Below are 57370 nucleotides of genomic sequence, written 5' to 3' on the forward strand. Positions count from 1 at the left end.
CGCACCAGGGAGCTCCTGGGGTGGCGCCCCGAGCACCCCGCGCTGCTCCGGGACCTGGCGGAGGGCCACTACTTCGACCGGTCCGACGCCTGATCCGCGACGGCGGACGGCGGATAGCCTGCGGCCATGACCGGGCAGTCGTACGACGCTTCGCGCATCACCGTCCTGGACTTCGACGCGGGGGTGCGCGCCTGGCCGGGGAGGTACTTCCGGTTCGGGCAGGGCGATCCGCGGCTGCCGACCGCCGTGCTGTCCGCCGTCGCCGGGCACGTCATGCACCCGGCGGCCGCGGTCGCCCCGTCGCATTCGCTGAGCGGGCTGGTCGAGATCACCGCTGACCTCTCCTTCACGGTGACCCTCGACGAGCCGCACTCCTGGGAAGGGCAGGAGGGGCCCGCCCCCGGGTACTTCGGCTCGCTGCTCGGCCCCGCGTGGCTCCTGCCGGCCGCCGCCGCGGCGCTGAGCACGCGCACGGTGGTGGAGATGTGGTGCGGAGGCCGCGGTTTCCGGCAGGAGTCGACGGGGCTCAGGCCCGTCTCGGCGCCGCTCGAGCAGGCGGCGCCCGCAGGGTGCGGGAGCCGGTGGGAATTCGCCCTGGACGGCGGGCACTTCGGGCCGGGCGCCGCCCTCGCCCCGGAGCCGGGACAACTCGATCCGTGCGAGCCCGCCTGTGCGGGGCCCGCGGGGCCCGGCCGGGTGGTCGTCCGGGACCTCCGCGACGGCGGGTGGGGAGAGGTGTGCTTCCCTAAAATCTGACGCTGCATCAGAAAATCTCTTCCCCCGGCCGGTCCGCTCGGGCATCCTGCCCCCATGGAGACGGAGCTGAGCAAGAGGCTGGGCATCGAGCACGCCATCTTCGGCTTCACGCCGTTCCCCGCCGTCGCGGCCGCGATCAGCAAGGCCGGGGGCATGGGAGTCCTCGGGGCGGTGCGCTACACCGCGCCCGACGAGCTGGCCCGGGGCCTGGAGTGGATGGAGGCGCACACCGGCGGCCGGCCGTACGGGCTGGACGTCGTCATGCCGGCCAAGAAGGTCGAGGGCGTCACCGAGGCGGACGTCGAGGCGATGATCCCGGAGGGGCACCGCCAGTACGTCCGGGAGGTGCTGGCCAAGCACGGCGTGCCCGAGCTGGAGCCGGGCGACCCCACCGGCTGGCGCATCACGGGCTGGATGGAGCAGGTGGCCCGGTCGCAGCTCGACGTCGCCTTCGACTTCCCGATCGGCCTGCTCGCCAACGCGCTGGGCTCCCCGCCCGCGGACGTCGTACGGCGCGCCCACGACCGGGGCGTCCCCGTCGCAGCCCTCGCCGGCAGCGCCCGGCACGCCCGGCACCACCAGGAGGCGGGCATCGACATCGTCGTCGCGCAGGGCTACGAGGCCGGCGGCCACACCGGCGAGATCGCCGGCATGGTGCTGGTGCCGGAGGTCGTCCGTGCCGTGGACCCGCTGCCCGTGCTCGCCGCCGGAGGCATCGGCACCGGTGAGCAGGTCGCCGCGGGACTGGCGCTGGGCGCCCAGGGCGTGTGGCTGGGCTCGGTGTGGCTGACCACCACGGAGGCCGAGCTCCCCTCCTCCGCCCTGGTCCGCAAGCTCCTCGCGGCCGGCTCGGGGGACACCGTCCGCTCGCGCGCCCTGACCGGCAAACCGGCCCGCCAGCTGCGCACCGAGTGGACCGACGCCTGGGACGGCCCGGCCGGGCCCGGAGCGCTGCCGATGCCCCTGCAGGGCCTGCTGGTCGCCGACGCGATCACCCGGATCCAGAAGTACGAGGTGGCGCCGCTGCTCGGCACGCCGGTCGGCCAGATCGTGGGACAGATGCGCGAAGTACGCAGTGTCCAGGCGGTCTTCGACGACCTGACCCGCGGCTTCGAGCGGGCCGTCGACCGCATCAACCGCATCGCCGGACGCACCTGAGGAGGCGGCACCCATGACACCGACCACGGCGAACGCCCCCAACGGGTTCTGGGCCCAGGCCGCCGCCGACCCGGAACGGGTCGTGCTCACCTCTCCCGACGGCGACCGGTGGAGCGCCCGGCGGCTGCACGAGGAGTCCAACCGCCTCGTCCACGGACTGCGCGCCGCCGGGCTGCGGACCGGCGACGCCTTCGCGGTCGTGCTGCCGAACGGCGCCGAGTTCTTCACGGCGTACCTCGCCGCCTTCCAGGCCGGGTTCTACCTCGTCCCGGTCAACCACCACCTGGTGGGGCCCGAGATCGCCTGGATCGTCGCCGACTCCGGCGCGAAGGGCCTCGTCGCCCACGAGCGCTTCGGTGACCAGGCACGCGCCGCCGCCGACGAGGCGGGACTGCCCGGGACACGCCGGTACGCCGTCGGCGCCACGGGCATCGACGGCTTCCGCCCGTACGCGGAACTGCAGGCAGGCATGCCCGGCACCCCGCCGAGGGAGCGCACCACCGGCTGGGTCATGAACTACACCTCCGGCACCACCGGCCGCCCCCGCGGCATCCGGCGCGCGCTGTCTGGCAGGCCTCCCGAGGAGACCCACCTCGGCGGCTTCCTCGGCATCTTCGGCATCCGCCCCTTCGACGGGAACGTCCACCTCGTCTGTTCGCCGCTGTACCACACGGCGGTGCTGCAGTTCGCCGGCGCCGCGCTGCACATCGGCCACCCGGTCGTCCTGATGGACAAGTGGACGCCCGAGGAGATGCTGCGGCTGATCGACGTCCACCGCTGCACGCACACCCACATGGTGCCGACGCAGTTCCACCGGCTGCTGGCCCTCCCGGAGGAGGTCAGGAGCCGCCACGACGTCTCCTCGATGCGGCACGCCATCCACGGCGCCGCGCCCTGCCCCGAGCACATCAAGCGGGCCATGCTGGAGTGGTGGGGGCCGTGCGTCGAGGAGTACTACGCGGCCAGCGAGGGCGGCGGCACCTTCGCCTCCGCCGCCGAGTGGCTGAAGAAGCCCGGCACGGTCGGCAGGGCGTGGCCGATCAGCGAGATCGCCGTCCACGACGACGACGGCAACCGGCTGCCGCCCGGTGAACTCGGCACCGTCTACATCAAGATGAACACCCCCGGCTTCCGCTACCACAAGGACGAGGCCAAGACCCGGGCGAGCCGCATCGGCGACTTCTTCACCGTCGGGGACCTGGGCTACCTGGACGAGGACGGCTACCTCTACCTCCGCGACCGCAAGATCGACATGATCATCTCCGGTGGCGTCAACGTCTACCCCGCCGAGATCGAGGCCGCGCTCCTCAGCCACCCCGCGGTCGCCGACGCGGCCGCCTTCGGCATCCCCCACGACGACTGGGGCGAGCAGGTCAAGGCCGTCGTCGAGCCCGCCCCCGGCCACGAGCCCGGGCCGGAGCTGGCCGCCTCCGTCCTGGCCCACTGCGAGGAGCGCCTGGCGGGCTACAAGCGCCCCCGGTCGGTGGACTTCGTCGCCGAGATGCCGCGTGACCCCAACGGCAAGCTCTACAAGCGCCGGCTCCGCGACCCGTACTGGGAGGGCCGCGCACGGCCGCTGTGACCGCCCGGCCGCCCGGCGCCCGGACGGCCGGACGGCCGTGTCCGCCGGGGCGCCGGGCGGGGCGGCGGCGCCTACTGTGGAGGCGAGGGAGGCACATCCGATGACCCGACCCGTCACCGTGGGCCTGGACGGCTCGCCGGAAAGCCACGCCGCCATGCACTGGGCGGCGGGGGAGGCGCTGCGGAGATCGGTGCCGCTGCGCCTGGTGCACGCCGGGGGACACCCGTACGGCGACGCGGTGGTGCGCGAGGCCGCACAGGAGCTCGCCGAGCGCCATCCGGAGCTGCCCGTGACGACGGACGTGGCCGACGGCCCGCCGGCGGAGCTGCTGGTCGCGGAGGCGGGCCGCAGCGAGTTGCTCGCGCTCGGCTCGCAGGGGCTGAGCGGGCTCAGCGGCTTCCTCCTCGGGTCCGTGGGGCAGGCGACGCTGGCCCGCGCCGAGGGCCCCGTCGTGGTCGTCCGCACCGGCCAGGACGAGGGAGCCGGGGACGACCGGCGGCCCGTGGTGCTGGGCTTCAGCCTGCGGCAGGGCGCGGACGACGTGATCGCCTTCGCGGTGGAGCACGCGCGGCGGCGCGGGGTGCAGCTGCGGGTGGTCCACGCGTGGTCGTACCCGCCGACGTACGGATACGTCCCCGCGGCCATGGACCCCACCTGCGGCGCGGAGATCTCGGCGGCGGAGCGGCACGCGGTGCAGGCCGCCCTCGCGCCGTGGCGGGAGAAGGCGCCCGGTGTGGAGATCACGGAGGAGGTCGCCGCGGGCAACGCCGCGCAGCCCCTGGTGGACGCGGCGGCCGGCGCCTCGCTGCTGGTCGTCGGACGGTGCCGGAACCGGCACGGAGGCGCGGGCCCGCACCTGGGCCCCGTGGCGGCCGCGGTGCTGCACCACGCGGCCTGCCCGGTGGCCGTCGTCCCGCACTGACGCCCGCGGGAGCGGGCCTGTTCGCGGTGGGCGGACCGGAACGGGTGACGCCCGGACGAGTGACGTCTCCGGTCGGCGGGTAGCGTCGCCCGGGTGAGCGATCTCCACACCGTGCAGGTGAACGGCATCCGGATGGCCTACCGCAGCTGGGGCGAGGCGGACGCGCCGCCGCTCGTCCTGCTCCACGGACGCGGCTTGGACGGCGCCGACTGGCAGCCGGTCGCGCCCGCGCTGGCCTCGGCCCACCGGGTGTACGCGCCCGACCTGCGCGGCCACGGCGCCAGCGACTGGCCGGGCGAGTACGCCTTCGAGGCCATGCGCGACGACGTCGTGGCCTTCCTGGACACCCTCGGCCCGGAGCGGGTGGTGCTGGCCGGGCATTCGATGGGCGCGGTCGTCGCCTACCTGGTGGCGGCGAAGGTGTCGACCCGGCTGGCGGCCCTCGTCCTGGAGGAGCCCGTGCCGCCGGACCCGGAGGTGCCGCCGCGGGCCGTGCCGTCCGGCCCCGAGGGGGACGAGACGTGCGACTGGCGGGTCATCGCGGCCGTCAACCGCTGGCGCAACGCCCCCGACCCGGGCTGGTGGGACCTGCTGGCGACGATCGACTGCCCCACCCTGGTCCTCGCCGGCGGGGCGGCCAGCCACGTCCCCCAGGACGGCATCGCGGCCGTCGCGGCCCGGGTGCCGGGGGCGCGGCTGGTGACGGTGGAGGCGGGGCACCTGGTCCACCAGGAGCGCCCGGCGGACTTCCTCGCCGGGGTCAGGGGGCTCCTTCCGGCGCCCCGCCCTTGACCGGCAGCCCGGCCCGCAGCCACGCCTGGAAACCGCCCTCCAGGTCGGTGGCCCGGGTCAGGCCGACGTCCAGCAGCGAGGCCGCCGCCAGGCTGGAGGTGTAGCCCTCGGAGCACGCCACGATCCAGCGCACGTCGGGACCGGTGGCCTCGGGGACGCGGGCGTCGCTCAGCGGGTCCAGCCGCCATTCGAGGACGTTGCGCTCGATCACCAGGGCGTCCGGGAACTCACCCTCCAGGGCCCGCTGCGCGGCCGGGCGGATGTCGACCAGCAGTGCCTCACCCGCGGCGATCTCGGCCGCCGCGTCGTCGGGCCCGACCCGGTCCAGCCGGGCCCGGGCGCGGTCGAGCATCCGGTCGATGCCGGACCTGACGGTGGCGGACGGGTTCATCGGACGGCCTCCGGAGCGGTCGTGGACGCGGACGCGGTCACGGCCAGGGCGCGTGACAGGGGGACGGCGCGGGGCACCGCGGAGGGCTCCGGCTCGTCCGTCAGCACGGTACGCGTGCGCCGCAGCGAGCGCGCGGCGTCGACCGCGTAGTACGACATCGCCGTCAGGGGCGGCGAGTAGGCGTGCACGCTCACCGCGGGCGCGGCGGAGACGTTGACGACGTCGTGGACGTGCCCGAGCGGGAAGGCCGCGCCGCCGCCCGCGGCGAGTTCACGGGTCGCGATGCTGCCGTGGCCCCGCTCGTCGTGGAGCCAGCGGTGCTCGGTGAGCGTGCCGCCGACGACGGTCAGGGCACCGAGCGAGCCCGCGTGGTCGTGCAGTTCGGTGGACGTGTCGCACGGCCACGTGATCAGCCAGACGTCCACGTAGGGGTCCTGGTGCAGCCGGGTGTACCAGCGGCGGTCGGGCAGGTGGACGGGCAGGTGCACACCGGTCTCGACGGCGGCGGCGTAGCCGCGGACGAGCGCGCGCAGTTGGGGGAGGACGAGCGGGGTGGGACCGCTCGCCCGGTGGTGCAGGGCCATGGGAGGGGCTCCAGAGCGGGAACACGACGTGCCCCGCCTGGGCGGGGGCAGGTCATGGGGTGGTCGGGGCTACGGAGGTCAGCCCCGGCGACAGCTCTGGTCGAAGTGGTGCGCACGGCGTCCCGGCCACAGGGGGCCGAGGTTCCAGATGTTCGTGCGCATGGACCCATGCAAGCACACGGACCGCCGGTCTGTCCCCTCCGGAGTCGGGTACGTCACACAGGTGACACATGGGCCGCGACGGCCCGCGCGCACTCCATGGACTCCATGCGTGTCGTGTCCACTTCGATGTCGTAGACGACTCCCCGGTGGACCGCCTCCGCCTGCGCCGCCGCCATGCCCGGTACCCGGTCGCCCCGGGCGATCTCCCGGCCCGCCGCCACCTCGGGGGCGCAGCGCACGCCGACCCACAGCACCTCCAGGCCGTCCAGGGCCCGCCGCCAGCGGTCCTGCGAGGCGGGGCCGCCGAGGAACACCTCGTCGACGACGACCCGGGCACCGGCCCGCGCCATGGCAGCGATGCCGGCCGTCCAGGCATCGTCCAGGGCCCGGAAGGCGTCGCCGACCGACACGCTCCCGTCGGCACCGAAGCCGATGCCCGCACCGGCCCCGGAGCCCCGCAGCCCGGCGGGCAGGCCGTCGACGAGCGTGTCGGTGCCGAACGTCAGCCACGGGTCCGGCAGGAGCACCGCCTGCAGGCAGCGCGCGATGCCCGACTTGCCGGAGCTTGAGCCGCCGTTGAGCACGATCACCTGGTGGGCCATCGGGCCAGGCTAGGGGCGGTGCCGGAGGGTCCGCGAGTCAATTGACCTCCGGCGAGCGGCGGGCGAAGCGCCGGAGCCTTTGTTCCTCGGCGGGCAGCAGATTGGGGTTGGCGAGGCGCGCGGCGATCGCCTCGGCCATCCTCGGCGCCGGGTCGGCGGGGGCGGCGTGGAGGAATCCGGCGACGAAGACGCGCAGGCCGACGTTCCGGACGGGGCCCAGGCCGACGCCGCGCAGGATGGCGACGGTCAGCGCGGTGTCGGCGGCGGGGTCGCCCGCCGCGGCGTTGCTCCAGTCGATCAGCACCGGGCCCTCCGGGGTGAGGATCACGTTCTCCGGGTGCAGGTCCAGGTGGAGGACGCGGTCCCGGGCGGGATCCCCGGAGGTGAAGCGGCGGCCGAGCCAGCCGGGCGCCGGGACGGCATGGAGGGACGCCTGCAGCCCGGCCAGCAACCGTCCGTGGGCGTACGCCCGCCAGGGCCTGCGGGCCAGGTCCTGGGCCATGGTGGGCCCCGTCAGGCGGTCCATGACGAGGTCGGTGCCGTCCGCGTCGTGCACCCGGGGCACCGCGAACCCCACGCCGGCGAGGTGGGCCATCAGGCGGGCCTCCTCGTGGGCCGAACCACCGTGCCGGTAGCGGCGCAGGACCCGCGTGCCGTCCAGGGCGTAGACGTCGGCGTCGCGGCCCGCGCCGATCAGCTCCACAGGGCCTTCGCCAGCTCCCCCGCCGGGGCCACGGTCCCGAAGCGCGGGAGGGCGAGCGTCACGGCGGCCTCGTGCTCCGCCGCGCTCAGCGCGGTCATCGCGTCCTCGGCGAAGTGGAGTGCGTACCCGTGGTCGGCCGCCGCGCGGGCCGTGGACTCGACGCCCATGTTCGTCGCGATGCCGGCGATCACGAGCGTGCCGACGCCGCGCTCCCGCAACTCCTCGTCCAGGCCGGTCCCGTGGAAGGCGCCCACGGTCCGCTTGACGATCACCAGGTCGCCCTCCCGCTCCAGCCCTTCGACGAGCTCGCTCCCCGGCGGCTGCTCGTCGACCCCGGGGCGCTCCACGCGCACCAGGACGACCGGCGCCCCCGCCTCCCGGAAGGCCGTCGCGAGTCCCAGCGACGCCAGCACGACCTCCTCGCCGGACCGCGGAGCCAACGGCAGCTCCACGATGCGTTCCATCAGGTCGATCAGGACAAGTGCGGTGCGTTGGGGCTCGAGACGCGTCATGGGCACACCTTAAGTACCCCCGCCGCGCGTGCGCAGGGGCTCGCGGCCATCGGGTGCCCCCGCGCTCGGCTCACCCCGGTGTTCAGCCGCCGGCAGCTCCCTGCGCGGCCGTCTCGCGGGCCCACCGGTAGTCGGCCTTGCCGCTGGGGGAGCGCTGGATGAGGGGGGTGATGACGAGGCTGCGCGGCACCTTGTAGCCGGCGAGACGGGCCCGGCAGTGGGTCTGGATCTCCTCCAGGGAGGGCGCCGGGGCGCCTTCGCGCAGTTGGACGACGGCCGAGACGTGGTGGCCCCACTTCGGGTCGGGGACACCGGCGACCAGGGCGTCGTACACGTCGGGGTGGGCCTTCAGCGCCTCCTCGACCTCTTCCGGGTAGACCTTCTCGCCGCCGGTGTTGATGCACTGCGAGCCGCGTCCGAGCACGGTGACGATGCCCTCGTCGTCGACGGTGGCCATGTCGCCGAGCAGCACCCAGCGCTCGCCGTCGCGCTCGAAGAAGGTCTGGGCGGTCTTGCCGGGGTCGTTGTAGTAGCCGAGCGGCACGTGGCCGCGCAGCGCGATGCGCCCCGGTTCACCGGGGGCCACGGGCCCCAGGGAGGCGGGGTCGACGACGGCGATGTGCGCGCTGACGCGCAGCCGGAAGCCCCTGCGCGGACCGGCGTCGTCCGTGGCGGTGCCGTTGAAGCCGGACTCGGACGAGCCGAAGTTGTTGAGGATCATGCAGTTCGGGGCGAGCGCCTGGAACTGCGCGCGCACGGTCTCGGAGAGGATCGCGCCGGAACTGGAGAGGCTGAACAGCGAGGAGACGTCGGTGTCCTTGAGCGGTCCGGCCAGGGCGTCGGCGAGGGGACGCAGCATGGCGTCGCCGACCAGCGAGACGCTGGTGACCTTCTCGCGCTCGATCGTGCGCAGCACCTCCACGGGGGCGTACTTGCTGTGGACGACGACCTTCTGGCCGTAGTGGAAGCCGATGAAGGCGGTCAGCGTGGAGGTGCCGTGCATGAGCGGCGCGGTGGGGAAGAAGACCAGGCCCTCGCCGCCGGCCGCGACCCGTTCGGCGAGTTCCTCGGGGCGGGAGACGGGGACGCCGGTGGGGGCGCCGCCGCCCATGCCGGAGAAGAAGAGGTCCTCGTGGCGCCACATGACGCCCTTGGGCATGCCGGTCGTGCCGCCGGTGTAGATGATGAAACGGTCGTCGGCGGAGCGGGCGGGGAAGTCGCGGGCGGGCGATCCGGAGGCCTCGGCGTCGGCGAAGCCGACCGGTGCGACGGCGGGTTCGGGCGCGTCCGGTGGCGCGTCGCCGACCCGTACCAGGTGGCGCAGCCGTTCGGTACGGGGCAGGGCCGCCGCGACCCGGCCGGTGAACCCGGCGTCGAAGACGAGCGCCGTGAGGTCGGCGTCGCGGTAGAGGTAGACGAGCTCGTCCGCCACGTAGCGGTAGTTGACGTTGACCGGGACGGCGCGGATCTTCATGCAGGCCAGCGCCGTCTGCAGGTACTCGACGCCGTTGAGGAGGTGCAGGCCCACGTGTTCGCCGGGGGCGACGCCGTGGTCCGCCAGGTGGTGCGCCAGGCGGTTGGCCGCCGCGTCGAGCTGCGCGTAGGTGAGCCGGCGCTCGGCCCCCGTGCCGGGGTGGTCGAGATGCACCAGCGCCTCGCGGCCGGGCACGGTGTCGGCGACCGACTCGAAGAGGTCGGCAAGGTTGTACTCCACGGCTCCTCCTCACCGGGGCCGGGGGACCGGGTGCGCGTCCGGCTCCCAGCCGGTCATCAGAGCACCCCGCAGGGGGGCTGTGAAGGGGTCCCGCGGCAAGAATCTGACTGACAGTCAGAAAAGTATTGAACTCGACCTGCGCCTACTGCAACCTGTTCTAGGTCCGGTACCAGACGCGGGAGGACGGCGATGGGCGGCACCGAACACCTCACGGTGGAGCGCGTCGGCGCGACACTCGTACTGACCCTCAACCGGCCGGAGGCGCGCAACGCGCTCTCCCTGCCCATGCTCGTGGGCCTCCACGACGGCTGGCTGGAGGCCGACCAGGACGACGCGATCCGCTCCGTGGTCCTCACCGGCGCCGGCGGAGCCTTCTGCTCCGGCATGGACCTCAAGGCGCTCGCCGCGAACGGAGGCATGGCGGGGCAGCAGTACCGGGAGCGCCTCACCGCCGACCCCGACCTGCACTGGAAGGCGATGCTGCGCCACCACCGCCCCCGCAAGCCGGTGATCGCCGCCGTCGAGGGGCCCTGCGTGGCCGGCGGCACCGAGATCCTCCAGGGCACCGACATCCGCGTCGCTGGCGAGAGCGCGGTCTTCGGCCTGTTCGAGGTGCGCCGCGGCCTCTTCCCCATCGGCGGCTCCACCGTCCGCCTCGCCCGCCAGATACCACGTACGCACGCCCTGGAGATGCTGCTCACCGGCCGCCCCTACACCGCCGCCGAGGCCGAGCGGATCGGGCTGATCGGCCACGTGGTCCCCGACGGCACCGCCCTGGACGAGGCGCTGGAGATCGCCGCACTGGTCAACGCCAACGGCCCGCTGGCCGTCGAGGCCGTCAAGGCCTCGGTCTACGAGACCGCGGAGATGACCGAGGCCGAGGGACTGAGGTCCGAACTGGAGCGCGGCGGGCCCGTCTTCGCCACCGCCGACGCCAAGGAGGGCGCCAGGGCCTTCGGCGAGAAGCGCCCGCCCGTCTACCGCCGCGCCTGACACGGGAGGTCATCACCGCCATGCCCGAACCGCTCACCGCGCCCCTCGTCGTCGAGTTCCCCTTCACCCGCTCCCTCGGCCCGGTGCAGAGCGCCTTCCTCACCGGGTTGCGCGAGCGGACCGTCCTCGGCGTGCGCACCGGGGACGGGCGGGTGCTCGTGCCGCCCGTCGAGTACGACCCGGTCACCGCCGAGGAACTGCGCGACCTCGTCGAGGTCGGCACCACCGGCACGGTCACGACCTGGGCCTGGAACCCGTCGCCGCGGCCGCAGCAGCCGCTGGCCACCCCCTTCGCCTGGGTCCTGGTCCGCCTCGACGGCGCCGACACCGCGCTGCTGCACGTCCTGGACGCACCCGGCCCGGAGGCGGTGCGCACCGGCATGCGCGTCCGCGTCCGCTGGGCCGGACGGCGCACCGGCGCCGTCACCGACATCGCGTGCTTCGAACCCGCCGCGGACGACGACGCCGCCGGGGCGACCGCGGCGACCGCGCACACCGGCGCGTTCGCCGAACCCGTCACCGGCATCACCGTGCCCGCCCGGCTGGAGTACACCTACGCCCCGGGCCGGGCCCAGAGCCGCTACCTCGCCGCCCTCGCCGGGCACCGCACCGTCGGCGAACGGTGCCCTTCCTGCCGCAAGGTCTACGTCCCGCCCCGGGGCGCGTGCCCCACCTGCGGCGTCGCCACCGACGAACAGGTCGAGGTCGGCCCGCGCGGCACGGTCACCACCTTCTGCATCGTCAACATCAAGGCCAAGGGCGTCGCCATCGAGGTGCCCTACGTCTACGCCCACATCGCCCTCGACGGCGCCGGCCTCGCCCTGCACGGCCGCATCGGCGGCATCCCGTACGACCAGGTGCGCATGGGCCTGCGCGTGGAGCCCGTCTGGACCGGCGACGGACGCTACCCCGACCACTACCGGCCCACCGGCGAGCCCGACGCCGACTACGACACCTACAAGGAGCTGCTGTGACCACGGCGACCACTGCGCAGCCGCGCCGGGACGTGGCCATCGTGGCCTTCGCCCAGACCCGGCACGTGCGCGACAGCTCGACCCTCTCCGAGGTCGAGATGCTGATGCCGGTGCTGCACGAGGTGCTGGGCCGGGTAGGCCTCACCGCGGGGGAGATCGGCTTCACCTGCTCGGGCTCCTGCGACTACCTGGCGGGGCGTGCCTTCTCCTTCACCATGGCGCTCGACGGGGTCGGGGCCTGGCCGCCGATCTCCGAGTCGCACGTGGAGACCGACGGGGCCTGGGCGCTGTACGAGGCCTGGGTCAAGCTCCTCACCGGCGAGGCCGACACCGCCCTGGTCTACTCCTACGGCAAGTCCTCGCCGGGGCGGCTGCGGGACGTGCTGACCCGCCAGCTCGACCCCTACTACCTGGCACCGCTGTGGCCCGACTCCGTCGCCCTGGCCGCGCTCCAGGCCCAGGCGCTGATCGACGCGGGCGACACGGACGAAGGCGCGCTCGCCGCCGTCGCCGGCCGCAGCCGGACCGCCGCCGGGAGCAATCCGTACGCCCAGGAGCCCGGCGACCGGCCGCAGGGCGAGTACGTGGTGCGGCCGCTGCGCCGGGGCGACTGCCCGCCGGTCGGCGACGGCGCGGCCGCGGTGGTGCTGGCCGCCGGGGACACCGCCCGGCGGCTGTGCGAGCGCCCCGCCTGGATCCGCGGCATGGACCACCGCATCGAGGCCCATGCGCTCGGCGTCCGCGACCTCACCGACTCACCCTCCGCCCGGCTGGCCGCACAACGCGCCGGGGCCTTCGACGCACCCGTCGACACCGCGGAATTACACGCCCCCTTCACCTCCCAGGAGGTCGTGCTCCGCAAGGCACTCGGCCTGGGGGACGACGTCACGGTCAACCCCTCGGGCGGCCCGCTCGCCGCGAACCCCGTGATGGCCGCCGGCCTGATCCGGCTCGGCGAGGCCGCCGCCCGCATCCACCGCGGCGAGTCCCGCCGCGTGCTCGCCCACGCCACGTCCGGGCCCTGCCTGCAGCAGAACCTGGTCGCCGTCCTGGAAGGAGAGGACCGATGAGCGCGGTGACCGGCAAGGAACCCGTCGCGGTCGTCGGCGTCGGCCAGACCCACCACACCTCGGCGCGGCACGACGTGTCCATCGCGGGACTCGTCCGCGAGGCGGCGCAGCGTGCCCTGGTGGACGCGTCGATGACCTGGGCGGACGTCGACGCGGTCGTCATCGGCAAGGCCCCGGACTTCTTCGAGGGCGTGATGATGCCCGAGCTGTACCTCGCCGACGCCCTCGGCGCGGTCGGCAAGCCCATGATGCGGGTGCACACCGCGGGCTCCGTGGGCGGCTCCACCGCGCTCGTCGCGACCAGCCTGGTCGCCGCGCGGGTGCACCGCACCGTCCTGACGCTCGCCTTCGAGAAGCAGTCCGAGTCCAACGCGATGTGGGGGCTGTCGCTGCCCGTCCCCTTCCAGCAGCCCCTGCTGGCCGGGGCGGGCGGGTTCTTCGCGCCGCACCTGCGCGCCTACATGCGGCGCACCGGCGCGCCCGACACCGTCGGCGTCCTCGTCGCGTACAAGGACCGGCGCAACGCGCTGAGGAACCCGTACGCCCATCTGCACGAACAGGACATCACCCTGGAGAAGGTGCGTTCCTCGCCCATGCTCTGGGACCCGATCCGCTACTCCGAGACGTGCCCGTCCTCCGACGGTGCCTGCGCGATGGTGCTCACCGACGGGGCCGGCGGGCGCCGCGCCCCCGGACCGGTGGCGTGGGTGCACGGCGGGGCGATGCGCAGCGAGCCCACGATGTTCGCGGGCAAGGACTTCGTCAGCCCCCGGGCCGGACGCGACTGCGCGGCCGACGTCTACCGGCAGGCGGGCATCACCGATCCGCGGCGGCAGATCGACGCCGTGGAGATGTACGTGCCCTTCTCCTGGTACGAGCCGATGTGGCTGGAGAACCTCGGCTTCGCCCAGGAGGGCGAGGGCTGGAAGCTGACCGAGTCGGGGGTGACGGAGCTCGACGGCGACCTGCCCGTCAACCCTTCGGGTGGTGTGCTGTCCACCAACCCGATCGGCGCCTCGGGGATGATCCGCTTCGCCGAGGCGGCCCTCCAGGTGCGCGGCACGGCGGGCGGCCACCAGGTGGACGGCGCACGCCTGGCGCTGGGTCACGCGTACGGCGGGGGTTCGCAGTTCTTCGCCATGTGGGTGGTCGGATCCGGGCACCCCGGAGAGTGAAGCGGGCATGAACCGGTACCGGGTCCGGGCAGGTTCTTCCATGACCTGTCCGGGCCCCGGCACGGTCGCTAGGCTGGCCCGGACGACGGAGTCGGGAGGAGAGCGGACGTGGCCGAGAGCACGATCGGATCGCCGTTGGCCAACGGGAAGAAGCCGCAGCTTGATCTGGCCAACGCAACATGGCAGTCGAGCAGCCAGGGCACAGGAGACGTCCAGATCGCCTTCGTCGAGGGCTACATCGCCATGAGGGACGGCCGGAGCCCCGAGGGGCCCTCGCTGATCTTCACCCCGGCGGAATGGCGGGCCTTCGTCCTCGGGGCCCGCGACGGCGAGTTCGACCTCACCTGACGGAAGCTCACGGGCGCGCCGGGCAGCCCGCCCCGTCCACGACGACGGGCTGCCGGCGCACCCGGCCGCGCGCGCCCCGGAGGCCTTGGTGCCGCCGGTTCCCGCGCCCGCGGTACGTCCCCGGGGAATGCACCTGACAGGCCGTCGTACCGCCACCGGTCCGGCATGTGCCGGGGGCATCACGGTGACGCGTTCCCGCACGTGGGCGCACCTGATCGAGCACGGTCGATCATTCCGCGGACGATTGTGAACAGCCGTCACCACTTCACATTTATGTACTCACGCAGGGTCCCTGGTGGCGTACGCTGAGGTGCCACCGGACAGGCGTCCGGGCATCACCGGCACGCCCCGGCGCGCGCCGGATCAGGGGCAGGGGGTGCACTATGGCGCGGCGCACACCGAAGTCCCGGCGACCGCTCCTCGAACGCGAGGCCGAGCTCGTGGCCGTCGACGAGGCGCTGGCCGAACTCACGGGCATACGGGCCGAGGGGGACCACCCCCGCGCCGGCACACGGCGCGGCGGCGTACTCGCCTTCGCGGCCCCCGCGGGCCTCGGCAAGACGACCCTGCTCGCGGAGACCCGGCGCCGGGCCTCCGCCCTCGGCTGCACCGTCCTGTACGCCCGCGGCGGCGACCAGGAACAGGGCGTCGCCTTCCACGTCGCACGCCAGCTGCTCCAGCCCCAGCTCGCCGGAGCCGGTGACGGGGTGCTCCGCACCACCCTCGGCAGCTGGTACGGCATCGTCGGCCCCGCCCTGGGGCTGTGCACCGACGGCGAGGGCGCGCCTCCGGATCCGCAGGGCCTCGCGGACGGACTCGACTGGGTCCTCACCCACATCGCCGTCCGGCGTGCCCCCGTGGTCCTCGTGCTCGACGACGCCCACTGGGCCGACCCCGAGTCCCTGGGCTGGCTGGCCGCCTTCGCGCCGCGCGCCGAGGAACTCCCCATGCTCGTCGTCGTGGCCTACCGCCCCGACGAACTCCCCGCCCACGCCGAGGCGTTCCGCGGCCTCCCCGACCGCTCCGGCACCCGCCCGCTCGGCCTGGAACCGCTCAGCGCCGCCGCCATCGGCCGGCTCATCCGCGACGCCGTGGGCGACCACGCCGACGACGCGTTCTGCCGCGAGGCCTGGGCCGTCACCGCCGGCAACCCCTTCGAGGCCGTGGAGCTCACCGCCAAGGTCCTCGACCGGGCGCTGCGCCCCGACGAGTCCAGCGCGCACCTCCTGCGCGACCTCGCCGCCGCCGCCAAGGGCAGCGGACTCATCGCCCGCCTGGAGCGCCTGGGCACCTCCACCGTCCGCATGGCGTGGGCCGCGGCCGTCCTCGGCACGTCCATCTCGCCGGCGATCGCCGCGAGCGTGGCGGGCCTGGGCGGCGAGGAGGCCGCCGACGCCGCTGACCGGCTCCGCAAGGCCCGCATCCTCACCGGCAGCGACGTCCTGGAGTTCGTCCACCCCCTCATCGCCACCGCCGTGTACCGGGCCATCCCCGACGCCGTCCGGGTCGCCCTGCACGGCCAGGCCGCCTGGTCCGTCGTGGACGCCGGGCTCGGGCCCTCCGCCGCCGCCCGCCACCTGCTGGAGACCCACCCCGAGGGCGACCCCTGGGTCGTCGGCCAGCTGCGCCAGGCCGCGCGGGACACCGCCCGGGCCGGCGCCCCCGACGCGGCCCGCCGCTACCTGGCGCGGGCCCTGCGCGAGCCGCCCCCGTTCGAGGACCGGGCGGCCGTGCTGTTCGAGCTCGGCTGCTCCTCCCTGCTCACCGAGCCGGCGACCACCGTCAACCACCTGCGCGCCGCGCTCGAGGAGCCCGTCGTCGACCCGGTGCTGCGCGACGCGATCACCTACCGGCTCTCCCAGGCGCTGGCCCACTCCGACCGGCTCGGCGAGGCCGCGGACACCGTCGGACAGGCCGCCCGGACCGCCACCAACGCGCGGGCCCGGCTGCGGATGCAGGAAGAGCAGTTCATGTGGGACGCCTTCCGCTCCGACGAACCCGACTCCCCGGCCCGCTCCCGCCGGCTGGCCCGCCTGGCCGACCGGCTGACCGGACGCGACCTGACCGAGCGCTACATCATCGGCCTGCGCGCCTGGGACGCCACCCTGCGCGGCGAGCCCGCCGAGACCGCGCTGCGGCACTCCGACCGTGCCCTGGACGGCGGACTGCCCTGGGCCAGCGAGGACTTCGGCTTCGAGGTCCCGGTCCTCGTCGCGATGACGTACATGTACGCCGACCGGCCCGGCCGCGCCGAGGAGCTCTTCGCCGCCGGCATCGGCGACTACGAGCGCCAGGGATGGCGCGGCGCCCACCTCGCCTTCGGCTACTCCCTGCTCGGGTACGTGCGTTACCGCCGCGGGCGCCTCGCCGAGGCCGAGGACTTCGCCCGCGACGGCCTGCGGCTCGCCGACCGCGTCGGCCGCGGCACCCCGGTCGTCTGGTACACCGTGGCGATCCTCGTCGAGATCCTGCTCGCCCGGGGCCGGCTCCGCGAGGCCGCGGCCCTCGCCGACGAGTACGACTTCTGCGAGCCCTTCCCGGCGGCCGTCACCTTCCCCGACGCCCAGACCGTCTACGGCGAACTGCTGCTCGCCCGGGGCATGGTCAACGAGGCCATCGCCCAGCTCGAGGCGTGCGGCCGCCGGCTCGACCCCCGGGGCATGCGCAATCCCGCCTGGTCCCCGTGGAAGCTCCACCTCGCGCTCGCCGAGGCCCGGGACACCCCGGAGCGGGCCCGTGCCACCGCCGCCGACGCCGTCGAACGTGCCCGCCAGTACGGCACCGCGTCCTCGATCGGCCAGGCGCTGCGGGTCTGCGCCGAGGTGGCCGCGGAACCCGACCGGCTCAAGCTGCTGCAGGAGGCGGTCACGCACCTGGAGCGCTCACCGGCCGGCTACGAGCTGGCCCGGGCCCTGGTCGACCACGGTGCCGCCCTGCGCCGCGAGGCCCGGCTCCATGAGGCGGCCGAGCAGCTCTACCGGGGTCTGGAGACCGCCGTCCACTGCGGTGCCGACCAACTGGCCGAGCGCGCCCGCGACGAACTCGCCGCCGCCGGACTGCGCCCGCGCAGGCTGCGTACGACGGAGACCGACGCCCTCACCGCCCAGGAACGGGCGGCCGCCTCGCGGGCCGCCCGGGATGAGGACGACGAGCAGATCGCCGCAGGTCTGGACACCGACGTGGAGGGCGTCACCCGTCTGCTCTCCGCCGTCTACCGCAAGATCGGCACCGACCGGGCGGGCCTGTCCCGGGCGCTCGCCCCGTAGCGACGCGACCCCGGGCACACGGGCGGCCCGGGGACCGTACGATGGGCGCATGTCGTTCCTCCGCCGCCGCAGCGCCGCAACGCCCACAGGGCCGGAATTCGACGTCCTGGCCATGGACCCGGGCGACTGGCCGGGCGAACTCGGCGCCGGGCTGCTGCCCGGGGAGGACGGCAGTTGCCAGGGCATCTTCCTGCGCTACGACCTCTTCGGCGGGCGCGGTCCCGCCATGCTGATCGGCAACCTCCCCGAGGGCTCGCCCGCCCGCGACCTCGAAGAGGGCCAGGTCCCCTTCGAGGTCGCCCAGCTGCTGCTGGCCCTCGGCAACGACGAGCCGGTCGAGGTCGTCGGCACCGAGGACACCCCGGTCATGCACGGTGACAACCTGCTGATCGTGCGCAAGGTGAAGCTCTCCGAGGGGCGCATCGCCTGCACGCAGTTCGACCGCAGCGACGGCGTCCTGGTCACCATCGCGACCTGGGACCGCCCGATCACCGACGACCTCTACCAGTTGCTCAAGCCCCTCCCCGCGGAGATGTTCCAGCAGGGCTGAGCGGGGCCCAGGAGGGCCGCAGGGTCACGTCCTCGGCCTTGACCCAGGCCACCCGGTGGCCGAACTGGATCTCGTAGTAGAGCTGCTCCCCCCGCACCACCACGTGCTGGGAGGCGTCGAAGGTGACCGCCCGGTAGTACTCGCCGTGCGTCGCCTGGCCCACCGCGTAGCTCTGGCCCGCGAGGAGCCGGTACGGCAGCGGGGCCTCCGGCTGCACCGGGACCCCCGCCGGGTAGGCGGACGCCTCCGGGTAGGCGCGCCCGTACACCGGGACCTCGCCGCGGCCCTTCTTCGGCGTGACCAGCAGGCCCGTGGCCGGCAGGGCGGTGCGGTGCCCCCTGGGGTCGTGGAACCAGGCCTTCTGGCCCAGGTACCAGATCGCCGTCCAGTCCCCGCGTCGCTCGGCCACCGCGAACTGCTGGCCGGTCGAGGCACGGGCGCCGGTGTCGTTCACCCCGGTCGTGGAGGGGGCCTCCCCGTGCAGACCGACGTCCTTGACGAGCGGGGCGTCCTCGCGTGGCTCGGTGTACAGCCGGACGGCCGTGGAACCGCGGGACGGGCAGGTGTCACCGGCGCTCGCGCACCCGGTGTAGACGGGCCGGTTGGAGCCGTAGTCCGGGTCGATCGTCACCAGGGCGCTGCCCGGCCCGGCGGTCTGCCGGAAGGGCGCTCCCAGGAGCTGGAAGTAGTGCGCCCAGTCCCAGTACGGGCCGGGGTCGGTGTGCATCCCCGGGATGTTCGCGGGGGTCGGTCCCGGGACGTTGTCGTGGCCCAGGACGTGCTGCCGGTCCAGCGGGATGCCGTAACGCCCGGCCAGGTAGCGGACCAGCCGGGCCGACGCCCGGTACATGGCCTCGGTGTACCAGGCGCCGGGATCGGTGAGGAAGCCCTCGTGCTCGATGCCGACGGACTTGGCGTTGACGTACCAGTTGCCCGCGTGCCAGCCGACGTCCTTGGTCCTCACGTGCTGGTCGACGTGGCCGTCCGCGGAGCGGATCGAGTAGTGCCACGCGAGGTAGTCCGGCTTCTGCACCAGCTGAAGGGTGGTGTCCCAGGTGGCCTCGGTGTCGTGGACGACGATGTAGTCGATCTTCTGGTCGTGCGGGCGGTCGGCGAGGTCGTGGTTGCCGTAGTCGCCCGTGCCGTACTCCTCGTACGGGGCCGGGAGCCATTCACACGCGATCGTGCGCGGGCACTCCGTCCCGTCGGCGGCAACCGTGCGCAGACCCAGGGAGCGGAGCTGGGCGGTCTCCGGCGTGAGCCCGGGGTGCGCGGCGAGGGTGAGGCTCTCCCCGTCGTCCGTGGTGCGCGTGACTCCCTCGCGGATGACCTGGAAGACGTCGTCGGCGAAGACCGACGCCGTGGCGGTGTCGTCGGCGCCCGAGTAGCGCGCCACCGCGCCGTACCAGCGGGCCGGGTCCGAACTCAGCGGTGCGCCCAGCGACTTCTGGGCCCGGGCCAGCAGCGCCGCGCCCCCCTCGACGTTGGCCGCCGGGTCCTCGCGCAGTTCCTCGGCGCTCAGCCCGGTCAGCCCCGCGGCGCGGTCCAGCGTGGTGAGGGTCGAGGGCAGCGCGCGGGTGTCCACGGCGGGCAGCCCCACGTCGGCGAGGGGACGGCCCGCGTCTCCGCGCGGGTCGTCACCGCCGTCTCCCCGTCGGGGCTTGTCGGTGAGCGCCGTCCGGGCGTCCGTGAGGTGCATGGGGCCGTATCCGGCGGTGACGCTGGGCAGTCCGCGGTGGGTGTCCCAGCGCGACTCCAGGTAGGCCACGCCCATCAGCACGCTCTCCGGGACGTGATGACGTTCCGCGGCGTCCTGGAAGGCCTGCCGGAGAGGTGCGTCCCGCTCCTGCGGGGTCACGCCGGCCGCGGGCAGCGGCGGCAGGGCGGAGAGCAGGGCGCCGACGGCCACGGTGACCGTTGCGGCGGTGACGACCTTGCGCGGGCGTCTCGCGTTGTGGGGGGTTCCTCGCACTGCAGCCTCCTGTGGTGACGCACGGGGCCGTTCGGCACCACAGAGGTATCCGTTGGTCGACGATCCGTCAACTAGGCGCTGTGAAAGCTGTTTACGCATGTCAGCGCCCGTGCCGGGAGCTTTCCCCACACGGGCGCCATGGCCTGCGGTGCGTCAGTGGACTGGACCACCGGCGGTGCCGTCCCGGCCGTGAGGGCGCCCGGGCGGCACCGCGACGGCACCGGAGGACCCTCCCCTGGTCCCCGGGTCCGCGACCGCGGTGCTCCGCCGTCCACCACGCACCGGTTCCTCCTCTTCCGTCCGGGACCGGCCGGAAGGTCACCTCGTGCCGACGGCGGCCCTGACGGCCCGCCGGGCGAGGCCCGCGTCGTCGTGCAGACGGCGCAGCAGCAGGCGCTGCTCCTCGCCGGCCTCGGCCGCGCCCGGACCCACCGGGACGGTGCTGCGCATCGTGCGCTGCACGGCCGTCTCGTAGGTGCGGATCTCGCGGGTGACCACCAGCATCAGGTTGACCAGGAAGGCGTCACGCGCGATCGGTCCGGCGGCCTGCGCCATCTGGCTGATCTGCCGCCGGGTGACCGGGTCGTCGCCCAGGATCATCCAGAGCACGGCCAGGTCGTAGCCGGGCAGGTACCAGCCGGCGTGCTCCCAGTCGACCAGCACCGGGCCGGCCGGGGAGAGCAGGATGTTGGAGAGCAGGGCGTCGCCGTGGTTGAACTGGCCCTGGGCGTGCGCCAGTCCGTGCAGCAGCTTCTGCAGGTCTCCCATGTCCCGGTCGGTGAGCAGTCCCAGCTCGTGGTAACGGGACAGCCGTGCCGCGTAGTCGACGGGGGCGTCGAAGATCCCGGCCGGCGGACGCCACATGTTGACCCGGGAGATCGCGCTGAGCGCCATCCGCACGTCGGCCCGCGGCGGAGCCTCCGATGGGTGCCGCTGCAGGGCCGCGACCCGTCCGGGCATGCGCTCCAGCACGAGCGTGCAGCTCTCGGGGTCGGCGGCGATCAGCCGCGGCGCCCTGACCGGAGGCCGGTGCCGTACGAAGGCCCGGTACGCGCCGATCTCGTGCCGGTACCGCTCCACCCAGGCGGGGGAGTGGTCCAGCAGGCACTTGGCGACCGCGGGGGCACGGCCGGAGGTGCCGACCAGCAGCACCGAGCGGCCGCTGCGCCGCAGCATCTGGACTGGCGTGAACTCGGGGCAGATGCGCTGCACCGAGGCGATGGCCGAGCGCAACTGCGCGCCCTGGGGACCGGTCAAGTCGAGCCTCCCGCTGAGCGGGTGGGAGGTTCCCGGCGCGCCCCTGCGCGGAGCGGGCAGCACCGGACGAGGCCGTAGGGCGGTCCCTGTCCCGGTGAAGCCCGGGAGCTGGGTCGGCCGGGGCGGTGCGGACACGGAGGACGATGCTGAATACATATGGGGAGACAGATCCCTTCGTGTGCCAACGAGCTCTTGACGAGGTGGCGGGGCCGGCGCGTGGACGGATCCGGAGCCGGAGTCGGCGTCCGGTCCTGCACCCTGGGGAATGCGGGTCCGGGCCGGCGGTCCGAACTGTCCACGCGCCGTACGCCCCTCGCGTACCAGTACGCACATGCCTCTCGAGTTGTTCAACGCTGATCGGCGTTTTTCGAAAGTTGTTCATATGCGACCGTTCGCGAGCCGGCGGTTGCCGGGCCGGGTGGCGCGTTCCTACCTGACCACCGCATGCGGGTGGCAGACCATCTGGCGCACCCTGGCGAACCATGGCGAATGCTCGCGGCGGCGCTGACCGGCCGTTAGTGTCAACAGTGCCGAGGAACCTGGGGGCTTGGATGGACAAGGAAGCCAACTCACGGCTAGCGGACCTGTTCGCACTCACCGGATGGTCCAAGGGAGAGCTCGCGAGACTCGTCAACCGGCAGGCGGCGGCCATGGGCCACCCGCAGCTGGCGACGGACACCTCGCGGGTGCGCCGCTGGATCGAGACCGGGGAATCCCCCCGCGAACCCGTCCCCACCGTGCTGGCCGCCCTGTTCACCGAGCGTCTCGGCCGTGTCGTAACCATCGAGGATCTCGGGTTCGGCCGGCATCGGCGTACGGGAAGGAAGCAGTCCGTCAGCGCCGACGGACTGCCCTGGCCACCGGAGCGAACAGCCGCGGTCCTCACCGAATTCACGGGAATGGACCTCATGCTCAACCGACGCGGTCTGGTGGGCGCGGGAGCCGCGCTTGCCGCGGGTTCCGCACTCAGCAGCGCCATGTACGACTGGCTGCGCACCGATCCGGCGCTCGCGGCCGACGCCCCCACCACCCACGACCCCTTCGACGCCGACGCCGTCTCCTACGACCGCTACGAGGCGGCCCCGGTCGGCTCCCATGAGATCGAGGCGCTGGAGCGCTCGGTCGAGGTGTTCCGCGCCTGGGACGCCTCCCGCGGCGGCGGACTGCAGCGCAAGGCGGTCGTCGGACAGCTCAACGAGGTGGGCGGCATGCTCGCCTACCACCACCCCGACCACCTCAAGCGCAGGCTCTGGGGCGTGGCCGCCAACCTCGCCGTCCTGGCGGGCTGGATGTCCCACGACGTGGGCCTGGAGCCCACCGCCCAGAAGTACTTCGTCATCGCGGCGCACGCCGCACGTGAGGGCGGGGACCGGCCCAGGGCCGGCGAGGCGCTCTCCCGCGCCGCCCGGCAGATGGTCCACCTGGGACGGCCGGACGACGCACTGGACCTGATGAAACTGGCGCAGTCCGGCTCCGGGCAGGAGACCCTGCCGCGCACCCGCGCCATGCTGTGCACCATCGAGGCCTGGGCACAGGCCTCCATGGGCCACGGCCAGGCGATGCGCCGCACCCTGGGCAAGGCCGAGGACCTCTTCGCCACCGACCGCGGCGACGTCCCGCCGCCGAGCTGGATGCAGATGTTCGACGAGGCCGATCTGCACGGGATGCAGGCGCTGGCGTACCGCACCCTCGCCGAGTACGAGCCGCTGGCGGCGCGGACGGCGCAGCAGCACGCCAAGCACGCGCTGGAGCTGCGCGGCAAGGGCCGCGACCGGTCCAACATCTTCGACTACATCTCGCTGGCCTCGGCCTGCTTCATCGCCGACGACCCCGAGCAGGCGGACCGCTACGCTCGACTGGCGCTGCTGACCATAAGGCAGAACTCGTCGCTGCGGACCTGGGACCGGCTGCGGGAGATGTACCGGCTGACGGCCCGCTACTCCGACTTCACCAGGATCCAGGACCTGCGTGAGGAGATCGAGATCGCGCTGCCGAGCGGCCCCAAGCGCAGGGGCCCCGCGATCTGAGCGGAGACCCACGCGGAGGACGTGGACATCGATGAGCGGGACCAGCCGACTCGACGCCGAATGAGCCGGCTCTCCCGGATGCCGTCCTGATGTCGACACATCGGCATGGGAACACGTCGACCGTGGGCCGACGGGGCCGTGGACCAGTGCGCCCGTGGACCAGCGCGCCCGTGGACCTCAGTGGAACTTGGCGATGAGCACGCAGGCGTCGTCCTCGCGCTCGGGGGCGCCGAGTTCCTCCACCACGATGCGCACGCACTCCTGCGGGGTACGGGCCTGGGCGAACCTCGGGCCGAGCTCCAGCAGGCGTCGCACGGCGGCGGCCGCGTCCGAGGCCGCCATGGAACCGGAGCGGCGCGGCAGCAGGCCGTCGGTGTGCAGCACCAGCAGGTCGCCGGGGAGCAACCGCTCGGTGGCCTGGCCGTACTGGGCGCCCGAGGTGGCGCCCAGCAGTACGCCCTCGGGTGCGTCGAGCGGACGCCCCGTCCCGTCGCGGAACAGCAGCGGGGCGGGGTGTCCGGCCTGCGCCCAGACCAAAGAGCGGTCCTCGGGGCGGTAGCGGCAGCACAGGGCGCTGCCCAGGGCGGGCTGCGCGGAGCTGTCCAGCAACTGGTTGAGCCCGCCCAGCAGCGGGGCCGGGTCCAGCCCCGTCATCGCCATGCCGCGCAGCGCGCCGAGCAGCATGGCCATGCCGGAGGTGGCGGAGACCCCGTGCCCGGTGAGGTCGCCCACGGTGAGCAGCGCGGAGCCGTCGGGCAGGTGCAACGCGTCGTACCAGTCGCCGCCGACGAGCGCGCCGGTGGAGGACGGGAGGTAGTGGGCGGCGAGGTCGACCGTGGTGGGGCCGCCGTCCTGCGGGAACCGCAGGGAGCCGCGCCACGGCGGCAGTACGGCCTCCTGCAGCTCGACCGCCAGCCGGCGCTCGGTCTGCGCGATCTGTTGCTCGCGCTGCAACGAGTCACGGGTCTCGCGCAGCGTCCGCTGGCTGCGGCGCAGTTCGCTGACGTCGCGGAGCACCGCCCACATGGAGGCGGTGGCGCCGGCGGCGTCGAGCACCGGCTCGCCCACCATGTGCACCGTACGCACGGCACCGTCCGGGCGGACGATGCGGAACTCGCAGTCGATCGGCCGGGCGTCCACCAGGCAGCCGGTCACGGCCGCGGTGAGGGTCTGCTGGTCCTCGGCGAACAGCCAGGAGGGCAGCTCGTCCAGGGTCAGCGGCCCGTCCTCGCGGGTGCGCCCGAAGATGCGGTAGAGCTCCTCCGACCACTGGACACCGTCCGTGAGCAGGTCCCACTCCGCGCTACCGGCCCGCCCCAGGGCCTGCACGGCGCCGGCGACCGGCGCGGGGACGGGGACCTCCCGGGCGGACCGGCCCGCGTAGGCGGCGCCGCCGGGCTCGGTGCCCGTCTCCCGGTCGCCGAGGGCGGGGATGCCGTCCCGCAGTTGCCCGAGGTGCGCCCCCAGGTCGTCGAGCTGGTGGACGGCGAGGTCGCACAGCGCGCGCTGCCAGCGCAGCTGCGGGTCCTCCTCGTCCTCGGCGGCGGCGTCACGGCGAACGGCGTCGACCTTGCCGCGCAGCTGGCGGGTCTGGGAGATGAGCGCGTCCACGGTGCCGGGCTCAGGCTTCGCGGTGGCGCGGTCCTCATGCAAATGGGGCGGCATGACGCTCTCCGAACATGTCTCCGAACCGGGCGCCGGCCTCAACGGGGCCGTACGGATGGGCCAGTCACGACTCTTGCACAAGGAGTGATGGCCCGTAAGGGTTTCTGCAATACCCGATCCGGTGGTGCTACCGGCATATGCCAGGAGCCTGGAGGGCCGCCACGCTCGGAGAACTCGGCGGAATGCCTCGGTCCGGGTAAGCTGCGGGACTCCGGCCGCGAGCGTGCCCGCGAGCCGCCCGGGTGCCGCGCAAAGGGTTTGAACCCGGGACGATCTGCGAAGATACCTCGCAGCCGGTAACGGGAAATCCCGTTGCCAACCAACTCCCCGCACCGGATGCTGACCTCATGTTCGACCCCGACATAGCGCCCAGCGGTACCCTTCTCGGCCTCCTCCAGAGAGGACGCGGAGACGGGACCCTGCACGCCCTCGCAGCGCAGCGAGCCGACGCGCTCGCGGCGCTGGAGCAGTGCGTCCTGCGCGACCCCCGCCACGACTGGCGCGTGGAGTCCCGCTCCCTCTATTACGCGCGCCTCTACTCGGAGCTCGAGGGCTCGCTCGACGGGATCGAACAGCACCTCTTCCACCCCGACGACATCATCAGCCCCGACGAGCACCGCTGCGGCCTGGCGCTGTCCGTCCTCGGTCACCTCGCCGGTTACGGCCGCCGGGACGCCGCCCTGCTGCTGCGCCGCTACGCCGCCACCGGCGGCAACTGGGAGTGGGCCCTGGACGAGCTCGCCGTACGTGACGAGGACGACGCGCTGCGTGCCCTCGGCCCGGCCGTGCTCGCCCGCTTCCCGCTCACCACGGAGGGTGACGCCCAGCTCGCCACCGCGCTCCGCGAGGCGTACGAGCCACGGCCCTGGCGGTTGTGGGCCGAGGATCCGGACCCCGCCGTCTCCGAACGGGTGCGCAAGGCAGCGGAACAGACCGCCTTCGACCGCTGGCAGCGCCAGATGCGGCCCACCGGGCCGACCCCGGGCTGGAGCGTGGGCGCCGTCCTCGAATGGGCCCAGGAAGGCCTGGCCGCCCACCCACCGCAGCACCGCGACGCCCCCGCCGCCCGCTGCCTCGCCGCCGTCGCCGGCCCCGAGGACCGCGAGGAGCTCGTCCGGGCGGCCCGCAGCGGTCCCGAGGCGGCCCGCGCGGCCGCACTCCGCCACCTCTCCGACCGCCAGGACCGCGAGGCCCTCGACCTCATCGAGGCCGCCGCCCTCAGCGAGTCCGAGCTCGTCGCCCGCGCCGCCGTCGAGTCCTTCGAGCGGATGCGCAGCATCGCCGCCCTCACCCGGGCCCGCGCCTGGTCACGCCGTGACGACGTGCTCGGCGCGACCGCCGCCCGCATGCTCGCCTGCCGCGGCGGCGAACAGGACGCCGACCGCGTCCTCGGCGCCCTGCGCCGCCTCGTCCAGCGCGAGGGCGCCGACGCCGAGGGCCTCGCCGTGCTCGTGGAAGGGGCCGGCCGGCTCTCCATCGAGTGCGCCGCCCCCGTCCTGCGCCACGTCTACCGCGAGACGAGCTCCTCACAGCTGCGCGGCGTCGCCGCGCACGCCCTCGCCCGCACCGACCCCTGCTTCGGCGCCGGCCTCGCCGTCGAGTGCCTGTGGGACTGCGAGGAGACCACCCGCGAACTCGCCGCCCGCACGGCCACCACCTCGGACGTCCGGGTCCTGGCCCGCCTGCGCAGCCTCGCCGCCGATCCCGCGGAGGAGGCCGAGGTCCAGACCGCGGTCCGCGGCCGCCTCAGCTCCGGCGACCCCGCGCGGTAGGCCCCGGCCCCCCGGCCGCGGGTGGGGCCGGACCGGATGGACGGGTGCGACCTGCCGCCGCCGAGTCCGGCCTTCGCCCACGGCATCCCGCCGCGGGCAATCCCGGAGCGGATGGGCGTGGACGGCCGTCCGGCCCTGCTCGCCCAGGACGAACTCGCCGGCGCGTTCGGCGACCTGCTGTACGCCGACGGCGGGTACGTCGACGGCGCCCGCCGCTCCGGGGAGTGGGCCCGGGCCTGGGAGCACGGCAGTTGGAGCTGCGTCGAGGGCTGGCGGCTGCTCCTCGACGTACCGGCGGGGACGCGGGCGCGCTGGTGCTGTACGCCGACGACATCAGCATCCTGCTGGGCCTCCACCCGGACCACTGCCCCGGCCGCGATCCCCAGCGGTTCACCCCCGGACCACGGCCCCCTGGGTCCGCGCGCCTGTTCCACCGCCTCGCCGAAGGACTCGGCGTCGGCATCCCACACGCCGACCCGACCGCCCGCCGGTCCCGTGCTCGTCGCCGAACCCCTGCCCGGACCGGCGAGCGGCGCCCGATGCCTCCCGGCGCGGCGTCCGGGGGAGACCGAGGGGCGCCGGCACGGCCGGAAGGCCCGATCCGGAGCCAACGCTCACGGCACGTTCCCCAAGGTGAAAGATCCACGTGACCCGGACAACGCCCGGGGAGCCGACAACGTCCGTATGCGAGTAGCCATCGTCACAGAGTCCTTCCCACCCGACGTCAACGGAGTGGCCCACTGCGCGCTGCGCACGGCCGAACATCTGGTCCGCAGGGGCCACGAGCCGCTGGTGATCGCGCCGGCCGGCCCGCAGGAGTCCGCGCCGGGGGACGAACCGTGCCCCGTCGTGCGTGTGCCGTCGCTGCCGCTGCCCGGCTACCCGCAGGTCAGGGTGGCGCTCCCCGGCCGCAGGACCGCGGCGACGATCGCCGCGCACCGCGCCGAACTCGTCCACCTGGCCAGCCCGTTCATCCTGGGGGTGCGCGGCATGGCCGCGGCCACCCGCCAGCACATCCCCGCGGTCGCCGTGTACCAGACCGACCTCGCGGGGTACGCCCGCACCTACCTGAGCCGTGGCGAGAGCACCGCGTGGCGCCGCATCCGCGCCGTGCACACGGCCGCCGACCGCACGCTCGCCCCGTCCAGCGCCTCCCAGCGCGACCTGGAGGCGCACGGCGTCCCGCGCGTGCACCTGTGGCCGCGCGGCGTGGACTCCGTGCGCTTCGACGCGGCCCACCGCGACGAGGCGCTGCGCCGTGAACTCGCCCCGAACGGTGAGGTCCTGGTGGGTTACATCGGCCGCCTCGCTCCGGAGAAGCACGTGGAGCTGCTGGCCGGCGCGGGCCGGCTGTCCGGGGTGAAGGTGGTCGTCGTCGGGGACGGCCCGAGCGCCCCCGGGCTGCGCGAGGCGCTGCCGGACGCGGTGTTCCTCGGCCGCCGCACCGGCCACGACCTGGCGCGGATCTACGCCTCCCTCGACGTCTTCGTCCACACCGGGCCGTTCGAGACGTTCTGCCAGACCGTCCAGGAGGCGATGGCCAGCGGGCTGCCCGTGGTCGCCCCCGCCGCCGGCGGTCCGCTCGACCTCGTCGACCACGGCCGCACCGGGCTGCTCGTGCCGCCCGGCGACGTGGACGCCGTCACCGGCGCCGTACGGCTGCTGGCCAGTGCCCCGGCCATGCGCGACCAATTCGGCGCCGAGGGGCGCGCCGACGTGGCCGCGCGCACCTGGGAGGCCGTCGGGGACCTGCTCCTGGAGCACTACGCGCAGGTGCTCGACGCCCGCACGGCGGTGGCGGCATGACCGGCCCGCTGCGCATCGTCAGGCTGGCGAACTTCGTCACGCCCACCTCCGGTGGCCTGCGCACCGCGCTGCGCCACCTCGGCGAGGGCTACCTCGCGGCCGGCCACGACCCGGTCCTGGTCGTCCCCGGCCCGGCCGCCAAGGACGAGACCACCTCCCAGGGCCGGGTCATCACCCTTCCCGGCCCCCTGGTCGCCGGTACCGGCGGCTACCGCGTCCTGACCGGCCGGGCCCGGCTGGAGGCGGTGCTGGACGGCCTCCGCCCCGACCGGCTGGAGGTCTCCGACCGCACGACGCTGCGCTGGACCGGGGAGTGGGCGCGCCGCCGCCGGGTGCCGTCCGTCATGGTGTCCCACGAGAGCGTCGACGGGGTGCTGCGCACCTGGGGTGTGCCCAGCGGCCTCGCCCAGGGCGCCGCCGACCGGCTCAACCGCCGCAGCGCGCACGTGTACTCGCGCATCGTCTGCACGACGGCCTGGGCGGCGGCGGAGTTCGAGCGGATCGGGGCCCGCAACGTCGTACGGGCGCCGCTCGGCGTCGACCTGGAGGCATGCCACCCGGCGCACCACGACCCGGAGTTGCGCGCCCGGTACGCCGGCAACGCCGAGGTGCTGCTGGTGATGTGCTCCCGCCTGTCGCCCGAGAAGCGGCCGGGACGCGCCCTGGAGGCCCTCGCCCACATGCGTCGCCAGGGCGTGGACGCCGTCCTCGTCGTCGCGGGGGACGGGCCGATGCGCGCCCGCCTGGAGGCCCGGGCCCGGGAGGCCCGGCTGCCGGTCACCTTCGTCGGGCACGTCCCCGTCCGCCGCGCCCTGTCCGCCCTCCAGGCCACCGCCGACGTGGTCCTGGCCCCGGGCCCGGTGGAGACGTTCGGCCTGTCCGCCCTGGAGGCCCTCGCCTGCGGTACCCCGGTGGTCGCCAGCGCGCTGTCCGCGCTGCCCGACATCCTCGGCCCGGCCGGTGCCGCCGCCACCGACGACGGCCCGGCCTTCGCCGACGCCGTCGGCCACCTGCTGGCCCGCCCGGAGCCCATGCGCCGCGCCATCGCCCGCGCCCAGGCCGAGCGCTACGGCTGGCCGACCGCCGTGAACGCCTTCCTCGCCGCCCACGACGCCGCGCCCCGGCTCGCCGTCCCGGAGGTCACGCCATGACGACGGGCACGCAGACGCCCACCGTCCCCGGACGTGCCAGACCCGCGGCCCACGCGCCCACCGTCGCGGCTCCCGTCCAGGCCCAGGTCACCGCCCGGATGCCCGCCCCTGTTCCCGTCCCCGCCCCGGCCACCGCCCTGGCGTCGGTCCAGGCCACCACCATGTCCGCCGGCACGAAGGAGATACGTTTCGCCGCCCTCGGCGACTCGCTCACCGAGGGCCTCGGCGACCCCGTCGCCGGCGGATGGCGCGGCTGGGCGCCGCTCCTGGCGCACGGGCTGTCCGCCGAACCCTCGGCCGTGCGCCTGCTCAACTGCTCCCGCAGCGGCGCCCTCACCAAGGACGTCGTCGAGGAGCAGCTGCCGCGCGCCCTGGACCACCGGCCGCACCTGGCCTCCGTGGTGATCGGCGCCAATGACACGCTCCGCGGCAGCTTCGACATCGAGACCGTCGCCCGCCGCCTGGACACCGTCCTGGCCCAACTGCGCGCCCAAGGCGCCGAGGTGCTCACCGCCTGCCTGCCCGACCCCGGCCGCATGCTGGGGCTGCCGTGGCCGCTCGCCCGCCCGCTGGGCCGCCGGATGGCCGCGCTGAACCAGGTCGTGCACGTGCTGTCCGAGCGGTACGAGGCCGTGCACCTGCACGCCGCCCGCCATGCGTGGGCGGCCGACCGCGCCTCGTGGAGCGCGGACCGGCTGCACCCCAGCGAACTCGGCCACCGGCTGCTGGCCCGGGGGTTCCACGACCTCCTGGTCTCGCGCGGCCTGTCGGACGGCGAACCGCCGTCCACGACCCCCGGCGGCCCGGGACCGGGCGCCGCGGCGAGCGTCTGGTGGATGGCGACCAAGGGCACCCGCTGGGTCGCCGACCGCTGCACCGATCTGCTGCCCGATCTGCTGCGGCTCGCCGGCCGGGAGGCCCGGCACCGGCTGGCCGGCACCGACGGGCTGCTGGACCTGCGCTCCCGCGACGCCACCGCCGGTGCGCTGGCCCGCCTGGAAGGGACGTCCCTGGGACAATGAGGGGGTGACCGGACGCTGGGAGTTCTGGATCGACCGGGGCGGCACCTTCACCGACGTCGTCGCCAGACGGCCGGACGGCGGCCTGGAGACGTGCAAGCTGCTCTCCCACGACCCCGGGCGCTACCGGGACCCCCCCGTCGAGGGCATCCGGCGCATGCTGGGCCTGGACCCGGGCGAACCCGTGCCCGCCGACCGGATCTCCGCCGTCAAGATGGGCACCACGGTCGCCACCAACGCCCTCCTGGAACGCAAGGGGGAGCCGACCGTCCTCGTCGTCACCGAGGGCTTCCGTGACGCGCTGCGCATCGCGTACCAGAACCGGCCGCGGCTCTTCGACCGCCGGATCGTCCTCCCCGAGGCGCTCTACGAACGCGTCATCGAGGTCCCCGAACGCATCGGCGCGCACGGCGAGGTCGTCCGCCCCCTCGACCCGGCCGCCACCGCAGCTGCCCTGCGTCAGGCGCGCCGGGACGGCCTGACGAGCGTCGCCGTCGTCCTGCTGCACGGCTACCGCCATCCCGCCCACGAGCAGGCCGTCGCGCGGGCGGCCCGCGAGGCCGGGTTCGACCAGATCAGCTGCTCCCACGAGGTCAGCCCGCTGATCAAGCTGGTCCCGCGCGGCGACACCACCGTGGTGGACGCCTACCTGTCGCCGATCCTGCGCCGTTACGTGGACGAGGTGGCCGCCGAACTGCGCGGCGTCCGGCTGATGTTCATGCAATCCAACGGCGGGCTCCGCGAGGCCGGCCACTTCCGCGGCAAGGACGCCGTGCTGTCCGGCCCGGCCGGGGGAGTGGTCGGCATGGCCCGTACATCCCGGCAGGCCGGGTTCGACCGGGTCGTCGGCTTCGACATGGGCGGAACCTCCACCGACGTCTCCCACTGGGCGGGCGAGCTGGAACGCGTCCTCGGCACCCAGGTGGCGGGCGTACGGATGCGGGCGCCCATGATGGACATCCACACGGTGGCGGCGGGCGGCGGCTCCGTCCTCCACTTCGACGGGCAGCGCTACCGCGTCGGCCCCGACTCCGCAGGTGCCGACCCGGGCCCCGCCTGCTACCGCCGCGGCGGCCCGCTGACCGTGACCGACGCCAATGTGATGCTCGGCCGTGTCCAGGCGGCGCACTTCCCGGCCGTGTTCGGCCCGGACGGCGACCAGCCGCTGGACACCGAGGCCGTCCGCGCGGGCTTCGCGCGGCTCGCCGAGGAGTCCGGGGCCGCGACCGGCGACCGCCGCACCCCGGAGGAGGTCGCCGCGGGCTTCCTGGAGATCGCCGTCCTGAACATGGCCAACGCCGTCAAGAAGATCTCCGTGCAGCGCGGCCACGACATCACGCGCTACGCCCTCACCAGCTTCGGCGGAGCCGGCGGCCAGCACGCCTGCGCGGTCGCCGACGCCCTGTCCGTCGACACGGTCGTCGTGCCCCCGCTGGCCGGTGTGCTGTCCGCGTACGGGATCGGCCTGGCCGACGCCACCGCCATGCGCGAGCGCTCCGTGGAGACCGGACTCGGCGAGGACGGGCTGCCCGCGCTGCGCAAGGCCCGCGACGAGCTCGACGGCCTGGCCCGCGCGCAACTGCGCGAGGACGGGGTGCCCGACGACACCGTCGAGACCGTCACCCGCGTCCACGTCCGCTACGCGGGCACCGACGCGGCGCTCCCGGTGCCGATGGGCACGGTCGACGCCATGCGCGAGGCGTTCACCGCCGACCACCGCGCCCGGTACGCCTTCACCATGGACAAGCCCCTGGTCGTCGAGGCGGTCTCGGTCGAGGCCGTCGGCTCCGCGGGCCCGCCCGGACGGCACCACGTGGAGCCGCCGGCCCGCGAGGGCCCCCTGCGACCGGCCGCCGAGGTGTCGCTGTACACGGAGGGCCGGCGGCAGGGCAGCCCCTTGTTCCGCCGGGACGCAATGCGCCCGGGCGACACCGTGGACGGGCCCGCCGTGATCGCCGAGGCCGACGCGACGACCGTCGTCGACCCCGGCTGGCGGGCCGCGGTGGGCGAGCACGGCCACCTCCTGCTGACCCGGGTGCGGCCGCGGCACGGCCGGGTGGCGGTCGGCACCGAGGTCGACCCGGTGATGCTGGAGATCTTCAACAACCTCTTCATGTCGATCGCCGAGCAGATGGGGGTGCGCCTGGAGAACACCGCCCACTCCGTCAACATCAAGGAACGCCTGGACTTCTCCTGCGCCCTGTTCGACCCCGAGGGCAACCTGATCGCCAACGCCCCCCACATCCCGGTCCACCTCGGCTCCATGGGCGAGTCCATCAAGGAGGTGCTGCGCCGGAACGAGGGCACCATGCGCCCGGGCGACGCCTACGCCGTCAACGACCCGTACCACGGGGGCACCCACCTGCCCGACGTCACCGTCGTCACCCCCGTCTTCGACGACGAGGGCCGGTCCCCGCTCTTCCTCGTCGCCTCACGCGGCCACCACGCCGAGATCGGCGGCCTCACCCCCGGCTCCATGCCCGCCTTCAGCCGCACCGTGCACGAGGAGGGCGTCCTCTTCGACAACTGGCTCCTGGTGCGCGACGGCCGCCTGCGCGAGGAGGAGACCCGCGCCCTGCTGGCGGACGCCCCGTACCCCTCGCGCGACCCGGACACCAACATCGCCGACCTGCGCGCCCAGATCGCCGCGAACGAGAAGGGCATCGCCGAGTTGCGGCGCATGACCGCGCAGTTCGGCCTCGACGTCGTGCACGCCTACATGCGGCACGTGCAGAACAACGCCGAGGAGTCCGTGCGGCGCATCGTCGCCGGCCTGGACGACGGCGACTGCGCGTACGAGACCGACAACGGCGCGGTCGTCCGCGTCGCCGTGCGCGTCGACCGCGCGGCCCGCTCCGCCGTCCTGGACTTCACCGGCACCTCGCCGCAGCAGGAGGGCAACTTCAACGCGCCGCGGTCCGTGGTCATGGCCGCCGTGCTCTACGTCTTCCGCACCCTCGTCGCCGACGACATCCCGCTCAACAGCGGCTGCCTGAAGCCGCTGGACGTCCGCGTCCCCGACGGCTCGATGCTGGCCCCGGAATACCCCGCGGCCACCGTCGCCGGCAACGTGGAGACCTCCCAGGCCGTCACGGGGGCCCTGTACGCCGCGCTCGGCGTGCAGGCCGAGGGCTCCGGCACGATGAACAACGTCACCTTCGGCAACGACCGGGTGCAGTACTACGAGACCGTCGCCAGCGGTTCCGGGGCGGGCGAGGGCTTCGACGGCGCCGACGCCGTACAGACCCACATGACCAACTCCCGGCTCACCGACCCCGAGATCCTCGAGTGGCGCTACCCCGTCCGCGTCGAGGGCTTCGCCCTGCGCGACGGCAGCGGTGGCGACGGCCGGTGGCACGGGGGCCGCGGGGCCGTCCGCCGCATCCGCTTCCTGGAACCCATGACGGTCGCCCTGCTCTCCGGCCACCGGCGGGTCGCCCCGTACGGCCTGGCCGGCGGCGGGCCCGGCGCCCTGGGCGAGAACCGGATCGAGCGCGCCGACGGCTCCGTCACCCCGCTCGGCGGCGTCGACTCCGCCGACGTCGGGCCCGGTGACGTCCTGGTCGTCGCGACGCCCGGCGGGGGCGGCTACGGGGCCGCAGGCGGCTGAGGGGGCCCGGGCGCGGGGCCGCCCGGACCGTGCCGTTTGGGATGATGTCGGTCCGAGCGCCTAGTCTGTGCGTCGTGACCACGACCGTTCCGCACCAGCTCAGCGGCGGTGTCCGGCCCGCGCCGGGGCCGGCCGCGGACGAGGGCCTGGCCCGCCGGCTCAAGGCCCTGGCCTGCACCGCGCCGCTGCACGACCTCGACGTGCGCAAGGCCAACCTCGCGGGCGAGTACTCGGTGTACGCGATGGCGGAGGTGGCCCTGGCCGCCATCGACCTGGTCACGCTCAACATGGACTTCGACACCGGTGCCGACCACGACCAGATAATCTCCCGTCTGCTGCCGCGCATCGCCGCCCAGGCCCCCGGCCGTCCCGCCGCCGAGCACGAGCGGGTGGGCCGCTGGGTCCTGGAGAACCTGATCAACGTCGGCAGCGTCGACCGCGGCTTCCGCGCCGTCTACGGCACCTTCGGCCCCGACGGGGCGTACGTCCGCCGTGACTACGACTTCAAGTTGATCGAGGAGGTACCGGGCCGCGACGGCACCGTCTACCTGCGCACCACCGACGAGGCCGTCAACGTGCTCGTCGGTGCCCTCGACACCGACGTGACCAGCGCCCAGATCGCCGCCGAGGTCAAGCTCGAGGTGCTGATCAACCGGGGCCGCCTCGCCGACGCCCAGCTCGCCGCGGAACAGGCCCGCTACCGCACGGTGCAGTACGCCGAGACGCTGCGCCGCGCCCTGGACGCCACCCGCCGCAACGTCCGGGCGGTCGACTGGATCCGCACCGTCCCCGACATGATCGACGAGGCGCTCGACCACGTCGCCGACCGCTACCGGCACGAGAACGCCATCCTGACCAACATCCGCAAGGCCAGGGACGAGTCGGAGGACCCGGAGCACAAGCGCCGTGCCGCCGAGCTCGTCGACATCGTCAAGGACTGCATCCGCCGCCACACCCAGCTGCAGTCCCGGCTGCTGGAGGCCGGGCCGATCTTCCGCGCCGAGCAGGACCGGCAGGCCTTCGCCGCACCGCGCGGCGGCGCCCTCGTCGGCATGCTCGACCTGTACGGGCAGCTGGTCGCGCCGGTCCTGCCGCTCCCGGTGGAGCAGGCCACCCGGGTCACCGACGCCTGGTTCGCCCGCGGCACGGGCCTGCGCACCCCCGCCTCGGTACGCGTCACGGACCTCGTGGACGCCCTGCTCACCCCGCCGCTGGAGCGCGAGCACCTCGGTGCCGAGATGCCCGAGCCCGACCTCGTCGCCACGCCTGACGACAGCCGGTTCAGCGAGGAGCAGCTCGAGACCGCCCTGGAACTCCTCGACCTGCCGCACGACGCCCCCCGCCGGCTGTCCGGGCTGCTCGCCGAGGCCCGCCGCCTCGATCCCGAACTGCCCTACCTGGTGGCCCTGCTGGCGGTGCACGCCGCCAGCCCGCCGGTCGGCACCGCCTACCGCCAGGGCGAGGAGCGGCTGCTGTTCGCCGTGGACGACGGCACCGGGCTGGACGACCCCGAGTTCGGCGGCGCCGACCTGATCGTGGGCACGGCCCGGCTGGACGCCGCCGGGATGGCCGCCGAGCGGTCCGAGGTGGCGTGACGATGAGCGAACCGACCATCCGTACCGAGGAGACGACCCCGTGAGCGACCACCGCGACGGCGAGAGCACGCAGCCGCCCGCAGCGGCCCCCGGCCCGGCGGCCGTCACGCCGGGCGACGCCGCGGACGCCGCCCGTCTCGTCTCCTTCGGCCTCCAGCCGAAGCTGCTGCCCGCGCGCGACGTCGAGTACGCCGAGCTGATCCGGCGCTACCGCGAGGACCCGCTGTTCTCGCGCCTGGCCGACGCCGTGGCCGCCGGGCTCGGCCTGGTCGTGCTGGAGGTCTCGCCCCGGGCCGGCATGGCGCTGGCCGCCGACGAGGACTCGGTCTTCGCCGTCCGCATGGGCGACTACTCACGCCGCGCCGCGTCCGACGCGGGCGACCGCTTCCTGCACGGCCTCGCCCACCTCGCCACCGCCGCCATGGCCTTCCCCCGCCCGGAGGACCTCGCCGACGACGCGTACATCGGCCGGGTCACCGTCAACGGCATCGACGGCTTCCTGCGCCAGGCCTGCCGCAGGCTGGAGGAACGGGCCGAGGAGCAGGGCGAGAACACCGACCCGGCCAGCGACGCCCCCGGCCTGGAGGCCGCCTGGCGGGTCTACGTGCGCCGCAGCTCCACCGGCGCCACCAAGGACGCCCGGCGCCTGGCGGGCTCCACCACCGGCATCGTCGGCAAGGCCGTCTCCTTCCTCGTCGACTCGGGGTTCCTGCAGCGCACGGGTGACGAGTCGGGCGGCACCTACCGCACCACCGCCCGCTACCAGCTCCAGGTGCGCGACATGGCGGGCAGCGCCGCCATGGCCGAGCTCCTCGACCTCGGGATCGTGCCCCGGGCCGGTGACTCGGCGGCCCTGATGCCGGCCGCGGACGGCGGCGACCTCGACCTCGTGACCGGAGCCGGCCTGCCCTTCCACTCCTGAAGCGGCGCCCCGCCCCCGCACCCGCCTCCCGGATCCTGCCGATCCACCCGAACCCGCCGACCACAGACCACCACGAGAGCCCCCCATGTACGAGCTGTCCCGGGTCCGCCTCTACTCCATCGGGCCCGCCGGTGCGCGCTACGCCGACACCGTGCTGGACCTGCGCGGAGTCGGCGAGCCCGTGCCGCACCCCGCCCCCGCCCAGGCGGAGTTCTTCGAGGACGAGCCGACCGGCCCGCCGCGCCGTCCGGCACCGGCGGGGGTGCTGTTCCTGGAGAACGGCGGCGGCAAGTCCGTCCTGCTCAAGCTGATCTTCTCGGTCATGCTGCCCGGTCACCGCAACACCCTGGGCGGCGCCAGCTCCGGAGTGCTCCGCAAGTTCCTGCTGGCCGACGACTGCGGCCACGTCGCCCTGGAGTGGCAGCACACGGTCACCGGCGAGCTGGTCGTCGTCGGCAAGGTCAGCGAGTGGCGCGGACGCCAGGTCTCCTCCGACCCGCGCAAGTTCGCCGAGGCCTGGTACTCCTTCCGGCCCGGTCCGGGGCTCAGCCTGGACTCGCTGCCCGTCGCCGAGTCCACCGCGGTGCGGACGCCCGTCGAGGGCGCCTCGGGTGCCCGCGGGCGCCGTCGCACCATGAAGGGCTTCCGTGACGCCGTGACCGACGCCGCACGCTACTACCCGCACCTGGAAGTGGTGTGGGAGGAGATCCACGACCGGTGGAACGAGCACCTGGGCGAGCTCGGTCTGGACCCCGAACTCTTCCGCTACCAGCGGGAGATGAACGCCGACGAGGGCGAGGCGGCCGGCCTGTTCGCGGTGAAGAAGGACTCCGACTTCACCGACCTCCTGCTGCGCGCGGTCACCGACACCCGGGACACCGACGGCCTCGCCGACCTCGTGCACGGCTTCGCGGGAAAGCTGGGCCGCCGGGCCGAACTCACCGCGGAACGCGACTTCACGGCGGGCTCCCTCGAACTGCTCGGCCGCATCGTCGACACCACCGCCGCCCGCGACCAGGCACGCGGCGTCCACGCCCAGTCCGAGCGCCGCAGCCGCGCCCTGGCCCGCAGGCTGTCCGCGCGCGCCCGCGAGGAGCGGGGCCGCGCCGCCGAGCTGGCACAGGAGACGGCCCGTGCCGCGCACACCGTCACCGACGCCGAGGCCGCCCGCGGCCGCAGCGCCCTGGTCGCCGCCGAACTCGCCTACCGGCACGCCTCGCTGGCCCTGGCGTCCGGCGAGAAGAGCGCCACCGCGCTGCGCCGCGAACTCAACGACGCCCGGACGCTGCAGTCCGCCTGGCAGGCCGCGGAGATCGTGCTGCGGCACCGGGCCGCAGCCGACCGCATGGCCCGGGTCACCACCGCCATCCGCGAGGCGGAACGGGACGCCGCGCCCGCACTCGCTGCCCGTGCGAAGGCCGCGGGCGATCTCGTCCGCGTGCTGCGGGCCGCCGCGGACACCGCCGACGAGCGGGCGGACGCGGAGGAGGAGCGGTCCGCGGGACTCCAGGCACAGTCCGAGGCGGCGCACCGCGACGCCACCGCCGCCGCGACGGAGGCGCAGCGCGCGCGCAGCGAGTCCGGGCACCTGGTGCAGCGGCTGGCGGAGGTCGAGCAGGAGACCGCCGAGGCGGTCCGGACGGGCTGGCTGGACGACTCCGCCCCCGACGCCGACCCGGCCCGCGCCGCCCTGGAGGCCTCGGACGCGGAGAAGGCCGCCGCGACCGCCGCGGAGGCCGCCCGTGACGCCGCCCGCCGGGCCGGTGACCGGGCCCGCGAGGCGGCCGCCGCCGACGCGCGCGCCGAACTGTCGGCCGCCCGCGCGGCGGACGCCCTCGCCGCGGCCGAGGCCGCCCACTCCGCCGAGTCACGCGTCGCGGACGCCCTCGCGGCCGAGCCGCGCCTGGCCGAACTGCTCAGCCTGCCGCCCGCGGGGGCCCCCGGCACCGTCCCGGCGGCCGGCACCGCGGGGGACACCGCCGCGGACCGCGGCCCCGCCGCCATCCCCGCGCAGACCTCCGCGGCCCGGCGCACTGCGGCCGGGGCCGGACGGCGTCCCGCCGAGCAGGGCCCGCTGACCGCGGCCGAACTCGACACCTTCGCGGAGCCGCTGCAGGAGATGCTGGACGGCGCGGTGGCCTCCGCCGAGCGGCAGTTGTTCGACCTGCGCACCGCCGCCGCCGACGACGCCCGCATCCTGGCCGCGCTCGGCGACGGCGGGCTGCTGCCGCCGGGCCCCGACGTCCTCGCCACCGTCGAGCACCTGGGCGAGCACGGCATCCCCGCGCTCCCCGGCTGGCGGTACCTGGCCCAGGCCGTCGACCCGGCCGACCACGCCGCCGTGCTCGCCGCACGCCCGGAACTGGTGGACGGCGTGGTCGTCACCGACCCCCAGAGCTACCTGCGGGCCCGCGAGGTGCTGGCGCAGGCGGCCCTGCTGCCGCGGTCGACCGTCACGGTCGGCACGGCGGCGGCGCTGCTCGCCCCGCCGCCCCCGGCGGGCACCGAGCCCGAGCTCTTCCTCGTCCCGCCCAACCCGGCCATGCACGACGAACTGGCCGCCGACGGCGAGCGCCAGGCGCTGCGCGGCCGCGCGACCGCCCGCGAGGAGGACATCCGCGGGCTAGCCGCCCGCCTGGCCGAGGACCGCACGCTGGCCGCCCGCCTCTCCTCGTGGCGTGCGGGCTGCCCGAGCGGCCGGCTCGCCGAACTCGCCGCAGCCGTGGAGACCGCCCGGGAGACCGCGGGGGCCGCCCGCGAGGAGCTCGCCGAGGCACGCTCCGTACGGGTGGAGGCCGACGAGGCCGCAGCCGAGGCGACCGCCCTGCGCGACGAGCGCCAGGAGGTGGCGCAGCAGGCCCGGCGGGCCGCCGACGCGCTCGCCGGTCTCGCCTTCCGGCTGCGGGAGCGGGCCAACTGGCAGCGCAGGACGCGCGAGCTGGCCGAGGACGCCGTCGAGGCCGAGACCCGCGCCGAGGCCTGCCTGACCCTGGCGCGCGCCGCCGACGAGGACCGCCGTGCCGCCCAGCGCGCCGCGGACGACGCGCGGCGTACCGCGCGCGTGCTCCGCGCCGAGCGCTCGGAGATCACCGGCGCCCCCGACGAGGCCCTGGAGGACGAGGACGGCGCCGGGCAGCCGGCCGGCTCGCTGCCCGCCCTGCGCGAGGCCTACCGCGCGGCCTCCCAGGTGTACGAGAAGGTGGGCGTCGGCGCCGACCTGCGGGCCGAACAGGCCCGCGCCGAGAGCACCGAGCAGTCCGCGCTCGCCGAACTGGAGCGCCTCACCAACAAGGTGCGCACCCGCGCCGCGCAGCTGCTGGAGGGCCCGGACGGCGCCGACGGCCCGTCGCGGCAGGCCGCGGCCGCCCGCGCGGAACAGCTGGTGGCCACCCTGGACTCCCGCGCCGCCGCCGCGAGCGAGCAGCTCGGACGGCTGCGCGGCGAGGCCGAGCGGCACGCCCCGGCGGACGGCGGGACGCACACCGAGCTCCCCGGGGAACTGCTGCCCCGCGACGCCGAGCACGCCCAGGAGCTGCTGCGCGGTGCCAACGGCGAACTGGCCACCCGCACCGATGCGCTGGCCCACGCCCGGGACGGCCACGGCGACCTGGTGCGCGCGCACCGCGCCGCCGAGGACGCCGCGAGCGGCTTCGACGAACTCGCCGCACTGCTGCGGGACCTGCTCCGCGACGGCGACCGGCAGTCCGAGGACGGCGAGGAGGAGCCGGAGCCCTACTCCGGCTCCCTGGAGGAGGCCAGGACCGCCGTCGCCGAGACCCGCCGGGGCCTGCGCGGCTGTGCCGCCGACCTGTCGGCGGCCGAGTCGCAGTTGCGCGAGGCCTGCGACGTCCTCGTACGGCACGCCAACGCCGCCCGCTACGAGCAGGTGCGCACCCCGGCCCGCCAGCAGATCCGCGAACTGCCCGCGTCCGCACTCCCCGAGCACGCGGCGGCCTGGCACGCCGCCTTCGAGCCGCGGCTGCGCGTCCTGACCGACGAGCTGGAACAGCTGGAGCGCAACCGCGACAGCATCGTGGACCGGCTGCGCGGGATGGTGGAGTCCTCGCTGACCACCTTGCGGTCGGCGCAGCGGCTGTCCCGCCTGCCGGAGGGGCTGGGGGAGTGGTCGGGGCAGGAGTTCCTGCGGATCCGCTTCGACGACCCGGACCACGCGGCGCTCGACGAGCGGCTCGGCGCCGTGATCGACGAGGCGACCCGGGCAGCGGTCCGCAAGAACTCCGACCTGCGCCGGGACGGCATGTCGCTACTGCTGCGCGGGGTCGCGGCCGCCCTCGAACCCAGGGGGGTGGCCGTCGAGATCCTCAAGCCGGACGCCGTGCTGCGCGCCGAGCGCGTCCCCGTCGGGCAGATGGGGGACGTCTTCTCCGGCGGCCAGCTGCTCACGGCGGCCATCGCCCTGTACTGCACGATGGCCGCGCTGCGCAGCAACGACCGCGGCAGGGACCGGCACCGGCACGCGGGCACGCTCTTCCTCGACAACCCGATCGGCCGCGCCAACGCCACCTATCTGCTGGAGCTGCAGCGCGCGGTCGCCGACGCGCTGGGCGTCCAGCTGATCTACACCACGGGTCTGTTCGACACCACGGCGCTCGCCGAGTTCCCGCTGGTCGTACGGCTGCGCAATGACGCGGACCTGCGCGCGGGCCTGAAGTACATCAGCGTCGAGGAGCACCTGCGGCCCGGACTGCCCGCGACGGACCCGGAGTCCGAGCCGGTGCACGGCGAGATCACGGCGACGCGGATGTTCCGCCGCCCGGCGGACCAGCCGGCCCCGCAGGGCAGCTGACCTCCGGGCGGCCCGTCCCGAAGGCCGTCCGGGCCCACGGGAGGGTGCGCCTCCCTCAGGCGGTACGCGCGCCGGTACCGGGCAGCTGCCGGCGCCGTGCGGCGGCACGGGCCCCGGCCCGGGCCCGGCGCCGTTCCCGCCGGCGCTCGCGGCGCAGCCTGCGGGCCGCGCTGCTCGGGCTGGACACCACGCCGTTGCGCTGGTTCCAGACCTGGCGGGTGATCCACACGTCCAGCACCGCCCAGGTGGCGACGACGGTGGAGGCTATGGCGGTGAGCATCGCCGGCGCCGCGAGCCAGGACTCACCGGCCGCCCCCAGCATGGCGATCACCGCGGCGATCAGGGTCAGTGCGACGACGAGCACGGCCCGCACGGCCGCCCGGCGCACCGGGTCGGGCATGCGTGGCCGCCCGACGGGCTCATCGACCCACAACGGCCGCCGGGTCTTCCGCGGCGGAATGTCGCGATCCAGTGCGTCCTCGACGAGGTCGTCCATGAAATCTGCTCCCCTGCGGGATACCGGTGATGCGGTGCCGGATCCCCGATGTCCGACTCCAGAGTGGCTGCCCGGTTTCCGCCGATGAATGCCCTCCGCATTCCGGAGCGCCCCTCCCCTCCTGTCATACGACGGAAAGGCACCGCGGGTTCCCTGTGCGGTGCATTTCGGCCAGCCGCGCCGGCCGTTCATCCGTACGAATCGGGTCGTCCCGGGGCAAGAGCGGAAGCAGGGCTTTCGGATTGGTCATCCGGCAGTAGTAGGCTCGCGCCGTTTGCAGTCGGAACACGACAGCCCTTGACCGGGTTTGACGTTGGGGAGGCCATGCGCTTTCGCGGTACGACGATCCGGCGGAAGATCGTGGCACTGCTGCTCATTCCGCTGGTGTCCCTCACGGCCATCTGGGCCTTCGCCGCAACTCTGACGGGGCGTCAGGTCTGGGGCCTCTTCGGCGTCGAGCAGACCGTCAACGCACTCGGTTACCCGGTCGAGGACAGCATCCAGGCGCTCCAGCAGGAACGCCGTTCCGCCATGCTCTACTTGGCCGATCCTCGACGTTCCGACGCCCGCGGTACCCTGCTCGCCCGCGAGCGCGAGACGGACAAGGTGATCGCCCGGCTGCGCGGCAACGCGGCCTCCGGCGCCAACCGGGAGCGGCTGGCCCCCGACGCGCTGCGCCGGCTCGACCTGGTCGTCCGCGAGTTCGGCGGCCTGGAGACGCTGCGCGACAAGGTCGGCAAGGGCACCATCGGCCGCAACGACGCCTTCGCCGCGTACAGCGGCCTCTTCGACCCGGCCTATGCGTTCCTGGACTCGCTGAACCCGCTCAACAACGTCGCCATCGACAAGCAGGGCCGCGCCCTCATCCAGGTCACCCGGGCCCGCGAGGCGATCAGCCAGGAGGACGCCCTCATGGTGGCGGCCATCTCGGCGGGCCGCATGAGCGCCGCCGAGATGCGCTCCTTCACCTTCGCCGTCGCCGAGCAGCGCGCCTACTACGCCGACAACCTCCACCTGCTGACCGCCGACGAGCGCGCCCTTTACGACGCCTACTGGGCGGGGCCCTCCGGCCGCGCCCTGCGTGCCGCCGAGGACGCGGTCATCTCCGCGGGCGCGTCCGGCGCGCCCCAGGCCGCCGACCGCGCGTCCTGGCAGACCACGGCCACCACCGCGCTGACCGACCTGGACCGCCTGGGCGTCGAGGCGGGCGACCTGCACAAGAAGCGTGCCGAACCGATCGGCATGCGGCTGGTCGCCATCGCCGCGGTCGCCGGTGGCCTCGGCCTCATCGCGGTCGTCGCCTCCGTCTTCGTCTCCATACGCGTCGGCCGCAGCCTGATCCGCGACCTGTCCCGGCTCCGGAAGGAGGCCCAGGAGGTCTCGGGCGCCCGGCTGCCGCGCGTCATGCGCCGTCTCGCCGCGGGCGAGGAGGTCGACGTCGAGACCGAGGCGCCGCGGCTGGACTACCCCGACGACGAGGTCGGCCAGGTCGGCAAGGCCGTCAACACCCTGCAACGGGCGGCTGTCGAGGCCGCCGTGCGCCAGTCCGAGATGCGCCGCGGCGTCTCCGAGGTCTTCGTCAACCTCGCCCGTCGCAGCCAGGTGCTGCTGCACCGCCAGCTCACCCTGCTGGACGCCATGGAGCGGCGCACCGAGGACCCGCAGGAACTCGCCGACCTCTTCCGCCTCGACCACATGACCACCCGCATGCGCCGCCACGCCGAGGGCCTGGTGATCCTCTCCGGCGCGGTGCCGTCCCGGCAGTGGCGCAAGCCGGTGCAGCTGATGGACGTGGTGCGGGCGGCCGTCGCCGAGGTCGAGGACTACGAGAGGGTCGACGTGCGCCGGCTGCCGCGGCTCGCCGTCACCGGCCACGGCGTCGCCGACCTCACCCACCTCATCGCCGAGCTCATCGAGAACGCCACCGTGTTCTCGCCGCCGCACACCAGCGTCCAGGTGCACGGCGAGTCCGTCGCCAACGGCTTCGTCCTGGAGATCGACGACCGCGGCCTCGGGCTCACCCCCGACGCCATGCTGGAGGCGAACCTCCGCCTCGCCGAGACCCCCGAGTTCGAGCTCTCCGACACCGACCGGCTCGGGCTGTTCGTCGTCAGCCGGCTGGCCCAGCGCCAGGGCGTCCGCGTCTCGCTGCGCCAGTCCCCGTACGGCGGCACCACGGCCGTGGTGTTCGTCCCGGCGTCGCTCCTCACCGAGTCCGGCGAGGACCAGCCGGACGAGCCCCTGGACGAGACCCTCGACGGGCCCCGCGACGAGACCGCCGTTGCGGCCGTCGTGGAGGCCCGGGCGCCGGCCGAGCCGGACGAGCCCCGGGTCGCACCGATGTCGGCCGCCACCGAGCACAGCTTCCGTCAGTGGGGCCTGGTCCCGGAGCCGGACGACGAGCCGCGCGAGCACCGGCCGCACGTGCCGGAGACCGTGGGGACACCGGCGCTGACGGCCGCACCCGACGCGGTGCCGGCGGACGCGCCCACGGTCCTGCCGCGCCGCCGCCGGACCCCGGTCCTGGTCGCCGAGAACGGCCGGCCGGTCGGCGAGGCGCCGCGGCCCGCCGACCCCGCAGCGCAGGAGGAGCCCGCCGGTGCGGGACTGCCCCGCCGGGTCCGCCAGGCCAGCCTCGCCCCGCAGCTGCGCAGCGACTCCACCACCCAGACCCGTAGCGCCGCCACCGGCGGCGCGGACGACGACGGCGGGCACGAGCGCTCGCCCGAGGAGGTGCGCGACCGCATGGCCTCACTGCAGCGAGGATGGCTGCGTGGCCGCGCGGACACCGCCGACGACCTCGGCACCGACGGCACCGACGACGTCCGCCCCACCGACCGCCCGGGAACCACCCCGGCGGAGCGAGGGGGCGACAGCGCAACCAGATCCACCACGGAGGGGAACGGTCCATGACCGCACCATCGAGCCCGACCCGCGAGCTCAGCTGGCTTCTCGACGAACTCGTCGGCCGCGTGGCCAGCATCCGCAAGGCGCTGGTGCTCTCCAGCGACGGCCTGGCCACCGGCGCGTCCGAGGGCCTGACCCGTGAGGACGCCGAGCACCTCGCCGCCGTCGCCTCCGGCTTCCACAGCCTCGCCAAGGGCGTCGGCCGGCACTTCGAGGCCGGCAAGGTCCGGCAGACCCTCGTGGAGCTGGACGAGGCCTTCCTGTTCGTCACCGCCGCGGGTGACGGCAGCTGCCTGGCCGTGCTCGCCGACGCCGACTCCGACGTCGGACAGGTCGCCTACGAGATGGCGCTGCTGGTGAAGCGGGTCGGCGTGCACCTCGCGACCGCCCCGCGGACCGACGACGACGACGCGGCGCGGGCGGTGTGACGAGGACGTCATGACTTCCGAAGCGGACCGCTGGTACGACGACGACGCCGGGCCCGTGGTGCGGCCGTACGCCATGACACGCGGCCGTACCAGCCACGCCGCGGAAGCCCGGCTCGACCTGATCGCCCTGGTGGTCGCCGAGTCGCGCAGCGCGGACGACGACGCCGACGTCGACCGCACCCTGTCGCCCGAGCACCTCGACATCGTCGAACTGTGCCGGGAGCAGCCGATGTCGGTCGCCGAGCTGGCGGCCGACCTCGACCTGCCCGTGGGCGTCGTCCGGGTGCTCATCGGCGACGTCCTGGAGTCCGGGCTGGTCCACGTCAGCCGGCCCGTCCCACCGGCGGAGCTGCCCGACGCGGGGCTGCTGCGGGACGTGATCGACCGCCTGCGCGCGCTGTGACCCGCCCGGGGGCGCCGCGGCGGGGACCGTCACCCGGCGCCCGCGGCGCCCCCCGGTGCACGGCCTGAGGGTCCGCCACACGGGGTCCCGCGGCCGCCGGGTGGGCCCGCGGGCGGGTAACGGCCCGCGGACCGCTGGTAGTTGTCCGGTCGGATCGTAGTAATGTTCCACTGCCACAGCTGATCGCCCGACGCAGTCCCTAGGACCCAGGATGCCGCTGACCTGTGTAAACGGCACGACCGGAGGAGTGAGCCATGGCCTTCGGACGCTCTGAACGCCGTCCCTCCCCCGTCGAGCCCGTCACGCTGAAGATCCTGGTGGCGGGCGGCTTCGGCGTGGGCAAGACCACGCTCGTCGGCGCGGTCAGCGAGATCCGCCCGCTGCGCACCGAGGAGACGCTCAGCGAGGTGGGCCGGCCCGTCGACGACACCGCGGGCGTCGAGGCCAAGCGCACCACCACCGTGGCCATGGACTTCGGCCGGATCACCCTCCGCGACGACCTCGTGCTCTACCTGTTCGGCACGCCGGGCCAGGACCGCTTCTGGTTCCTGTGGGACGAGCTGGCGCAGGGCGCCCTGGGGGCGGTCGTCCTCGCGGACACCCGGCGCCTGGAGGACTGCTTCTCCGCGATCGACTACTTCGAGCGCCGTGGCATCCCCTTCGCCGTGGCCGTCAACGTCTTCGACGGGGCCGAGCGGCATCCTGCCGAGACGGTGCGCGACGCACTCGACCTCGACCCCGAGGTGCCGCTGGTGACGTGCGACGCGCGGGACCGCGCCTCGGCGAAGAAGGTGCTCATCACCGTGGTCGAGCACGCGGCCCAGGTGGCCGGCGACCGCCGGGCGGCCGCCGCCAACTGAGCCGCGCGCCGCGGCTGCGGGCGGGCGGGCCGTCAGCCCCCGGTCGCCGGTGCGGGGCCGTCGTCCTCGTCCTCGTCCTGCCAGCCGAAGCTCCGCTCGACCGCCTTCTTCCAGCGGCGGTACTCCTTCTCACGGGTCTTCTCGTCCATCCGCGGCTGCCACTCGGCGTCCTTCTGCCAGTGCGCCTTGAGCGTGTCCAGCCCGTCCCACACGCCGGTGGCGAGCCCCGCGGCGTAGGCCGCGCCCAGCGCCGTGGTCTCCGAGATCCGCGGCCGCACCACCGGGACGCCCAGCACGTCCGCCTGGTGCTGCATCAGCAGGTTGTTGGACGTCATGCCGCCGTCGACCTTGAGCCCGGTGATGTGCACGCCGGAGTCCTGGTACATCGCGTCGACGACCTCGCGGGTCTGCCAGCTGGTCGCCTCCAGCACCGCACGCGCCAGGTGCGCCTTGGTGACGTACCGGGTCAGGCCGGTGACCACGCCGCGCGCGTCGGAGCGCCAGTACGGGGCGAAGAGCCCGGAGAAGGCGGGGACGATGTACGCGCCCCCGTTGTCCGGCACGCTCGCCGCGAGCGCCTCGATCTCGTCCGCCGCGGTGATGATGCCGAGGCTGTCGCGGAACCACTGCACCAGGGCGCCGGTGATGGCGATCGACCCCTCCAGGCAGTAGACCGGCGCCTCCCCACCCAGCCGGTAGCCCATCGTGGTGAGCAGTCCGTTCTTCGACGGCACGGGCCGGTTCCCCGTGTTGAGCAGCAGGAAGCTGCCCGTCCCGTAGGTGTTCTTGGCGTCGCCCGTCCCGTAGCAGGCCTGGCCGAAGATCGCGGCCTGCTGGTCGCCGAGGGCCGAGGCCACGGGTACGCCGCCCAGCTGGCCGACCGCCGTGCCGTACACCTCGGAGGAGGAGCGGATCTCCGGGAGGACGGCCTCGGGGACGTTCATCGCGGCGAGGATCGCCGGGTCCCACTCCAGCGACTCCAGGTTCATCAGCATCGTGCGGCTCGCGTTGGTGACGTCCGTGACGTGGACGCCGCCCTCCGTGCCGCCCGTCAGGTTCCAGATCAGCCAGGAGTCGATGGTGCCGAAGGCGATCTCGCCGTTCTCCGCGCGGCGGCGCAGCCCCGGCACGTTGTCCAGCAGCCAGGCCGCCTTGGGACCGGAGAAGTAGCTGGCGAGCGGCAGTCCGGTGGACTCGCGGAAGCGGTCCTGGCCGTCCTGGCCGCCGAGCCGGTCGCACAGCGCGGCGGTGCGGGTGTCCTGCCACACGATCGCGTTGTGCACCGGGCGGCCGGTGGTGCGGTCCCACAGCACGGTGGTCTCGCGCTGGTTGGTGATGCCGAGCGCGCTGAGCTGGTCCGCGCGCAGCCGGGCCTTGGCGAGCGCACCGGCCACCACGGCCTGCACCTTGGACCAGATCTCGGTGGCGTCGTGCTCCACCCAGCCCGGCTTGGGGAAGATCTGGCGGTGCTCGCGCTGGTCGAGCGCCACGATCGACCCGCCGGAGTCGAAGACGATGCAGCGGCTGGAGGTCGTTCCCTGGTCGATGGCGGCCACGTATCGGGTCGCCTGGTCGGAGGTTTCGGTCATGACCGCCTCACTTGAACGCGACGTTGTAGATGAGACCGGACAGTGCACCGCCGATCAGCGGGCCGGCCACCGGGATCCAGGCGTACGCCCAGTCGGAGGTGCCCTTGAACGGGATCGGCAGGACGGAGTGGACGATGCGCGGCCCGAGGTCGCGGGCCGGGTTGATGGCGTAGCCGGTGGGACCGCCCAGGGAGAGCCCGATGCCGGTCACGAGCAGCGCCACGATCAGGGTGCCGGTACCGGTCTCGCCGAGTCCCTTGCTGAGGCCGAAGGCCAGGATCGGCAGGACGAGACCCATGGTGGCGATCGCCTCCGTCATCAGGTTCTGCCACCAGACGCGGATCTCGGGGACGGTGGAGAAGACGGCGAGCGTGGGCTGACGGGTCTCCTCGGCACGGTTCGCCGCGAACTGGCCGTAGTACACCAGCCAGCACAGGACGGCGCCCAGCATCGCGCCGATGAGCTGCCCGGCGAGGTAGACGGGCACCTGGCTCCACTTGCCCGAGCTGATGGCGACGCCGAAGGTCACGGCGGGGTTCAGCTGCCCGCCGGACAGGGGGCCTGCGGTGTACGCGCCGGCCAGGACCGCGAGGCCCCAGCCGAACGAGATGACGATCCACCCGGATGCCCGGGCCTTCGAGTGGTGGAGGAGCACCCCGGCCACCACGCCGGCGCCGAACAGGATCAGGATCGCCGTTCCGATGATCTCGCCGACAAAGACGTCTCCGTTGGAATACATGACGGCTCCTTCGTGCAGGCGCACGTGTCGGGCATGCGCCGCCAGAGAATGGCGCACGGAGACCCGGGTACGGAGGGTCCCGCCTCCCGCCCGGCCTCCGCGCCACCCGGAAGTGTTGTCGCGGGGTGATGGAGCGTCAAGGTATCGGACAGATCACCTGATTACGACCACCGACGAGCCGTGCCCGAACAGGCCTTGGTTCGCCGTCACCCCCACGCGGGCCCCGGTGACCTGCCGGGGCCCGGACCGGCCGCGCAACTGCCAGGTCAGCTCGCACACCTGCGCGAGCGCCTGGGCGGGCACGGCCTCCCCGAAGGAGGCCAGGCCGCCGCTGGGATTGACCGGAATCCGCCCCCCGAGCGACGTGGCCCCGTCGCGCAGCAGCTTCACCGCCCCGCCCGGCGGGCACAGGCCGAGGTCCTCGTACCAGTCCAGCTCCAGCGCCGTCGACAGGTCGTACACCTCCGCCAGGTCCAGGTCCTCGGGACCGATGCCGGCCTCCTCGTACGCGGCGCGGGCGACGGACGCCCGGAAACCGGTGGCCGCCTCCCGGGGCGCGACGGCGAGGGAGGAGTCGGTGGCGATGTCGGGGAGGTCGGGCACCGTGCGCGGATAGACCGGGGTGACGGTGGAGACCGCGCGGATCCGCACCGGATCCGCCGTCGCGCGGCGCCGGGCGAAGTCCAGGCTGGACAGGACGACGGCGGCGCCCCCGTCGGAGGTGGCGCAGATGTCGAGCAGCCGCAGCGGGTCGGCCACGACGGGGGAGGCCGCCACCTCGGCGGCCGTGACCGGCGTCCGGTAGCGGGCGAGCGGGTTGGCGGCGCCGGCGGCCGCGTTCTTCACCTTGACCCGGGCGAAGTCCTCTGGAGTGTCGCCGTGCAGGGCCATGCGGCGACGCGCGTACAGCCCGAAGTAGGTGGGGTTGGTGGCCCCGAGCACGCGGAAGCGCAGCCAGTCCGGGTCGTCGGGCCGGTCGCCCCCGGCGGGCGCGAAGAAGCCCTTGGGGGCCGCGTCCGCGCCGACGACCAGGGCGGTGTCCACCAGGCCGGCGAGGATGCGGGCCCGGGCGGTGTCGAGGGCCTGGGCCCCGGAGGCGCAGGCGGCGTAGACGCTGGCCACGCGGGCGCCCTGCCAGCCCAGCGCCTGGGCGAAGGCCGCCCCGGCCACGTAGCCGGGGTAGCCGCCGCGCACCGTGTCCGCGCCGACGACCAGTCCGACGTCCCGCCAGTCCAGCCCGGCGTCGGCGAGCGCGGCGCGCGCCGCCGCGACCCCGTACCGGGTGAAGGGGCGGCCCCACTTGCCCCAGGGGTGCATGCCGACGCCGAGCACGGCCACGTCATGGCTCATCGCCCGCCTCCCACGGGGCGCCAGTGCCAGGTGGTCCAGGTGTGCTCCGCGTCCTCGTACAGCACGCCGGGCACCAGCTCGACCTCCATGCCGACGGCCAGATCGGCCACGCCCGTCCCGGGCGCGGCCTGCCCGAGCACGATCATCCGTTCCGCCGTCAGTTCCACCGCCACCAGGGCGCGGGGTTCCCAGGGGCGTGAGGGGTCGCAGGGGTACGGGGCGGGCGGGCGGTAGCGGGCGTCGGTGTACGACCAGACCCGGCCCCGCCGCGACAGCGGGACCTCCTCCAGGTCCCCTCCGGCGCCGTCGCAGGCCGGGTTGCGGCAGGCGTGGTCCTCACGGGGGAAGAACACCGCGCCGCAGCCGCGGCACCGGGTGCCGAGCAGCCGGAAGCCGTCCTCGTCCGTCGTGTCGTGTGTGAACCAGCCCGTCACCACGGGTTTCCGCGTCCGTGCCACGACCGGATCCTCCCCTGCTGAGCTGACGGTTCGTCAGAAGTGTGCCACGGGCGGGCCGCACGGCGGAACGGGGTGGACGGTGTCGGTGTCCGGTGCTAAGTTCTTCTCGAAGCGAGAAATACTCGAAGTGAGAACAACCGGTGAGAGGTGGCGCACGATGGCGGACCGGCAGGGTGAGGACGCGTTCCTCGCCTCCTATGACCCGCGAGCCTTCGAGCCCATCGCCGTGACCGTCGACGTCGTCGCCCTGACACTGCGTCAAGGGACCCTGCACGTGCTGCTGGTGCGCCGCGGCGGCCCGCCGTACGAAGGTGCCTGGGCGCTGCCCGGCGGATTCGTCCAGGCCGGACGCGAGTCCCTGGACGAGGCCGCGGCCCGTGAACTGGCCGAGGAGACCGGGCTCGACGCGGCACGCGGCCTCGGCCGCGTCCACCTCGAACAGCTCGGCTCCTACGGCCGCCCCGACCGCGACCCGCGCATGCACGTCGTCTCCGTCGCCTACCTCGCCTTCGCCCCGGACCTCCCCGAGGCACGGGCCGGCAGCGACGCGGCGGCGGCCGAGTGGGTCCCGGTCGAGGCACTCGCACCGCAGGTGAAACCGGACGCCGCCACCGCGCGTCCCAAGGAGCAGGACCGGCCGGCCGGGATCCACGGGGGTGGTTCCGGCCGCCGGTCCGGCCAGGTACAAGGCCTCGCCGCCGACCTCGCCTTCGACCACGGGACGATCCTCGCCGAAGGCCTCGACCGGGCCCGCGCCAAGATCGAGTACACCCCGCTGGCCACCGCCTTCCTCGGCGAGGAGTTCACCGTCACCGAGCTCCGCTCGGTCTACGAGGCGGTCTGGGGCCGCACCCTGCACGCAGGGAACTTCCACCGCAAGGTCCTGTCGGTGCCGGGCTTCGTCGAGTCCACCGGCACCACCGCCGGCCGCGGCGGCTCCAAGGGCGGCCCCCGGGCCCGCCTCTACCGCGCCGGCGACGCCCGCCTCCTGCACCCCGCACTGCTCCGCCCCGACCGTGAGGACAGTGTCCGATGACCGCCACGACGCGTTCCGCGTCCGCACATCGCGTCCGCACCTTCGACGACGCCCTGGCCGCCCTCGGCCGGCCCTTCCCGGCCGACGCCGGTGAGGCCGCCCGGCACCACCGCCGGCTCGCCCGGCTGCTCCACCCCGACACGGCCCCGCCCGGCCGCGCTGACGAGGCCGAGGCCGCCTTCGTCCGCCTCACCGCCCTGTGGCGGCGGCACACCGGCGACGGCCCGGCCCTCACCACCGCCCGTGGCGTGTACCCGCTGGGGCCCGTCCTGGCCGAGGGCGACCTCGCGGTGCTGCGGGCCGCCGGGCCCGGCACCGCCTTGAAGATCCCCCGGCGGCCCGCCGACAACGACCTGATGGAGCGGGAGGCCGACGCCCTCACCCGGCTGGACGGCGTCGCCGACGCCCGGCACCGCGCCTACGCACCCCGCCTGGCCGAGTCCTTCCGCCATCGCGGCCCGGACGGCACCGAACGCCGCGTCAACGCACTCCAGCGGCTGCACGGCTTCCACACCCTCGCCGAGGTCCGCGCCCTCCACCCCGGCGGCCTCGACCCTCGCGACGCCGCCTGGATGTGGCGCCGGCTGCTGGTCGCCCTCGGCTGGGCGCACCGGGCCGGCGTCGTCCACGGCGCCGTCCTGCCCGAGCACGTCCTCATCCACCCCGCACAGCACGGCCTCGTGCTGGTCGACTGGTGCTACTCCACCGAACGCGGCGCGACCGTCCCCGCCCTCGTCGAGCGCCACCGCGCCCTCTACCCGCCCGAGGTCCCCGGCCGGCGCCCCGCCACCGAGGCCACCGACATCCACCTCGCCTCGCGCTGCGTCGAGCAGCTGATGGGAGACCGCGCGCCGCGACCGCTGCGCGCCTTCCTGCGCGGCTGCACGCTCCCTGCGCAGGCCCGCCGCCCGCACGACGCGTGGCGGCTGCTCGCGGAGCTCGACGACGTCCTGGAGGGTCTCTACGGCCCGCGCACCTTCCGCCCGTTCACCATGCCGGGCGGCGGGACCCGGGACACCTGACACGCCTGACACGCCTGACACACCAAGGGGGAACCACCATGGGCAGCGGAAGCTGGTCCACCAACGTCTACGACGCCGCCGCGCGCTACCGCGCCGCCAGCGGCGCCGGCGCCTTCGCCTACAGCGACCGCGTCACCTCGTCCGCACCGCGCAGTTCCTGGACCGCGCACCCCTCGCTCGACCCGAAGGACATCGGCGTCCGCGAGAGCCGCGACTCCGACGAGCACCCCACCTCGCTCGCCATCGCCGTGCTGTTCGACGTCACCGGATCCATGCGCACCGTCCCGCAGGTCCTGCAGACCAAGCTCCCCGAGCTCTTCGGCCTGCTCCTGCGCAAGGGCTACACCGAGCACCCGCAGATCCTCTTCGGCGCGGTAGGCGACGCCACCTGCGACCGGGTCCCGCTCCAGCTGGGGCAGTTCGAGTCGGACAACCGCATGGACGACGACCTCGGCAACATCCTGCTGGAGGGCGGGGGCGGCGGCCAGATGACCGAGTCCTACGAGCTCGCCATGTATGCGATGGCCCGGCACACCTCGATCGACTGCCACGACAAGCGCGGCCGCCGCGGCTACCTCTTCCTGATCGGCGACGAGCTGCCCTACGGCAAGGTCAAGGCCCGCGAGGTGCGCGACGTCCTCGGCGACGACCTCGCCGAGGACATCCCGGTCACGCGGATCGTCGCCGAGCTGCGGCGCAAGTTCGACGTCTACTACATCCTCCCGGCGGGCTCCTCCTACGTCGGCAACACCGAGGTCCTCGGCACCTGGCGGGGGCTCCTCGGCCAGAACGTCATCGAGCTCGACGATCTCGACGCCGTCTGCGAGACCATCGCCCTCACCATCGGGCTCGGCGAGGAGGCCATCGACCTCGCCGAGGGCCTCGAAGACCTCGCCGACCTGGGCTCCGCCGCCACCGGCTCCGTCGGCAAGGCCCTCGCCGCCCTCGACCGCGACCGCGCGGCCGTCGCGGTGACGGACACGCCGCTGATCGACGTCACCGGCGACGGCGACGGCACTGCCACCGGCACCACCCGCCTGTAGGCCCCTCGCGGAGGACCCTGGAGGACCCCGTGCACACCATCGTCGTCGACCTCGGCTACGGAGACGCCGGCAAGGGCACCGTCGTGGACCGGCTCTGCGCGAGCGGGTCGGTCCGCGCGGTCGTCCGCTTCAACGGCGGAGCCCAAGCGGCGCACAACGTCGTCACCACCGACGGACGCCACCACACCTTCGCGCAGTTCGGCTCCGGCACCCTCCAGGGCGTTCCCACCCACCTGTCCCGCTTCATGCTGGTGGACCCCCTCGCGCTGGCCGCCGAGGCCGACCACCTCGCCGCCCTCGGCGTCCCCGCGCCGTACGCCCTGCTCAGCGTCGACCGCGCGGCCCGCCTCACCACCCCGTACCACGCCGCCGCCAACCGGCTGCGGGAGCAGGCCCGAGGCGCGGCCCGTCACGGTTCGTGCGGCATGGGCATCGGCGAGACCGCCGCCTACGCCCTCGCCCACCCGCAGGACGCCCCCACCGCGGGGGACTGCGCCTCACGCCCCCGTCTGCTGCGCAAGCTGCGCCTGCTGCGCGACCGCCTGGCCGACGAGTTCGGCCGCCGGCTGCCCGCCCCGCCGCCCGAGGACTGCGCCGACGCCTTCACCGCCTTCGCCCGCGCCGTCACCCTCACCGGCGACGGCCACCTCGCCCGCGTCCTGCGCGAGGGCGCGGTCGTCCTCGAGGGTGCCCAGGGCGTGCTCCTGGACGAGTGGCACGGTTTCCACCCCTACACCACCTGGTCCACGACCACGTTCGCGGGCGCCGAGGCCCTGCTGGCGGAAGCCGGTCAGGAGGCCCGCCGGCTCGGCGTCGTACGGACGTACACCACCCGCCACGGCCCCGGACCGCACGTCACCGAGGATCCCGAACTCGCCCCGCTGCTGCCCGAACCGCACAACGGCCACGGCCCCTGGCAGGGCGCCTTCCGCACCGGCCACTTCGACGCCGTCGCCCACCGCTACGCCGTCGAGGTCTGCGGCGGTGTGGACGCCCTCGCCGTCACCCACCTCGACGCGCCCCGCCGCTGCCCGCAGCTGCGGCTGGTCCGCGCGTACGACACCGGGCAGACGCGGCTGCCCACCGCCCCGGCCGGGGACCTCGGCCGTCAGGCCGCCCTCACCGAGCGGCTGCTGACGGCGCGTCCGGCACGCTGGGACGTGCCCGGCCCCGATCCGGCCGCCTGGTCGGAGGCGGTGGGGGAGGCGCTCGGCGCGCCGGTCGTCCTGGAGTCCCACGGCCCGACGGCCGCCGACAAACGGGAGGTTCAGCGCAGGATCCCGGCCTGCCGCGCGGCCGCCATCCAGGAGGGGAACTCCGAGAGGAGCCGGTCGTAGAGCTCCGCGTCCGGCACGGTGGCGATGTCGTCCACGGCGAAGAACCCGACGTTGTCCACACGCCGGCCCGGCAGGGTGTCGAAACGCTCCAGCACCCCGTAGTTGGCCCGGCCCAGGCCGACGAACTGCCAGAACACCGGCTCCTCCACCGCCTCCCGCAACTGCTGCTCGATCTGGGCGTTGCGGTAGACACCGCCGTCGGAGAAGAACAGCACGAGCGTCGGCGCCGCCGTCGGGTGCGCCCGCACGAACGCCCGGACCTCGCCGATGACCTTCTGCTCCTCGTTCTGGATGCCGACGAACCGCATGTCGACCTGGCCCGGCTGCAGTCCGTGCCGGGGCTTCTTGGGCCGGCCGAACAGGCTCAGCTCGCCCACCCGGACGTGCAGCCGCAGCCACAGCGGCAGTTCCGCGATCCGCAGGTCCGGGAGCCGCGCCGGGTGCGAGGCGAAGGTCCACGCCTGCATCTCGCCGTCGTCGTCCAGTTGCGCCGCGACCGCCGCCATGCGCTCGACCACGTCGGCGACGACCCCGCGCGCGTACAGGCCGGCCATCGAGCCCGAGGCGTCCAGCACGAGGATCACCCGTGCCACGACGCCCGCCGCGCCGTGCTTGCGCAGGCTGACGGCCACCTGCTCCTTGCGCAGGCTCAGCCGCTTGCGCATGTCGGGAGGAAGGTGCTCCTCGCCCTTGGTGAGCCGGACGGCCGGCGGCGGGGGAGCGGCCGCGGCCGGGAGGGGCGGCGGCGGGGGCACCGTCACGGGCAGCGGGGGCCGCGGGTACTGCGGCGGTGGCGGCGCGGCGGCCGGTGCGACCGGCGCCTCGGGCGTCTGCGGCGTGTCCACGGAGATGCCGAAGTCCGTGGCGAGCCCGGCCAGCCCCGAGGCGTAGCCCTGCCCGACCGCCCGGAACTTCCACACCCCGCCCCGCCGGTACAGCTCACCGCCGAGGAACGCCGTCTCGGTCGTCGCCAGCATGTCGAACCGCGCGATCTCGGCCCCGTTGCGGGCGTCGAGCAGCCGCAGCCGCAGCCCCGGGACCTGTCCGAAGGTCCCGCCGTCCGCGGAGGCGCACAGCACGATCCGCTCGACCGCCGTCTCCACGCGGGCCAGGTCCACGTCGAGCGCGTCCGAGGCCGGTCCGGGACCCGCCTGCTTACCGGCGTGCCGCACGGCGCCGGAGGCGTGCGCGGGCTGGTTGTAGAACACGAAGTCGGCGTCCGAGCGCACGCGCCCGTCGCCGCTCAGCAGTAGCGCCGAGGCGTCGACGTCGGGCACGCCGGGACCCGCGGTCCAGTCGAGCACGGCCCGCACGGCGGGCACGGGAACCGGCAGATTGGCGCCTTTTCCGAGGGATTCGGGTGTCACGGACGTCAGTGTGCCCTCTCACCCGCCACCACGGACAGGGCTCCGCACACGACACCCGTGCCCGGGCAGCCGTACGGAACCGTCCGGTCCCCCCGGACGCGGTCCGCTACAGTCCGCGCGTGACCACTCGTCAGAAGGACAGCCACTGCTCCTACTGCGGTACGGAGTTCGCCCCCGGCGCGGGCTGGCCGCGCACCTGCGCGGCCTGCGGCGGCATCACGTACCGCAATCCGCTCCCGGTCGCCGTCGCCCTGCTGCCCGTGCGCACCGCCGAGGGCACCGGTCTGCTCCTCGTGCGCCGGGCGATCGAGCCGCGGCGCGGACTGCTCGCCCTTCCCGGCGGCTTCGTGGACCTCGGCGAGACGTGGCAGGAGGCCGTCGTCCGCGAACTCGACGAGGAGACCGGCATCAAGGCGGCCGCGGGCGAGGTACGGCTCGCCGACGCCCTCAGCGGCGACACCGGGCACCTGCTGGTCTT

The 57370-nt window shown here is 74.5% G+C and carries 46 protein-coding genes (2 of these 46 running past the window's edge); 31 read left to right on the forward strand and 15 right to left on the reverse strand.

The genetic code is table 11. From position 1 onward, the window contains the following. From ACFYYN_RS27875 to ACFYYN_RS27900, 6 genes are all read left to right on the forward strand, one after another. Positions 1–93: the final stretch of an SDR family oxidoreductase gene (locus ACFYYN_RS27875; protein ID WP_500547949.1), read on the forward strand. The gene continues 816 nt to the left of window position 1, outside the view; the window shows 93 of its 909 coding nt (coding positions 817–909); its start codon lies beyond the left edge, outside the window; it ends in the stop codon at positions 91–93. Between the two features lie 33 nt (positions 94–126). Next, a complete protein-coding gene (locus ACFYYN_RS27880; protein ID WP_500547950.1) occupies positions 127–756 on the forward strand; it encodes a hypothetical protein in 630 nt (209 codons plus the stop codon). Positions 757–810: 54 nt separating this feature from the next. After that, the gene (locus tag ACFYYN_RS27885) at positions 811–1914 is read left to right on the forward strand and encodes an NAD(P)H-dependent flavin oxidoreductase (RefSeq protein WP_500547951.1); all 1104 of its coding nucleotides are present in this window, start codon (positions 811–813) and stop codon (positions 1912–1914) included. Between the two features lie 13 nt (positions 1915–1927). Next, on the forward strand, positions 1928–3496 hold the full coding sequence (locus tag ACFYYN_RS27890; protein ID WP_500547952.1) for an acyl-CoA synthetase: 1569 nt from the start codon (positions 1928–1930) through the stop codon (positions 3494–3496). Positions 3497–3596: 100 nt separating this feature from the next. Beyond that, positions 3597–4418, forward strand: coding sequence for a universal stress protein (locus ACFYYN_RS27895; protein ID WP_500547953.1), 822 nt, complete (start codon positions 3597–3599; stop codon positions 4416–4418). A gap of 93 nt (positions 4419–4511) precedes the next feature. After that, a complete protein-coding gene (locus ACFYYN_RS27900; RefSeq protein WP_500547954.1) occupies positions 4512–5210 on the forward strand; it encodes an alpha/beta fold hydrolase in 699 nt (232 codons plus the stop codon). Here the strand turns inward: ACFYYN_RS27900 and ACFYYN_RS27905 are convergent. From ACFYYN_RS27905 to ACFYYN_RS27930, 6 genes are all read right to left on the reverse strand, one after another. Continuing rightward, positions 5179–5601 carry a rhodanese-like domain-containing protein gene (locus tag ACFYYN_RS27905; RefSeq protein ID WP_500324270.1) on the reverse strand — a complete coding sequence of 141 codons (423 nt, stop codon included), beginning with the start codon at positions 5599–5601 and terminating at the stop codon, positions 5179–5181. The two genes, ACFYYN_RS27900 and ACFYYN_RS27905, sit on opposite strands and share 32 nt — an antisense overlap. Further along, on the reverse strand, positions 5598–6185 hold the full coding sequence (locus ACFYYN_RS27910) for a cysteine dioxygenase (RefSeq protein WP_500547955.1): 588 nt from the start codon (positions 6183–6185) through the stop codon (positions 5598–5600). Before ACFYYN_RS27910 ends, ACFYYN_RS27905 begins: the two co-directional genes overlap by 4 nt. Positions 6186–6400: 215 nt before the next feature. After that, on the reverse strand, positions 6401–6949 hold the full coding sequence (gene cpt / locus ACFYYN_RS27915) for a chloramphenicol phosphotransferase CPT (RefSeq protein WP_500547956.1): 549 nt from the start codon (positions 6947–6949) through the stop codon (positions 6401–6403). 37 nt (positions 6950–6986) lie between these two features. Next, on the reverse strand, positions 6987–7652 hold the full coding sequence (locus ACFYYN_RS27920) for a phosphotransferase (protein WP_500547957.1): 666 nt from the start codon (positions 7650–7652) through the stop codon (positions 6987–6989). Next, on the reverse strand, positions 7643–8164 hold the full coding sequence (locus ACFYYN_RS27925; protein ID WP_500324266.1) for an isochorismatase family protein: 522 nt from the start codon (positions 8162–8164) through the stop codon (positions 7643–7645). Before ACFYYN_RS27925 ends, ACFYYN_RS27920 begins: the two co-directional genes overlap by 10 nt. An 82-nt stretch (positions 8165–8246) precedes the next feature. Beyond that, the gene (locus tag ACFYYN_RS27930) at positions 8247–9878 is read right to left on the reverse strand and encodes an acyl-CoA synthetase (protein WP_500547958.1); all 1632 of its coding nucleotides are present in this window, start codon (positions 9876–9878) and stop codon (positions 8247–8249) included. 189 nt (positions 9879–10067) lie between these two features. On the opposite strand from ACFYYN_RS27930, the gene ACFYYN_RS27935 reads away from it, so the two are divergent. The 7 genes from ACFYYN_RS27935 to ACFYYN_RS27965 all read left to right on the forward strand — a co-directional run bounded on the left by ACFYYN_RS27935 (position 10068) and on the right by ACFYYN_RS27965 (position 18254). After that, complete coding sequence (locus ACFYYN_RS27935) at positions 10068–10871, forward strand: crotonase/enoyl-CoA hydratase family protein (protein ID WP_500324264.1); 804 nt, start codon at positions 10068–10070, stop codon at positions 10869–10871. Between the two features lie 20 nt (positions 10872–10891). Continuing rightward, a complete protein-coding gene (locus ACFYYN_RS27940) occupies positions 10892–11845 on the forward strand; it encodes an OB-fold nucleic acid binding domain-containing protein (protein ID WP_500547959.1) in 954 nt (317 codons plus the stop codon). Beyond that, on the forward strand, positions 11842–12915 hold the full coding sequence (locus ACFYYN_RS27945; protein ID WP_500547960.1) for a thiolase family protein: 1074 nt from the start codon (positions 11842–11844) through the stop codon (positions 12913–12915). Before ACFYYN_RS27940 ends, ACFYYN_RS27945 begins: the two co-directional genes overlap by 4 nt. Further along, positions 12912–14090 carry a thiolase family protein gene (locus ACFYYN_RS27950; RefSeq protein WP_500547961.1) on the forward strand — a complete coding sequence of 393 codons (1179 nt, stop codon included), beginning with the start codon at positions 12912–12914 and terminating at the stop codon, positions 14088–14090. Before ACFYYN_RS27945 ends, ACFYYN_RS27950 begins: the two co-directional genes overlap by 4 nt. A gap of 108 nt (positions 14091–14198) precedes the next feature. Beyond that, positions 14199–14438, forward strand: a complete 240-nt coding sequence (locus ACFYYN_RS27955) for a DUF397 domain-containing protein (protein WP_018561140.1) — start codon at positions 14199–14201, stop codon at positions 14436–14438. Between the two features lie 383 nt (positions 14439–14821). Then, positions 14822–17704 (forward strand): ATP-binding protein, encoded by a 2883-nt coding sequence (locus ACFYYN_RS27960; protein ID WP_500547962.1) that lies wholly within the window; start codon positions 14822–14824, stop codon positions 17702–17704. Between the two features lie 49 nt (positions 17705–17753). Continuing rightward, a complete protein-coding gene (locus ACFYYN_RS27965) occupies positions 17754–18254 on the forward strand; it encodes a hypothetical protein (RefSeq protein WP_500505418.1) in 501 nt (166 codons plus the stop codon). Here the strand turns inward: ACFYYN_RS27965 and ACFYYN_RS27970 are convergent. Both ACFYYN_RS27970 and ACFYYN_RS27975 read right to left on the reverse strand, forming a co-directional pair. Beyond that, a complete protein-coding gene (locus tag ACFYYN_RS27970; RefSeq protein WP_500547963.1) occupies positions 18217–20226 on the reverse strand; it encodes an N-acetylmuramoyl-L-alanine amidase in 2010 nt (669 codons plus the stop codon). The two genes, ACFYYN_RS27965 and ACFYYN_RS27970, sit on opposite strands and share 38 nt — an antisense overlap. A 318-nt stretch (positions 20227–20544) precedes the next feature. After that, the gene (locus tag ACFYYN_RS27975; RefSeq protein WP_500547964.1) at positions 20545–21639 is read right to left on the reverse strand and encodes an aminoglycoside phosphotransferase family protein; all 1095 of its coding nucleotides are present in this window, start codon (positions 21637–21639) and stop codon (positions 20545–20547) included. Between the two features lie 395 nt (positions 21640–22034). Here ACFYYN_RS27975 and ACFYYN_RS27980 point away from each other — a divergent pair, with 395 nt between their 5' ends. Further along, on the forward strand, positions 22035–23510 hold the full coding sequence (locus ACFYYN_RS27980) for a DNA-binding protein NsdB (RefSeq protein WP_500547965.1): 1476 nt from the start codon (positions 22035–22037) through the stop codon (positions 23508–23510). Between the two features lie 177 nt (positions 23511–23687). Here the strand turns inward: ACFYYN_RS27980 and ACFYYN_RS27985 are convergent, their stop codons facing one another. After that, positions 23688–25175, reverse strand: coding sequence for a PP2C family protein-serine/threonine phosphatase (locus ACFYYN_RS27985; RefSeq protein ID WP_500547966.1), 1488 nt, complete (start codon positions 25173–25175; stop codon positions 23688–23690). A gap of 347 nt (positions 25176–25522) precedes the next feature. Between ACFYYN_RS27985 and ACFYYN_RS27990 the strand changes: the two genes are divergently transcribed. The 8 genes from ACFYYN_RS27990 (at position 25523) to ACFYYN_RS28025 (ending at position 41857) form a co-directional block, all read left to right on the forward strand. Then, on the forward strand, positions 25523–26947 hold the full coding sequence (locus ACFYYN_RS27990) for a HEAT repeat domain-containing protein (RefSeq protein WP_500547967.1): 1425 nt from the start codon (positions 25523–25525) through the stop codon (positions 26945–26947). Positions 26948–27631: 684 nt separating this feature from the next. After that, complete coding sequence (locus tag ACFYYN_RS27995) at positions 27632–28753, forward strand: glycosyltransferase family 4 protein (protein ID WP_500547994.1); 1122 nt, start codon at positions 27632–27634, stop codon at positions 28751–28753. Continuing rightward, positions 28750–29904 carry a glycosyltransferase gene (locus ACFYYN_RS28000; protein ID WP_500547968.1) on the forward strand — a complete coding sequence of 385 codons (1155 nt, stop codon included), beginning with the start codon at positions 28750–28752 and terminating at the stop codon, positions 29902–29904. The genes ACFYYN_RS27995 and ACFYYN_RS28000 overlap by 4 nt, the downstream gene beginning before the upstream one ends. Next, on the forward strand, positions 29901–30926 hold the full coding sequence (locus ACFYYN_RS28005) for an SGNH/GDSL hydrolase family protein (protein WP_500547969.1): 1026 nt from the start codon (positions 29901–29903) through the stop codon (positions 30924–30926). The genes ACFYYN_RS28000 and ACFYYN_RS28005 overlap by 4 nt, the downstream gene beginning before the upstream one ends. Positions 30927–30930: 4 nt before the next feature. Beyond that, entirely contained in the window at positions 30931–34533 is a 3603-nt protein-coding gene (locus ACFYYN_RS28010; protein WP_500547970.1) for a hydantoinase B/oxoprolinase family protein, read from the forward strand. A gap of 44 nt (positions 34534–34577) precedes the next feature. After that, positions 34578–36128 carry a hypothetical protein gene (locus ACFYYN_RS28015; RefSeq protein ID WP_500537617.1) on the forward strand — a complete coding sequence of 517 codons (1551 nt, stop codon included), beginning with the start codon at positions 34578–34580 and terminating at the stop codon, positions 36126–36128. Between the two features lie 40 nt (positions 36129–36168). Then, complete coding sequence (locus tag ACFYYN_RS28020) at positions 36169–37050, forward strand: hypothetical protein (RefSeq protein WP_500547971.1); 882 nt, start codon at positions 36169–36171, stop codon at positions 37048–37050. Between the two features lie 85 nt (positions 37051–37135). Continuing rightward, a complete protein-coding gene (locus tag ACFYYN_RS28025; RefSeq protein WP_500547972.1) occupies positions 37136–41857 on the forward strand; it encodes a hypothetical protein in 4722 nt (1573 codons plus the stop codon). A 55-nt stretch (positions 41858–41912) separates the two neighbouring features. Here the strand turns inward: ACFYYN_RS28025 and ACFYYN_RS28030 are convergent, their stop codons facing one another. Beyond that, positions 41913–42353: a hypothetical protein gene (locus tag ACFYYN_RS28030; protein WP_500547973.1), complete on the reverse strand. Its 441-nt coding sequence runs from the start codon at positions 42351–42353 to the stop codon at positions 41913–41915. Positions 42354–42677: 324 nt separating this feature from the next. Between ACFYYN_RS28030 and ACFYYN_RS28035 the strand changes: the two genes are divergently transcribed. The 4 genes from ACFYYN_RS28035 (at position 42678) to ACFYYN_RS28050 (ending at position 46951) form a co-directional block, all read left to right on the forward strand. Next, the gene (locus ACFYYN_RS28035) at positions 42678–45266 is read left to right on the forward strand and encodes a sensor histidine kinase (protein ID WP_500547974.1); all 2589 of its coding nucleotides are present in this window, start codon (positions 42678–42680) and stop codon (positions 45264–45266) included. Further along, entirely contained in the window at positions 45263–45688 is a 426-nt protein-coding gene (locus ACFYYN_RS28040) for a roadblock/LC7 domain-containing protein (protein ID WP_500359627.1), read from the forward strand. The genes ACFYYN_RS28035 and ACFYYN_RS28040 overlap by 4 nt, the downstream gene beginning before the upstream one ends. Before the next feature lie 10 nt (positions 45689–45698). Further along, positions 45699–46091 (forward strand): DUF742 domain-containing protein, encoded by a 393-nt coding sequence (locus ACFYYN_RS28045; RefSeq protein ID WP_499510588.1) that lies wholly within the window; start codon positions 45699–45701, stop codon positions 46089–46091. Positions 46092–46345: 254 nt separating this feature from the next. Beyond that, a complete protein-coding gene (locus ACFYYN_RS28050) occupies positions 46346–46951 on the forward strand; it encodes a GTP-binding protein (RefSeq protein ID WP_499510587.1) in 606 nt (201 codons plus the stop codon). A gap of 32 nt (positions 46952–46983) precedes the next feature. Here the strand turns inward: ACFYYN_RS28050 and glpK are convergent, their stop codons facing one another. The 4 genes from glpK to ACFYYN_RS28070 all read right to left on the reverse strand — a co-directional run bounded on the left by glpK (position 46984) and on the right by ACFYYN_RS28070 (position 51087). Continuing rightward, on the reverse strand, positions 46984–48540 hold the full coding sequence (gene glpK / locus ACFYYN_RS28055; RefSeq protein ID WP_500547975.1) for a glycerol kinase GlpK: 1557 nt from the start codon (positions 48538–48540) through the stop codon (positions 46984–46986). A gap of 7 nt (positions 48541–48547) precedes the next feature. Next, positions 48548–49279: an MIP/aquaporin family protein gene (locus tag ACFYYN_RS28060; protein WP_500547976.1), complete on the reverse strand. Its 732-nt coding sequence runs from the start codon at positions 49277–49279 to the stop codon at positions 48548–48550. A gap of 153 nt (positions 49280–49432) precedes the next feature. Then, positions 49433–50629 carry a lipid-transfer protein gene (locus ACFYYN_RS28065; protein WP_500547977.1) on the reverse strand — a complete coding sequence of 399 codons (1197 nt, stop codon included), beginning with the start codon at positions 50627–50629 and terminating at the stop codon, positions 49433–49435. Continuing rightward, complete coding sequence (locus tag ACFYYN_RS28070) at positions 50626–51087, reverse strand: Zn-ribbon domain-containing OB-fold protein (protein WP_500547978.1); 462 nt, start codon at positions 51085–51087, stop codon at positions 50626–50628. Before ACFYYN_RS28070 ends, ACFYYN_RS28065 begins: the two co-directional genes overlap by 4 nt. 157 nt (positions 51088–51244) lie before the next feature. On the opposite strand from ACFYYN_RS28070, the gene ACFYYN_RS28075 reads away from it, so the two are divergent. From ACFYYN_RS28075 to ACFYYN_RS28090, 4 genes are read left to right on the forward strand one after another with little or no spacing between them, the layout of a single operon-like run. Continuing rightward, positions 51245–52123, forward strand: coding sequence for an NUDIX hydrolase (locus ACFYYN_RS28075; protein WP_500547979.1), 879 nt, complete (start codon positions 51245–51247; stop codon positions 52121–52123). After that, entirely contained in the window at positions 52120–53145 is a 1026-nt protein-coding gene (locus ACFYYN_RS28080; protein WP_500547980.1) for a molecular chaperone DnaJ, read from the forward strand. The genes ACFYYN_RS28075 and ACFYYN_RS28080 overlap by 4 nt, the downstream gene beginning before the upstream one ends. A 38-nt stretch (positions 53146–53183) precedes the next feature. Next, positions 53184–54188 carry a hypothetical protein gene (locus ACFYYN_RS28085; RefSeq protein WP_500547981.1) on the forward strand — a complete coding sequence of 335 codons (1005 nt, stop codon included), beginning with the start codon at positions 53184–53186 and terminating at the stop codon, positions 54186–54188. A gap of 29 nt (positions 54189–54217) precedes the next feature. Further along, on the forward strand, positions 54218–55525 hold the full coding sequence (locus tag ACFYYN_RS28090; RefSeq protein ID WP_500547982.1) for an adenylosuccinate synthetase: 1308 nt from the start codon (positions 54218–54220) through the stop codon (positions 55523–55525). Here the strand turns inward: ACFYYN_RS28090 and ACFYYN_RS28095 are convergent. After that, positions 55456–56892, reverse strand: coding sequence for a VWA domain-containing protein (locus ACFYYN_RS28095; RefSeq protein ID WP_500547983.1), 1437 nt, complete (start codon positions 56890–56892; stop codon positions 55456–55458). The two genes, ACFYYN_RS28090 and ACFYYN_RS28095, sit on opposite strands and share 70 nt — an antisense overlap. Before the next feature lie 119 nt (positions 56893–57011). Here ACFYYN_RS28095 and ACFYYN_RS28100 point away from each other — a divergent pair, with 119 nt between their 5' ends. Then, a protein-coding gene (locus tag ACFYYN_RS28100; protein WP_500547984.1) for an NUDIX domain-containing protein crosses the window boundary here: on the forward strand, positions 57012–57370 show its 5' portion. It continues 151 nt past the right edge of the window; 359 of the gene's 510 nt are visible here — the first part of the coding sequence; the start codon lies at positions 57012–57014; its stop codon lies beyond the right edge, outside the window.

Source organism: Streptomyces sp. NPDC001902, assembly GCF_042891295.1.
Taxonomy (GTDB): Bacteria; Actinomycetota; Actinomycetes; order Streptomycetales; family Streptomycetaceae; genus Actinacidiphila.

Coding starts and splice junctions, on each gene's coding strand:
- ACFYYN_RS27880 (WP_500547950.1), top strand. CDS start 127: ATGACCGGGCAGTCGTACGACGCTTCGCGCATCACCGTCCTGGACTTC.
- ACFYYN_RS27885 (WP_500547951.1), top strand. CDS start 811: ATGGAGACGGAGCTGAGCAAGAGGCTGGGCATCGAGCACGCCATCTTC.
- ACFYYN_RS27890 (WP_500547952.1), top strand. CDS start 1,928: ATGACACCGACCACGGCGAACGCCCCCAACGGGTTCTGGGCCCAGGCC.
- ACFYYN_RS27895 (WP_500547953.1), top strand. CDS start 3,597: ATGACCCGACCCGTCACCGTGGGCCTGGACGGCTCGCCGGAAAGCCAC.
- ACFYYN_RS27905 (WP_500324270.1), bottom strand. CDS start 5,601: ATGAACCCGTCCGCCACCGTCAGGTCCGGCATCGACCGGATGCTCGAC.
- ACFYYN_RS27910 (WP_500547955.1), bottom strand. CDS start 6,185: ATGGCCCTGCACCACCGGGCGAGCGGTCCCACCCCGCTCGTCCTCCCC.
- cpt (WP_500547956.1), bottom strand. CDS start 6,949: ATGGCCCACCAGGTGATCGTGCTCAACGGCGGCTCAAGCTCCGGCAAG.
- ACFYYN_RS27925 (WP_500324266.1), bottom strand. CDS start 8,164: ATGACGCGTCTCGAGCCCCAACGCACCGCACTTGTCCTGATCGACCTG.
- ACFYYN_RS27935 (WP_500324264.1), top strand. CDS start 10,068: ATGGGCGGCACCGAACACCTCACGGTGGAGCGCGTCGGCGCGACACTC.
- ACFYYN_RS27940 (WP_500547959.1), top strand. CDS start 10,892: ATGCCCGAACCGCTCACCGCGCCCCTCGTCGTCGAGTTCCCCTTCACC.
- ACFYYN_RS27950 (WP_500547961.1), top strand. CDS start 12,912: ATGAGCGCGGTGACCGGCAAGGAACCCGTCGCGGTCGTCGGCGTCGGC.
- ACFYYN_RS27960 (WP_500547962.1), top strand. CDS start 14,822: ATGGCGCGGCGCACACCGAAGTCCCGGCGACCGCTCCTCGAACGCGAG.
- ACFYYN_RS27965 (WP_500505418.1), top strand. CDS start 17,754: ATGTCGTTCCTCCGCCGCCGCAGCGCCGCAACGCCCACAGGGCCGGAA.
- ACFYYN_RS27975 (WP_500547964.1), bottom strand. CDS start 21,639: ATGTATTCAGCATCGTCCTCCGTGTCCGCACCGCCCCGGCCGACCCAG.
- ACFYYN_RS27980 (WP_500547965.1), top strand. CDS start 22,035: ATGGACAAGGAAGCCAACTCACGGCTAGCGGACCTGTTCGCACTCACC.
- ACFYYN_RS27985 (WP_500547966.1), bottom strand. CDS start 25,175: ATGCCGCCCCATTTGCATGAGGACCGCGCCACCGCGAAGCCTGAGCCC.
- ACFYYN_RS27990 (WP_500547967.1), top strand. CDS start 25,523: ATGTTCGACCCCGACATAGCGCCCAGCGGTACCCTTCTCGGCCTCCTC.
- ACFYYN_RS27995 (WP_500547994.1), top strand. CDS start 27,632: ATGCGAGTAGCCATCGTCACAGAGTCCTTCCCACCCGACGTCAACGGA.
- ACFYYN_RS28000 (WP_500547968.1), top strand. CDS start 28,750: ATGACCGGCCCGCTGCGCATCGTCAGGCTGGCGAACTTCGTCACGCCC.
- ACFYYN_RS28005 (WP_500547969.1), top strand. CDS start 29,901: ATGACGACGGGCACGCAGACGCCCACCGTCCCCGGACGTGCCAGACCC.
- ACFYYN_RS28015 (WP_500537617.1), top strand. CDS start 34,578: ATGTCGGTCCGAGCGCCTAGTCTGTGCGTCGTGACCACGACCGTTCCG.
- ACFYYN_RS28025 (WP_500547972.1), top strand. CDS start 37,136: ATGTACGAGCTGTCCCGGGTCCGCCTCTACTCCATCGGGCCCGCCGGT.
- ACFYYN_RS28030 (WP_500547973.1), bottom strand. CDS start 42,353: ATGGACGACCTCGTCGAGGACGCACTGGATCGCGACATTCCGCCGCGG.
- ACFYYN_RS28035 (WP_500547974.1), top strand. CDS start 42,678: ATGCGCTTTCGCGGTACGACGATCCGGCGGAAGATCGTGGCACTGCTG.
- ACFYYN_RS28040 (WP_500359627.1), top strand. CDS start 45,263: ATGACCGCACCATCGAGCCCGACCCGCGAGCTCAGCTGGCTTCTCGAC.
- ACFYYN_RS28045 (WP_499510588.1), top strand. CDS start 45,699: ATGACTTCCGAAGCGGACCGCTGGTACGACGACGACGCCGGGCCCGTG.
- ACFYYN_RS28050 (WP_499510587.1), top strand. CDS start 46,346: ATGGCCTTCGGACGCTCTGAACGCCGTCCCTCCCCCGTCGAGCCCGTC.
- glpK (WP_500547975.1), bottom strand. CDS start 48,540: ATGACCGAAACCTCCGACCAGGCGACCCGATACGTGGCCGCCATCGAC.
- ACFYYN_RS28060 (WP_500547976.1), bottom strand. CDS start 49,279: ATGTATTCCAACGGAGACGTCTTTGTCGGCGAGATCATCGGAACGGCG.
- ACFYYN_RS28065 (WP_500547977.1), bottom strand. CDS start 50,629: ATGAGCCATGACGTGGCCGTGCTCGGCGTCGGCATGCACCCCTGGGGC.
- ACFYYN_RS28075 (WP_500547979.1), top strand. CDS start 51,245: ATGGCGGACCGGCAGGGTGAGGACGCGTTCCTCGCCTCCTATGACCCG.
- ACFYYN_RS28080 (WP_500547980.1), top strand. CDS start 52,120: ATGACCGCCACGACGCGTTCCGCGTCCGCACATCGCGTCCGCACCTTC.
- ACFYYN_RS28085 (WP_500547981.1), top strand. CDS start 53,184: ATGGGCAGCGGAAGCTGGTCCACCAACGTCTACGACGCCGCCGCGCGC.